Below are 54941 nucleotides of genomic sequence, written 5' to 3' on the forward strand. Positions count from 1 at the left end.
ATGGCCAGTGACAATAACGAGATCCGCGCCTATGCGCAGCCTGCCCAGCGCGGCACTTGGGTGCAGACTGAACGCGCTGGCCACGAAGCATGGGCCGCGTTGACAGCGCAGGCGCCCCGCGCCGCCCAGTTGATGCACATCCTGGTGCAGCACATGGACAAGCAAGGCGCGCTCATTATCAGCCAGGCCACGCTGGCCAAACTGATGGAAACATCGGTGGCCACCACAAAACGCGCTATCGCCATTCTGACCAAGCACAACTGGATCCAGACCATCAGCGTAGGTGGCCAACGGGGTGGCACGCTCGCTTATGTGGTGAACAGCCGCATCGCTTGGGCCGACAAGCGGGACAATCTGCAGTACGCCCTATTCAACGCACGGGTGCTGGTTTCGACAGAGGACCAGGCCGATTTGGGCGATGCCAAGCTCAAGCAGCTGCCAACGATGGAAGACGGCGACATTCAATTGCCTGCAGGCCCTGGCATGGACCCACCCGCCCAGGAATCGCTGGACGGCATGTTGCCTGATATGCCGTCGATTCCACACAGCAACAGCTAACCGCGATCATCATTCAGGGAGATTCACGATGCCACAGCCAAGCAACAGGACTTTCGAAGAACAGGAGCTGCACGCCAAGGCCCAATGCTTCGACTGGAACAGCGATTACCCACATGGCGCCTTGGTCAGCTACGAAGAACTGTATGGCCAGGGTGAAACGCACCGCGACGAAACGCGAGGCAAAGCGTGGGTGATGTGTGGCCAAGCCGTGATTTTTGTTGCCGGTTTGTCCGGTGCGGTATCGCTCGACCACTGCACCGTCGTTGCGGCCCTGGAGGCCAAGCAAGAACCGGCAGCTGGGGAAGTCGATCATGTCTGACGAGCGCTATGCACAGCTGCAGCGGACGCTGATCGAATCCGCCAAGCAGCACCTGGTCGAGCTGACCGGTGCCTTGGCGCTGCCCAACGGCGTGGACCGCAATGAGGGTGTTTCTTCGGCCTGGTGGCAACTGACCGCCCTCACCCAGCTGACCAACTTCGACAGCGGACTGGACGAGGCGACCAAGCATGAACTGCGTGCCATCGATCAGTTAGCCATCCAGGCGACAACTCAGCCGGTAGACAAGGCACTGGTGGCCAGCGAGGCAGACAGTGAAATTGCAGCTGCGTTGGCTGATCCCACCAGCTCGCACTGGTTTAGGCACAGCTTGCAGCAAGCGTTACCGCGTGATCCGGTGGATGCGGTCAATGATGCCGAGTGGCTTTTCGAGTTGTTGAACAAGCGCTGCGTGGCCCAGCTGCAGGACGATCCTGCACCGCCAATGAACATGGCGTTTCGTACGGCTGATGGTCGCACCACGCAGATCGACATTGCACAGGCTACGCCAGTCATCGAGCTTGGCGACTTCAAGGCCTGATTTAGCCAGGCCCCAAAAAGACGAAACCCGCAGCACGGCAATGCTTGCGGGTTTCTAGGTTTTTGCGAAGGAGCAAAAATCCACCTGCTCATTGTACATCGAGCACGGGAGATTTCACAGCGACACGGAGGAAGCAGCTATGGCAGATCAACGGTATGCGGTAAGCATCGGGCTTGGCGAAAAGGCCGAGCAGTATTCGGAGGCTTACCAGACCCAGCCAAGCTATGCGGTGCAGTGGAAAGGCGTGCTGCAGAAGGCACACGGCCATGCCCTGGTCCGCTGCCTGTGCCCAGGCAAAGGCACGCGGAGGTTGGCCGTACGGCACAGGTCAGATAAGGATTCTTTCCACCTATCCCGCTATCCCCACACCGGCGCCGAGCATGCGCTTGATTGCCTGTACTACTCGCCCGACCCCGACAAGTCGGGCTTAGGCGCCTACAGCAAAGGCGTGGTCGAGGAAACCAAGGACGGTGACCTCAAGGTCAAACTCACCCTATCGCTGCGCAAGAAGGATCCGGCAGAAGTTCAGCCGATGGAGGGCACCGCCCCTGCCCCATCAAGCGGAAAGCCCACGAAGCCGGCGATGACCTTGGGTGGCCTGCTGCATCTGCTATGGAGCGAAGCGGGCCTCAATCAGTGGGTGCCAGGCATGGCCGGCAAGCGCGGCCTCGGGCTGATTCACAGTCGGCTGCAGCAAGCTGCCGACCGCATGCTGGCTTCGCGCATGAGGATTGGCGATGCCCTGGTCATTGCGACGAACTCAGCTGGCCAGCAGGCCGACGCCAACAGCCTCAAGGTGGCCAGCGCAATGAGGAACAGCCGCCGCTTGGTCGTCATTGCCCCGCTGGCCGGCTACTCCGAGGAACGCGAGCAGACCATGGACCGGTACATCACCATCACCGGCTTCAACGGCATTCCGCGTCTGTTCACTGACGGCGATCTTTGGCAGAGAACCGCCCGGAGCTACGAGGCTGCGTTGCGCGGTTGGCGTGAAGGGCGGCGCGTCATCGCTATTGTTCAGACCGATCAGCCCACCTCAGCCAGCAAAGCCCAAGCGCTCAACGTCGCCCTGATGGTCGTCAGTGATGAATGGATCCCCATTGAATCTGGCTACGAGGGTGTGATCGAGGCGCTGTTGCGCGAGCAAGGGCGCCGGTTCATCAAGCCCATGCGTTTCGATGCTGGGCAGGAGCAGGTCTTTCCCGATTTCTGGCTGATGGACGTCGGCGCCGGCAGAGAGGTGCCGATGGAAGTGTATGGCCGTCAGGATCCGAAGTACCTGGCCCGCAAGCAGGTCAAGTGCGCCTACTACGCCCAGCACTACGGGCCGACCGGGTGGTGGTCTTGGGATGCCAGTTCAGACCCGCGTGGCCTGAACATTCCAGCCTTCCCACCAGCTCGGCATCCGTAGCATGGCGACCGTCGACTGGGAGCTTGTGGGGCAAGCCCGGTGGTACGACTGCAAACTGGGCAAGCTCAAGGATGTTGAGCTTGCCCGTTTGATCGGGTCCACCCCGCACAGGATCCGGCGCCGCCGTGAGCAACTTGGGATTGCGCCCTGGTCGGTCGGCCAGATGATAGAACCCTACAAGAATCTGCTGGGATTTGCCCCCGACAGTGCAATCGCTGCGCGTTGTGGCGTCACCAACAAAAGTGTCAAAGCCTACCGCGAGTCGCTGGGCATTCTGCCGGTGTTCCGGCCCGCACCCCGCAAACAGGTGTTGCCGCTCAGTCATGACCTGCGGCCCTACAAATCGCTCTTTGGCTATGTCAGTGACCAGGAGATTGCCCGGTTGGCCAGCGTCGATCTGGCCATGGTTCAGGAAGTCCGCGAAGGACTGGGCTTTGAACCTGTGCAACCAATACCTGGTGACAGCCCCCCTACTCCCATTCCCGACTACCACGGCCCCTGGTTGGGTTATGAGTCACTGTTGGCGACCATGACCCCGACTGAAATTTGCCGGCAGGTTGGCGTGCCGTACCCAGTGATTGTGCAGCGCTGCGCTTTCTTGGGTATTCAACCCTATAAGCGTGTGTCTGTAGCGTCCCGCTACGACCACCTGTTAGGGAAGGTGCCAGATGCGTTGGTGGCCAAGCTTGCCGGAGTATCCCGTGCGAGCATTGGCGTACGCCGCAAGCGGCTGGCCAGCCGCAAAAGCTGATTCTCGCACGCGAGAATTACCGGCATTGTACCTTCCACAGCTGGTCCCAGCTGGTCATGTAACTGGGGCTTAGCAATGCTCGCCGCATGCCCCAATCCGGCGTCAGCGGGACAGCGGCAGTCCGCAAACAGTCGTGGCCCCATCGGCGGTTGATCTTGTCCATGGTAGCCATCAGAGCGTCCGAGCGCTCGGGTTGGCTCGGGCTGAACAGGTCCTGCGTGTACTCCCCCCGCTTGCGCAGATCCATCAGCAGCACCTCGGCCTTGCTGTAAGCAAAGCCGGGCCGATAGATCTCCCCTACCGCCTGCAGCGCGTATTTGGTCAGCTGCCGAACGTCATCCGTTGGGTATGCGGGTATGCAGGAGGCCGCGTTGGCGTACTTCGGCCCGTCGCCATGGAATGAAGTCTGGATGCCGATGCGCAGGGCACCGCACAGCGAGCGCTGCCGGCGCAGCTTCTCCGCGGCGCGGTGAATGTAGGTCGCCAGCGCCTCCTGCAGGCCCTGGAGCGTATGCACACGCTGGCCAAACATCCTGCTTGAGCAGATCGATTGCTTGGCAGGCGTGGACTGTTCAAGGTCCATGCAGGATTCGCCCTGCAGCTCCCTGATGGTCCGTTCAAGCACAACGCTGTACTTGCGGCCCATCGCTCGCGCTTCGGCCTGCGACAGCTCCCAGGCCGTGCTTATTCCGTCGCGGGCCAGGTTGTCACGCATACGGCGACCGATCCCCCACACTTCATCAACCGGCATTCGCCGGAGCAGCCATTCGACCGCCTCGGGCTTGCGCAGGTCGACCACGCCGCCTGTTTTCTCTCGCCACACTTTCGAGGCGTGCTGCGCCGCCTTTGCCAGGGTCTTCGTGTGGCCGATGCCTACTCCTACCGGTAGGGCAGTCCACTGCAGCACTCGGGCTTGAATCGCCCGGCCTACATCAATGATCGGCTCAGGTAGCCCGTCGAGTCGCACGAACAGTTCGTCAATCGAATACCGTTCCCAGTCCGGTACCAGGGATTCGATGGCCACACCCACGCGATGACTCAGCTCGCCATACAAGGTGTAATTGCTGCTGAAAACGGCGACGCCGTTCTGCTCCAAGAAGCCGCGCACCTTGAAGTAGGGGTCCCCCATCTTCAACCCAAGGGCTTTCGCCTCGTTCGTACGAGCCACGATGCAACCGTCCGAGTTGCTCAAAACAACGACTGGGCGTTGCCGCAGCTCCGGTCTGAAAATGCGCTCACAGCTGCAGTAGAACGAGTTCACATCCACCAGGCCGAAGACGGGCCGAGGTTCACTGTGCATGCTGCGTGAGATCCCAAGTCACGACCCCGAACACCTCGATGGTGCCGTACTCGCTGGGCGCGATGCTCTTGTACGCGGGGTTAGCCGATTCAAGAATCCAGCCTGCCGGCGACCTGGCCAGCCGCTTCACCAGCGGCTGGTTGTCGACGTAGGCCAGCACGATATGCCCAGCGCTGGGCGTGATCGAGCGGTCGACCACCAGGCGGCTCCCGTCGAAGATGCCGGCATCGCGCATGCTGTCGCCTTCTACCTGGACGATCCAGACATGCGGGGCGCGGATGTTCATCAGTTCATCCAGGGAAAGTGGTGGCTCGTAATAGTCAGCTGCTGGACTCGGAAAGCCGCCTGCAGCACAGCCGGCAAGCACCTGCAGCAGCTGATCGGAAGCCGCGAGGGGGAGGGGAGTAAGCGCGTTCATAAGGCACCGTGAATTACTGTATCCATATACAGTAATTCAGGTCGAGCGATGCGGCTAGAGCCGCTGGTATAAAAGGCTCAGCCCGCACCAGCGAAGGTATAGTCGTTCTCGGTCATGGTGTTCGTGCAAACCTGGTAACGAACTGCCTATGATAGGCGCTGCTACGCACCGAACGCCGAATTCACCGGCGAAGTCGGCGGCGAATTTCGGGCACAAAAAAACCGCCTGGACGGGCGGTTCGTTTGTGCGAATCGAATGGACGTTCGTTTCGCGGTTCGCTGATAGCGTCAACAAGGCCGATAGTAAATACAGTGGTACTGGTTGCGCAATAGCCGAACAGCGACCGGCGCAATGATCAAAATTGATCATCGGAAGATTCACCGAAGCGCCGAGTAAAGCGATCATCATTTTGGCTAACGCAATTTTTTTGGGAGTTTGAGCGAATATGCCCAGTTTATCAGCCTGTTGCCGCCACCTAGCGGCATTGCTGGGCATCGTCAAGCCCCCGTCGTCATTCGGAAAAATAAACTTCACAAACGCGTAAAAAGGCTTTTTTCGGTCATGGTTTTTGCGGTATGAAGTAGAGCACCGGGCGGCTTGCTGCCTTGGGGGGCCTTTCCACCGCGTCTGGACAACGCGCCGGGAATGGAGAGGGCCGATGAACACTCTGGTTCGCTGATAGCGTCAACACCCTTACGGGGCTGATCAGTGAAACCGTTGCACTGTCCGGTAAGTGCGGCGGGCCAGGGACCTACCTTTTTGGGGGTTCTATGAAAACGCTAAAGCGTCTCATAGAGGTGGTCAACGTGGCTGATTTCCTGGCCAAGCTGACAAACGTGTACAGGGCCTGGCTCTGGATTCGTGACCACCTTGATTGATTAGTAACACAGCTGTAGGCCCCGCTACTCGATGGCGGGGCTTTTTTTTGCCCGCTGGGGGGCCGATGCCGGCGAGCGAGCCGGATCACAGGCAAAAGAAAACCCGCGTTGGCCAGGCCGCAGCGGGTTCCTCCGTCAGTCAGGTGTTAGCCGTTCCAACTATCGCGGATCCACTCAACCAGGAGCTTTGCAACAACCTGGATGGTGAGATCTTTAAGGAATTTATGCATTCCAAGGACCCTCACGGTGCGGGCCTCTGTCTCTATCGCAGCTTTTCCGGAACACAGGCCGACGACGAGATAGCAAGTCAGATGATCTCTGCGAGACGCGGGCGGGGCTGATGTTAACCAGGGATCAAATCCGCGCGGATTCCTAGGCCCGCGTCCCCAGCAGTGTTTTGAATCTTTAGAACGGGGGCACCCCACCCGGTACAAACATGCCACAAACGACTGCCCGCGATATTACCGGCTCCGCTGTCGCTGTGCCATCACAAAAGGGGGCTGACCAGGCTTTTTTTGGGCGAAAAAAAACCGCCGTAGGAGGGCGGTTTTCTTCGGCATCGCGGTTAGGAGCCGCTTTGCCAGGTCTCGCAAAGATCATCTGACTGGGTTAATAGTCGCAAGAGTTGACAGGTATGGCAACTATTTTTTGAGCAATCCACCAGTAAACGCTGGGGGAAACGAGCCAGCGCGCCACGGGCGTGCCCCCATCCGGGGGGCGGCTGTCGTGAACCAAGCCCCGGCCAGAAGCACGCCGGGTCTTGGCCCTTCGGGCTTCCATCCTCACGCCTCCGGCCTTCGGCCTGCGCGCTCCGCTTGCCGGTCGTTCCATGGCAACCACTGCGGCTAGCTCAGCAACCATCGGTAGGAAGCGGACGCCCCAATGGCCTATCCGCCACCAGGCCTTGCCTGCAAGGGGCTTTCGCGGCATATCCTCGCTCGCTGCGCTCCCTGCGGTATTCCACGGTCCCCTTGCACGCGGCCTGGCTCTGGATAGTCCGGGCTTACCGCGTCCTACCGAAGGCTGCCGAGCAGATCCACCCAGCGGTGGCGCGCTTCCATTCCCAAAGAGCAGGGCGGCATCCGCTTCGCGGCTGCTGCTTTGAAAAGCGTTTGTTTCCCGCGCCCAAACGCTCGGCATTAAAGCAGATCTGCAAGAGCGCCTGCGGTCAAGCGCTCTGGACAGTTGATTCAGCCGATGAATACACGCACCAGGGGGCTGTCGAGAATGGAGACGTGCCGTGACAGCAAGCAGGCAAAAAGCCCCAGCGTGATCAGCGTATAGACGTAGCGGCGTTTTCTCTCCGGCGTCAGATCATCAGGGCTATCCGTCAACGCGGGGAACTCGCCATTTATGCCCTTGGGCACCATGACCAGGAACGCGAATAACACATAGTCCCAGCCAGTGAATCCAGGGTAGGGGGAATGTAGCGATGCCCACGCGGCGACGCCCACCCATACCGCCCAAGCGAGGGCGTAACGCGGCCTTTTGGTCATGCAAGCGATGTTTTCCATGTGCGTATTACTCCTTGTGTGGATGGTGCCTATTTCACGTAATAGCAGGGGTCTTGGGCACGGGCAGCTTTGGTTTTACCAGGTAGCTTGGCCATTGCCTCAGCCAGATCTCGCCAAGGAAACTGATGGTTTGGGGTTTGAAGGCTGCACCCGTATCCATGCACAAATATTCTGTCCGGCTCACTGGCTCGGGTTGCCATTCCGCATTCCTGGCAGGAAATGTCATCGCCAGAAAGTACCCATAGACGCGACCAGTCACGCAGTCTGTTGCTAAGGCTAATTCTCGGCATGGGCCTAACCTTTCCGCGTGGCCGAGCGACCATCTTTCCAGGTCATCCAGTAAAAAATGGCGATGCCCACAATGGCGCCGATAGGCCCAGCGCGCTCTATCCATGGGACTGAAACGGTAGGTAAGGCCAGGTTAAGGCCGATCACAATCATGGTGGCAACGAGCCACCCAAAGCCAGCTGCCACGGGTGTGAGCAAAATCCTTTTGACGATCAGATCCGTGTTCATAGCGACTCCTTTTGGGTTGTTAGTGTGCCGGTTCAACGTGCTTGCGTGTTGTCAGGTCCAGGCCAACGGCACGCATCACGGCCAGCAGGGTTTTCAAGGTCGGATTGCCCTTGTCCGAGAACGACCGGTAAAGGTGTTCGCGGGAAAGGCCAGATTCATTGGCAAGGGCGGTCATCCCTTTGGCGCGGGCCACGACACCCAGGCATTTTGCGATATAGGCCGCATCGCCTGTTTCGAATGCGTCCTCCATGAATACTGCGATGGACTCAGCATCGGTCAGCGCATCAGCGGGATCGTAGTCGTAAAATTGTTCTTTCATTCATCGTCACTCCACTGGCTGGCCAAGGACTTGGCGGTTTCGATATCCCGCGCTTGGCTGCTCTTGTCCCCACCACACAGCAACAGGACCAGCTGGTTACCGCGCTGCTGGAAATACACGCGGTAGCCGGGGCCGTGGTGGATACGCAGTTCGCTGATCCCTTGGCCCACTGGTTGAACGTCTCCAAGCAGACCATGCGCAACGCGGAAGACTCGCGCAGCGATGATGGCTTTGGCCTGCTTGTCTCGCAGCTTGCGTTCCCAGTTCCTGTACGTGGCGGTTTGTTTAATTGTCTTCATGGGATTGATTGTAGCTTATAAATCACGATTGAACAAGGTTCTCGCATGCGAGAAAGTCAATTTATGGTAAATATAGATTTGACCTAGAGTTGACGCAAGCAGTTTCTTTTGGGATACTGAATCCGTCGAAGCAATCCCGCTTAGACAAGCCTGGAACCAGCGGCGGCAACCGCTCCGGGCACGTTGCGAAGGAGTCAGAACAATGTCTATTTTCAAAGAGTTGGCGCTACCTACTACGCTGGACGATCTGCTAACTGCCCGCGAGGAAGCGCTGCGCCTGATGGCAGATGCACGCCGCACACTTGAGATGGCCGAGGAAGTCCTAGCGCCTCATGGTCGCTATCTGATGCCTCACGCCGGGAAAATCAGGGAAGACCAGGACAGGGTGCGCCGCGAACTGGACACCTCCCTATGGCGCCGGGCGTTCGATATGACCGGCTTTAAACAGCTCATGGACGCGGAGGCCGTCGCGGAGTTTGAGAAAAGCCTTTGCCCATCCCCGCCTGAATTCACCGCATCGACAATTAGCGCGACGTTCATTGACCTGCGCATAAACGCCGAATCGATGTTCCAGCGTGGGGTTTTCAATGTGTTCCGGTATCTATCTGACGACTACCGCACAAACGCTAAAGAGCCGTTCCGCATCGGCCCGAAAGTCATCATGGAAGGCATGGTCGAATCTTCGTTCACAAGTGGTCTTTGCATCCGGTACGGTTCGTGGGCAAAAGACAAGCTGAATGACCTTGATAGGGTATTTCAAACGCTCGATGGCAAGCCCTTCCAGCCTCACGCATTGACCTCAGCTATGGATGCTGCCTTTCAGGCTGGGGAAGTGTTCGAGAACGAGATCTACCGGGCTAAAGCCTTCAAGAAAGGCACGCTCCATCTGGAGTTCCTGCGCCTGGATCTGCTGGATAAGGTGAACGAGCAGATAGCTGAATACTATGCCGGCAACGTCCTTCCAGACGCTCGGGCTGCGTAGCAAGTGGAATATACTATCAGTCAAATTAGATTTGACTGATAGTTGACTTATGCAAGCCCCTTTGCGATACTAACCAGGTCGAAGCAATACCGCTTCAACAGCCCGGAACCAGCGGCGGCAACCGCTCCGGGCACGTTGCGAAGGAGATTTCCATGAGCGCCTATATCGTCGACCGTTTCCATATTTCCGCCATCCTCATGTTCGGCTGCACCGGCAAGCCCGATGCGACGACCTACCAAATCCTGGCCGACCAGGGCCAGCAACTGCTGGACGAAAACCTGCGCTCGGTTCGTGCGCGCTATCCGGGCGAAACCTTCAGGGCCGAACTGTTCGGGCTGGATGAAACCGTGCGCAAACCCACCCCCCTTGAAGCCCTCAAGCTCATTCAATGCCTGGAGTACCAGTCGAACCAAAATCGCGACTACTACGCGACCGAGGCATTCCGCACCCTGCACAGCATCCGCCAAGCGGCCCAGCGCAAGCTGCCGGGTTGGGATCAGGCACAGTGGGACTTTGCGTGATGGCCACCCAGCAGGTAGCGCCGCCCATGTGGCGCTACTCCCTACGCTGGTGTATGCCTCACCTGCCTTGCCCTGGCGCCTTTGAGTTGCTGGTGATCGAGGCGCCGGCAGGGCAGAAGCTCCCCGAGGAAATGCGCAAGGCGTGGGAGGCCCGCCCAGCAGGCTATGGCGTCTGCCTGGACTTCCCAGCCTCGCAAGCGGTGAGGCGCTGGAGCGACGAGGCCAAGGGCAAGGTACGGCGCAAGAACCTTGAGCGGCGGATAGAGAAACAAGCGCCATTGTTCGCGGATGAATTGATTGCCCGCGAGCTGGCCCAGCGACCCACCTATTTCGAAGGCAAGTAACCCTAGCCGGTACACGCGGCGGCAACCGCTCCGGCACTGCGAAGGAGAAACCCCAATGCCTAGCTATCGAGTTGTATGGACTGTTGATGTTGACGTTGAAGGCGACCACCGGGCGGCAGCACAGGCGTGTGCCCGCCACTACTTCCAATCGCGTATTGCAGATGGTGATCCCGACAGCGCCTGCGTGTTTGAGGTGACAGGACCGAACAACAGGGCGGCCATAGTCGATCTGGCCCCCAGCTTGTGCGACCTGATAGGCGACGACACCGAGTAATCACCCCCACAGTGCCCGGATCCAGCGGCGGCAACCGCTCCGGGCACTTGCGAAGGAGCACGCATGAACGCGATCAGCCGCGGCTGTCCACTGGACAGCGCTCAGCCCATTTTATCCCTGGCCCAGGTCGAGGCCCTGCGCACTGCGTTGGCAGGGCGGCTGCTGGCCGTCTGTTTCGGATCTGGCGTGGACTCCACGGCCATGCTGGTAGCTCTGCACGCGGCAGGGTTGCGCCCGGATATCATCACCTTTGCCGACACTGGCGCAGAGAAGCCCGAGACGCTGGCCCACATCGAGGCGATGGATTCCGTACTGCGGGCGTGGGGCTGGCCGACTGTCAGCGTGTGCCGGAAAAAGCCCAAGCCGACCACTGAATACCAGGATCTGTACGGCAACTGCATGGCCAACGAAACGTTGCCTAGCCTGGCCTTTGGCATGAAGTCCTGTTCGGTGAAGTGGAAGCAGGTGCCCCAGGATCAGTTTCTCAAGGGCGCTCGCTCCGGCCCCAACGCCAGGTCCCCCCACCCACTTTGGAAGCATGCCCAGGCAACCGGGCAGCGCATCGTCAAGCTGATCGGGTATGACTGCGGCAAAGCCGACCTGCGCCGGTCTAAGGCGATCAAACCAGCCGACGCCGACTTCGATTATGTCTATCCCTTGCAACTGGTCCGCTGGACCCGGCGCGATTGCGTACGGTCGATCACCCAGGCCCTCGGTGCGGACCTGGTGCCGATCAAATCGGCCTGCTTTTTCTGCCCAGCTTCCAAGCACTGGGAGCTGTATTGGCTTGCCGCGAATCACCCGGATCTGCTGGAGCGTGCCCTGTTGCTGGAACGCAACGCGCTCACCGGCAAGCACAGTCGTTTCGACGCGGTGCAGTTCGGTGCCTCATGGGAAGACCTGGTGCGCAATGCCGATGGATTCCCCAGCACGACGACCACGGTAGGGCTGGGCCGTAGCTTCGCCTGGAATCAGTGGGCACGGGTCAACGACGTTGTGGACGAGGGTTTCAACGTCAAGCGCACCGCTACTGATCGAGCACGGTTCGCCAAGCTATCCGACACCCTGCGAGATCCTGACAACGCCTTGGACTCACGCACACCAGGAATACCCGTGGTCGACATCACCGCCGAGCAGATGGAGCTATGGCAGTAATCAACTTACGGTCACATTAGATTTGACCAATAGTTGACAGTAGGTTTTGCTTTTGCGATACTGGGTACGTCGAAGCAATCCTGCTTCGACAGCCTGGAACCAGCGGCGGCAACCGCTCCGGGCACACAGCGAAGGAGATTCACCAATGGCTATCGAAACCCACCTGTTCTATTTCAGCTCAGCCGCGCAGCTGCGCGAGTTCGCCGGCTTCACCGTCGAGCCATCCCACCAGGCCCGCCCAGGGCAAGACCCCGCCACCGTCACCATGTACACCGTCGTCGCTCAGCGTTCCGGCATCGGCCAGCGCGAAGTCATCGCGGAGTTCCCGCTGGAACTGCACGCCGAGATCTTCCGCGATATGGCCGAGGCAACTGCCCGCGCCCTCTGACCACAGCCCCGCCCGGACCTGGTGTCCGGGCATTCGTGACGGATGACGAACATGCTTACAAGGTATGTGCTCAAGCACTTTCATTTCTGCTGCGGGCTTGGCGGCGGCGCCAAGGGTTTCAACCAGAACAAAGAGGTAGTTGGCCACCTGCAGGCAGAATGGCGCTGCATTGGCGGCGTCGATGTGGACGCCGGCGCGCTGCGCGACTTCGACCGCTTGGCCGGCGTACCAGGTACACAAATGGACCTGTTCACCCGCGAGCAGTACACCGCCTTTCATGGCAAGGAGCCGCCCGCCGAATGGCGAGAGGCTACGCCGGCAGACATACGCCGCGCTGCGGGCTTCCAGGATCCCGATGTGGTGTTCATCAGCAGCCCCTGCAAGGGGGCTTCTGGCTTGTTGTCCGAGGCTTTGAGCCTCACCCCCAAATATCAGGCCCTCAATGAACTGACGTTGCGCTGCGTGTGGCTCATGTGCGAAGCCTGGCAGCACAACCCGGTGAGCCTGATCGTGTTCGAGAATGTGCCACGCCTGGCCACCCGTGGTCGCCACCTGCTCGATCAGATCGTCCAGGTGCTGAACTTCTTCGGCTATGCCGTGAATGAGACAACCCACGACTGCGGGGAGCTGGGCGGGTTGGCCCAAAGCCGCAAGCGCTTCCTGTTGGTGGCCCGGCACGTCGAGAAGGTGCCGCCGTTCCTCTATGAGCCGGAGAAAAAGTCCCTGCAATCGGTCGGTGCTGTTCTTGGCCGCATGCCGCTGCCGGGCGATATCGAGCGCGCCGGCCCGATGCACCGCGTTCCTGCACTGCAATGGAAAACGTGGGTACGCCTTGCCCTGGTCGAGGCCGGTAAGGACTGGCGCAGCCTCGATCAGTTGGCCATCGAAGATGGCTACCTGCGCGACTTTGTGATTGTGCCGGAAGCATTCTCCGGTTATCTCGGCGTGCGCGGCTGGGGTGATTCAGTGGGCACGGTCGCCGGTCAAACTGGCCCCACCAATGGCGCATTTTCCGTCGCAGATCCGCGCAGCCCAGCCAGTGCCGCGCAGTACCAACAATATGGCGTACGGCGCTGGGAGGACCCGAGCGGCGCAATCATCGGCATCAAGTCGCCAGGGCAGGGCACGTTTAGCGTGGCAGATCCGCGTGGTGCAGCTGGTGGCCATGGCAAATACAACGTGACCCGCTGGGATGGTGCCGCACGTACGGTCATTGCAGGCAGCACGACAGGGCAGGGCGCCTTTGCAGTACAAGACCCACGCCCAGGATTACGGCGAGTGAAAGGCGATGCCTACCTCACCGGGGGGCATTATGGCGTGGTGCCGTGGGAGGGCCTGGCCGGCGCTGTTTCCGCCAGTGCGCGCTTGGACAATGGCCGGTGGAGCGTGGCAGATCCGCGTATGCCAGCCGCGAATGATCGGTTGACCTGCGTGATTCAGAGCCTCGACGGAACCTGGCACCGGCCATTCACCACCCTGGAAATGGCCGCGCTGCAAAGCCTGGTCGACCCGGAGGAAATGCTTGAGCTGGACGGCTTGAGCGATCAGGCGTGGCGCGAGCGGATCGGTAATGCCGTGCCGCCAAAAGCCGCCGAGGCTATTGCAGGCGTCATGGCCCAAACCCTCCTGCTGGCAAAGCAGGGCGAAACCTTCTTGCTCAGCCACATGCCGGTGTGGGTACGACCTGTTGCGGTCGGCCTATCGCTGGCCAGCAACCTCGACAAGGCAGCATAACGACTGGCGCCCCGCCCGGGGCGCCTCACCTTCCCGGTCAAGACGGCGGCAACCGTCCCCGGGAAACCACGCGAAGGAGATACACCATGTTCCGCGATCTCACCATGAGCAAAGCCCAACGTTCCAGCCAGGCCCTGCATACCGCTGCGCGCTTGGCAGAGCATCGGAAGAAGTGGTATTCAGCCGCCGAGCTGTACGAAGCCGCCGCGTCACTCTGGCCAGGTAAGGGCATCAGTTTGATGCGTCGTGCCGAACAGTGCCGCTCCCTGGTTGTCGATGCCAGCGATGAAATGGATTTTGAGGATTGAGCCATGGACGAACGAACGGAACAGGAATTGACCGCGTACCTCGATGTGCTGCTGTGGCTGGAGACGGCTTCGGTTGCCGAGATCGAGGGGGCTTTGTCGGTGGCCACCGCTCCCGCCCGCGAGGATCTGGAGCTGGGTATTCAGTGCCTGATGGACTCGGATCGGCCCGGCCTGGCCAACTACTTCCCGAACCTGGTAAACCGGCCCACCTCCCTCAATGAGATCCGCCAAAAGTTCTCAGCGATGGCCCAGTCCATGGATCAGTTGGAGGATTCGTTGCGTCGGCGGCGAACCGATCCGACCTATCCCCTCATGGGTTACGGCGCTGTACTCGGTACATTGGCCAAGCTGCAGTACCTCAACAAAATCACACCGTCGCAGCGCGAGCTGCTGCTCAGCGAGCTGGCCAGCCTCAAAGGCGGCGGGCTGCGCCTGGACAACTGACGAGGCTCGCCATGAAACGCAAGACCAAACGGCGCAACTGGCTACCCGTGGTTCTCTGTGCGATTGCCGGTGTAGGTCTTTTGACGGTTGAAATGCTCGCTTCGCGGCATATGCTTCAACGCCGGCTTGATCAGAAGTACCAGGAAAAAGTGCGTTATCTGCAGGAGCATCCACCGACCACCACTCGCATCGAAATATTGGTGCCGGATGCTGCATCCTCCATGACGCCGAAACGCATTGATGAAGCGCTGCATCCGGCTGGACGGACCCAGTAAGGTGCAGTCCTGTGCGTGCCCCCTCCGGGGGGCGGCTGTCGTGAACCAAGCCCCGGCCAGAAGCACGCCGGGTCTTGGCCCTTCGGGCTTCCATCCTCACGCCTCCGGCCTTCGGCCTGCGCGCTCCGCTTGCCGGTCGTTCCATGGCAACCACTGCGGCTAGCTCAGCAACCATCGGTAGGAAGCGGACGCCCCAATGGCCTATCCGCCACCAGGCCTTGCCTGCAAGGGGCTTTCGCGGCATATCCTCACTCGCTGCGCTCCCTGCGGTATTCCACGGTCCCCTTGCACGCGGCCTGGCTCTGGATAGTCCTGGCTTACCGCGTCCTACCGAAGGCTGCCGAGCAGATCCACCCAGCGGTGGCGCGCTTCCATTCCCAAAGAGCAGGGCGGCATCCGCTTCGCGGCTGCTGCTTTGAAAAGCGTTTGTTTCCCGCGCCCAAACGCTCGGCATTAAAGCAGCTCGGTAGAGCCGTCAAGCGTACGGCGCAGAAAAAAGCATGATTTCTCGCACGCGAGAATGTGCGACAAGCGGTCAATTTAGATTTGACCAATAGTTGACTTTGGTTAGGCCCTTTGCGATACTAAACCTGTCGAAGCAATCCCGCTTCGATAGCCTGGAATCCAGCGGCGGCAACCGCTCCAGGGTAGTCGCGAAGGAGTTTCACACATGAATATCACCGCTCAGGCCCCCGCAGTCAGCGCCCACAATTGGCTCACTACCGGCGACTTTCTGAACTTCGCCAAAAAGATTTGGGCGCCGGTCGCGTCGAATAGCGAGGCGATGGAGCGCAAGGTTGATGACCTGTACGGCGCAGCATGCGAACGCTTCCCTACCTATGACACGATGGTGCATAACGCCTTCTGTGCGAGCATGGACGCAGAGTTCGGCGCCGATGACCAGGCCGAGGGAGTGGCAGAAATCTTTGCGTATGCCCGCGAGGCTTACGGCTATATGTCTGCCAGTGAAAACGAAGCACAACGCCAGGAAGACGCCGACAACGGCCTTTGCTGGCACGGCCTGGACAGCATGACCTGCCCTTGCGGTTGCTTCGAAAACGACTAATCCAGACGGAAAAGGAGATTCATCATGGCCCGTGGCGTAAATAAAGTGATCCTGGTTGGGACTTGCGGACAGGACCCCGAAGTCCGTTACCTGCCAAACGGCAACGCGGTAACTAACCTCAGCTTGGCCACCAGCGAGCAGTGGACCGACAAGCAAACCGGGCAGAAGGTCGAGCGTACCGAGTGGCACCGCGTCTCGCTGTTCGGCAAGGTGGCCGAGATCGCCGGCGAGTACCTGCGCAAAGGTTCCCAATGCTACATCGAAGGCAAGTTGCAAACCCGCGAGTGGGAGAAGGACGGCATCAAGCGTTACACCACCGAAATCATTGTCGACATTAACGGCACCATGCAGTTACTAGGCGGTCGCCCGCAGAACCAGCAGCAGGGCGGCGATCCGTACAACCAGGGCGGCGGCGACCAAGCACCCCGCCAGCAGGCGCCACGGCAGCAGCGCCCACAGCAGCGCCCGCCAGCTCAGCAGCAAGCGCCGCAACCTGCACCACAGCCAGCAGCCGACTTTGACAGCTTTGACGACGACATTCCGTTCATGGACCCGTACCGTTTCAGCTGGCAGCTTCAGTAAACACCCGCAAGACCAGGCCCGGCGCAATGTCGGGCTTTTTTCTGCGCGACAAACGGTCAAATTAGATTTGACCAATAGTTGACTTAGGTTCGAGCCTTTGCGATACTAACCCTGTCGAAGCAATTCCGCCTCGACAGCCTGGAACCAGCGGCGGCAACCGCTCCAGGCAAATCGCGAAGGAGATTCAAAAATGCGTCTATCCAGCAATTTCCGTAACCCTTGCATGGTCCGCAGCGACAGCCCACTGACCAATGACGATATCGCCCGCGTAGCGCCCTCGATCTTTGCCGAGGAAGCTCACGAAAGCCGCTCCGATCGTTACCGCTACATTCCCACCGTCGACGTACTGGAAGCACTGCGCAGCGAAGGGTTCATGCCGTTCATGGCCTGCCAAACCCGCGTGCGCAACACCGACAAACGCGACCACACCAAGCACATGATCCGCCTGCGCCACGCCGATACCATCGTGGCCAAGGAAGCCAACGAAATCATCCTGCTGAACAGCCACGACGGCACCAGCAGCTACCAGATGATGGGCGGTTGCTTCCGTTTCGTGTGCGCCAATGGCCTGGTGCTGGGCGATGCCGCGCTTGATCAAAAAGTGCGTCACAGTGGGCGTCAGGATGTCATCGGGGAGGTGATCGAGGGCGCCTATGAAGTCCTGAATCACTTCCAGCTGATCGAAGAACAGCGCGAAACCATGAAAAGCATCCAAGTGGGCGGCGACCTGCAGCACGCCTTTGCCGAGGCTGCACTTGCCTACCGTTACGACCCGGCAGACGGCCCGGCTCCGGTGACCGCTAGCCAGCTTCTGGCACCACGCCGCCGCGAAGACGCCACCAATGACCTCTGGTCGACCTTCAACCGCGTACAGGAAAACACCATCAAGGGAGGGCTGCGAGGCCGCAACAAACAAGGGCGCCGCACCAGCACCCGTGCCGTTTCCGGCATTGACCAGGACGTGAAATTGAATCGCGCCCTGTGGGTACTGGCCCAGCACCTGCGCCAAGCCGCCTAACAGCCCCAGGCCGGGCGCCCAGCGCGCCCGGTCTGCACCATGCAGGGAGATCGCAGCCATGCAAAAAGTTTTCTATGTACCCGGCCAAACCGCAATCATCGACTATGCCCGCCAGATCGGCCCCAATGCTTGGGCCGCTCGCGCAACCTGGCTGATGCTGCCAGAGATCCAGGTAAGGCACCCCGGCGCTGTGCTGGGCGATGAAGTAGGCTTTCTGCAAGCGCAGGAAGCCGCCCACGGCACCCAGCCGGCGCGCATCACCGAAACCCGGTATGACTTCGCGCTTAGCCGCGCTCAGGTGCTCGACTACAACGCCGGCGAGGCCGGCGATTCGTTCATACTGCAAGCCCCCGAGGTTGGCGACCTGGTGCGCGTGTACGCCCGTTCAAGCGGTCGTTACTGGACGTTCCTAGCGCTGCCGACCATCACGCATTGCGAGATCTGGCAGCGGATTCACCAGCAGGGGGCCGCGGCTGATTGACTACCGACACTAGGAGCTGATGAATGCAGCCGATGTACACCAAAGAAGAATGGAAGAAGGTTGCGCCCCTGTTTGCTTCCAAGCGCCTGGCCATCTCGACCGTCGAGGTGGCCAAGGCCGTTCTGGTCGATGGCCAGCGCATCACCGACGTAGCCGAGGCCAGGGGGATGACCAAGCAGACCGCGCACGCAGCGGTAAAGCGTGTGCGGAAAATCCTGGAAGAGCAGGGCGCCGGCGAGCTGGTCCCCGTCCTGGTGTGGCTGCCCCCCGAGTTGGCCGAACAGGTGCGGGAAATGGCCAAGCCATTCCCCCAGCCTGCCGCCCAAAAATCGAAGTGAAGAATCACAAGGAGAGACGAAATGTCGTCTGATGAACTCATTTTCCAGGCTGACCGGATTCACTCAGTTTCCATTCATAACGTCACCCTGGTTGCTAACCAGATCAATGAGGACGGGAAAACGGCTGACCTGGTTATCGAGTACCAGGGAAAGCAGCACACGTTGCGCGCCGCTCATTACGTGAATGAGAGTGACGTAGGCAAAGTGGGCTATGTACTGCCAGCGCATTTTGCGTCGTCGGCAGCAGGGAATGGCACCATGATTTTCCGGGCCTACCAGGATCAAAGCCTGCGCCGCGTGTACGAGCTGGACACCACGAACGATGAATTTCAGATGGTGCCGCTTAACCATGGGAAGTGGCCGCACCACCGCGCTCATTTGACATGCGGTTGGCGGTGCGACAGTCGACCTACCGGCTTTCTCGCACCGGCAGGGCTTGTGCCTGGTGCCAAAGGCGAGTTCGTGCCGGATGAAACAGAAGTTGTTTCCGTACGCATTCCGCCTGAATTCGAATGGGAAGCACGCCGGCATCAGATGAAACCTGCGGAACTGCTCGAAAGCTTTATTGGCGACCTGGCCGGCATCCAGAACTTTGGCAACAGGCCCCGGGCTGACCGCTTCGGCAGCAACGGCAGCGACGAACGCATGCTGGCTGATCACTGGCTGGAGCGGGCGCATGGTATGAAAGCTATAGACCCGGACCAGATGAATCAGCAGGCCGAGGAAGCAGAGGAATGGGATGCACAGCAGGACGAATGGTCGGAGCTGCTGGGCGAATACGCTGATCGAGGCGGTGATCCTCGCCAGTTGCTGGAAGCCGTTGACGGTGTGCTGACCAAGCTGGACGAGTTGGGGCCTGATTTTGTGCTGGATCTGCAGGCCGAGGTTGAAGCGACTCAAACCCTGCCCAAACTCACCGAGTTGAATCCCTCGCAGCTGGCGTACCTTGAGAAATGGCTGGCCAGCAACGGCCCGAACAACCTCCTAAAGTGGCCAGGTTGGCATGACGCCCGAGTTGGCCAGGCTCCGAAAGACGTTTGATTCTCCCTCTTGTGCGTGCCCCCTTCGGGGGGCGGCTGTCGTGAACCAAGCCCCGGCCAAAAGCACGCCGGGTCTTGGCCCTTCGGGCTTCCATCCTCACGCCTCCGGCCTTCGGCCTGCGCGCTCCGCTTGCCGTTTGTATCGTACGGCCGAGGGGGCAACTCCTTACCCGGCCTCACGGCCGGGATGGCCCATCCCACCTGGTAATCAAGATCGAGGGCGAGCCGGCCAGCAGGCCGGGCGCTGCAGCAGCTCGCGTGGGGAGCAAGTGCATGGCTCGGGAAATCGCCCTGCAGTTGCCCACCGCCCAGGCGATGATGCGCACCTGGTCCGTGGACAACTGCACCGTTCGCTCTGGCCCTTGTTGGGGCCCCGCTCACTGGACGATTTTTGTGTGTGGGCTGGGCGACTGCGCAAGAGCGGCCTTCGGCGACCAAGGGCTGCGCCCTTGGATCCGCAAGCCCAACGCGCCGGCCTCCGAATGGATGCCCTAACGCATATATGCGTTAGGGCTTGAACCGGCGATGTGCTACGCAGTCATCGAAGTCATCCCGGTAGCGGACCCGGATCTCTGTCATGGCCATGACCAGGGCTTGCACCATCGGCTCCAGAGTCGCCTCCAGCTGATCCAGGATCTCAGGACCGACCTTTGATTTGTTGGCGGCTGTGCGCCCTTCCGTTGCGAATTTCTCCAGCGCAATCCGTACGTCCACCCCTCTCCCGAGCAGCTTGGTGCAGAGGTTTTCTGCCAGGGTCGGAGTTATGTCCAGCCCGTTCAGCCGTTCCACCTGCAGGAATGAAAACACCAGGTCGCGCTTGCAGCGCTTGTGCGCTGCACCGAGTTCCGCGCCGCAGTGGCTGGCCATCTGGCGCAAGCTGCCTTCCCGATTTTCCAGGTATCGGCGGTAACCATCGAGCCGGTCGGCGTACGCCGATTTGGGGGGCATAGAGAAAACGGAAAAAATCGTACGATAAGCCCTGCTGACAGCCTGCAAGCCCTTAGGTTGTGTAGTCGGTGTCCGAATGGGGTATACCCTAACTTGATGTCAGGCAGGGTGTCATTTTCAGAAGACGACTGCACCAGTTGATTGGGCGTAATGGCTGTTGTGCAGCCAGCTCCTGACAGTTCAATATCAGAAGTGATCTGCACCAATCTCGACTATGCTCAATACTCGTGTGCACCAAAGCGAGGTGAGCGGGGTTCTAGGGATTTTCCGTCCAAATGCGACATTCAGACTGCTAAGTGATTGATTTATTGTGACTGGCTATGTGAAGCGCCAAAAAAGTAATACCCCTCTGGAGGCCGCGGACGGCGTGGCCTCCAGAGCACTTTGTCGTTTTTGGACGGAAAATCCCTAGAACCCCAATGTTCTCGGCCTGGCGTGGCTCGGCCTGATCGGAGCGGGTTTAACCTACTTCCTTTGGTTCCGGGGGATCTCGCGACTCGAACCTACAGTTGTTTCCTTACTGGGCTTTCTCAGCCCGGGGACCGCCGTGTTGCTAGGATGGTTGTTCTTGGATCAGACGCTGAGTGCGCTTCAAATCATCGGCGTCCTGCTCGTGATCGGGAGTATCTGGCTGGGCCAACGTTCCAACCGCACTCCTAGGGCGCGTATAGCTTGCCGGAAGTCGCCTTGACCCGCATGGCATAGGCCTATCGTTTCCACGATCAGCGATCGGCTCGTTGCCCTGCGCCGCTCCAAAGCCCGCGACGCAGCGCCGGCAGGCAGAGCAAGTAGAGGGCAGCGCCTGCAATCCATGCCCACCCGTTCCACGTTGTTATAGAAGCCGCATAGATCGCCGTGAAGAGGAGGGGTCCGACGATCGAGGTCAGGCTGGTGAGCGCCGCCAGTGAGCCTTGCAGCTGCCCCTGACGTTCCTCATCCACCTGCCTGGACAACATTGCTTGCAGCGCCGGCATTCCGATGCCACCCGAAGCAAGCAGGACCATGATCGGGAACGCCATCCATCCCCGTGTCGCGAAGGCAAGCAGGATGTAGCCTGTGCCGTCGGCAATCATTCCGAGCATGAGTGCCCGCCTTTCGCCGAGCCGGGCGGCTACAGGGCCGGTGATCATTGCCTGGGCGAGTGAATGCAGAATGCCAAATGCGGCAAGCGAAATGCCGATCGTGGTCGCGTCCCAGTGAAAGCGATCCTCGCCGAAAATGACCCAAAGCGCGGCCGGCACCTGTCCGACAAGTTGCATGATGAAGAAGACCGCCATCAGGGCGGCGACGACGGTCATGCCCCGGGCCCACCGGAACGAAGCGAGCGGGTTGAGAGCCTCCCGGCGTAACGGCCGGCGTTCGCCTTTGTGCGACTCCGGCAAAAGGAAACAGCCCGTCAGGAAATTGAGGCCGTTCAAGGCTGCCGCGGCGAAGAACGGAGCGTGGGGGGAGAAACCGCCCATCAGCCCACCGAGCACAGGTCCCGCGACCATCCCGAACCCGAAACAGGCGCTCATGAAGCCGAAGTGCCGCGCGCGCTCATCGCCATCAGTGATATCGGCAATATAAGCGCCGGCTACCGCCCCAGTCGCCCCGGTGATGCCGGCCACGATCCGCCCGATATAGAGAACCCAAAGGAAAGGCGCCGTCGCCATGATGGCGTAGTCGACAGCAGCGCCGGCCAGCGAGACGAGCAAGACCGGCCGCCGCCCGAAACGATCCGACAGCGCGCCCAGCACAGGTGCGCAGGCAAATTGCATCAACGCATACAGCGCCAGCAGAATGCCATAGTGGGCGGTGACGTCGTTCGAGTGAACCAGATCGCGCAGGAGGCCCGGCAGCACCGGCATAATCAGGCCGATGCCGACAGCGTCGAGCGCGACAGTGCTCAGAATTACGATCAGGGGTCTGTTGGGTTTCACGTCTGGCCTCCGGACCAGCCTCCGCTGGTCCGATTGAACGCGCGGATTCTTTATCACTGATAAGTTGGTGGACATATTATGTTTATCAGTGATAAAGTGTCAAGCATGACAAAGTTGCAGCCGAATACAGTGATCCGTGCCGCCCTGGACCTGTTGAACGAGGTCGGCGTAGACGGTCTGACGACACGCAAACTGGCGGAACGGTTGGGGGTTCAGCAGCCGGCGCTTTACTGGCACTTCAGGAACAAGCGGGCGCTGCTCGACGCACTGGCCGAAGCCATGCTGGCGGAGAATCATACGCATTCGGTGCCGAGAGCCGACGACGACTGGCGCTCATTTCTGATCGGGAATGCCCGCAGCTTCAGGCAGGCGCTGCTCGCCTACCGCGATGGCGCGCGCATCCATGCCGGCACGCGACCGGGCGCACCGCAGATGGAAACGGCCGACGCGCAGCTTCGCTTCCTCTGCGAGGCGGGTTTTTCGGCCGGGGACGCCGTCAATGCGCTGATGACAATCAGCTACTTCACTGTTGGGGCCGTGCTTGAGGAGCAGGCCGGCGACAGCGATGCCGGCGAGCGCGGCGGCACCGTTGAACAGGCTCCGCTCTCGCCGCTGTTGCGGGCCGCGATAGACGCCTTCGACGAAGCCGGTCCGGACGCAGCGTTCGAGCAGGGACTCGCGGTGATTGTCGATGGATTGGCGAAAAGGAGGCTCGTTGTCAGGAACGTTGAAGGACCGAGAAAGGGTGACGATTGATCAGGACCGCTGCCGGAGCGCAACCCACTCACTACAGCAGAGCCATGTAGACAACATCCCCTCCCCCTTTCCACCGCGTCAGACGCCCGTAGCAGCCCGCTACGGGCTTTTTCATGCCCTGCCCTAGCGTCCAAGCCTCACGGCCGCGCTCGGCCTCTCTGGCGGCCTTCTGGCGCTCCTGCTGCGGCGTCCGCTCGTGGGCCGTGGCGCGGGTCCGCGCGCCGGCCTCGTGCGCCTGGCGCTCGCGGGCGAGGTCCAGGGCGGCCGTCTTCACGTTCTGCCTTGCGCAGATGAGATAGATCTAGCGTGGACTCAAGGCTCTCGCGAATGGCTCGCGTTGGAAACTTTCATTGACACTTGAGGGGCACCGCAGGGAAATTCTCGTCCTTGCGAGAACCGGCTATGTCGTGCTGCGCATCGAGCCTGCGCCCTTGGCTTGTCTCGCCCCTCTCCGCGTCGCTACGGGGCTTCCAGCGTGTCATTTTCAGAAGACGACTGCACGGAATATCAGGAGTCGGCTGCACTGGTGGATTGCAGCGCGGTGTACAGGGCCGTCTTGCTCACCTTGAGCCGTGTAGCGGCCTCTCGGACATTAAGCCCGTTGGCGATGTGCTCCCGCGCTCGCTGCAACTTGTCGGCGGTGACAACCGGCTTTCGCCCGCCCTTCCTCCCACGAGCGGCGGCGGCAGTCAACCCGGCCTTGGTGCGCTCGCGGATCAAGTCGCGCTCGAACTGGCCCAGCGCGCCGAACACGTGGAAGATGAGCCGCCCGCCTGGCGTGGTGGTGTCGATGGCTTCCGTCAGAGAACGGAAGCCGACGCCTCGCGCTTCCAGCGCGCCTATCGTTTCGATTAGGTGCGGCATAGAGCGCCCGAGCCGATCCAGCCGCCAGACGGCCAGCACGTCGCCGTCGCGCAGGTAGGCCAGCGCATCAGCCAAGCCGGGGCGGTCGGCCTTGGCCCCGGAAGCCGTGTCCTCGAAAACGCGCTCGCAGCCTGCCTTGCGTAGCGCATCCGTCTGCAAGGCGGTGTCCTGTTCCGCCGTCGATACCCGCGCATAGCCGATCAGTGCCATTTGCCGCCTCTCTTGTCCGTCATTCCGTCCGCCTATCTTAATGTCCGACAACCCGTTGTGCAATAACTTTGCTGGACAGTGTCCGGCATGGCCGACTAATGATCGTTTGGCGGACAAGGCGACTGGCATCAGCCGAACAGCTCGCTATGGGAGCCAAGCCGCGCCAGTCGCAGGGTGTCGGCGTCGGACTTGCGGTAGATCAGCAGCAGGTCGGGCTTGATGTGGCATTCGCGGTAGCCCGCCCAATCGCCGGAAAGATCGTGGTCGCGGTATCGCACATCCAGGGGCTGATCGGTCGCCAGCGCGACCAGAACCGGCTTGAGGTCATCATTCGTGCAGCGGACTCCTGATACTGTTCGTTCAATAGACGACTGCACAACAGCCTTCAAACCGCGTTGTCTGGTGCAGTCGTCTTCTGAAAATGACACAAAAACTGTCGTTTTCAGAAGACGGCTGCACTGAACGTCAGAAGCCGACTGCACTATAGCAGCGGAGGGGTTGGATCCATCAGGCAACGACGGGCTGCTGCCGGCCATCAGCGGACGCAGGGAGGACTTTCCGCAACCGGCCGTTCGATGCGGCACCGATGGCCTTCGCGCAGGGGTAGTGAATCCGCCAGGATTGACTTGCGCTGCCCTACCTCTCACTAGTGAGGGGCGGCAGCGCATCAAGCGGTGAGCGCACTCCGGCACCGCCAACTTTCAGCACATGCGTGTAAATCATCGTCGTAGAGACGTCGGAATGGCCGAGCAGATCCTGCACGGTTCGAATGTCGTAACCGCTGCGGAGCAAGGCCGTCGCGAACGAGTGGCGGAGGGTGTGCGGTGTGGCGGGCTTCGTGATGCCTGCTTGTTCTACGGCACGTTTGAAGGCGCGCTGAAAGGTCTGGTCATACATGTGATGGCGACGCACGACACCGCTCCGTGGATCGGTCGAATGCGTGTGCTGCGCAAAAACCCAGAACCACGGCCAGGAATGCCCGGCGCGCGGATACTTCCGCTCAAGGGCGTCGGGAAGCGCAACGCCGCTGCGGCCCTCGGCCTGGTCCTTCAGCCACCATGCCCGTGCACGCGACAGCTGCTCGCGCAGGCTGGGTGCCAAGCTCTCGGGTAACATCAAGGCCCGATCCTTGGAGCCCTTGCCCTCCCGCACGATGATCGTGCCGTGATCGAAATCCAGATCCTTGACCCGCAGTTGCAAACCCTCACTGATCCGCATGCCCGTTCCATACAGAAGCTGGGCGAACAAACGATGCTCGCCTTCCAGAAAACCGAGGATGCGAACCACTTCATCCGGGGTCAGCACCACCGGCAAGCGCCGCGACGGCCGAGGTCTTCCGATCTCCTGAAGCCAGGGCAGATCCGTGCACAGCACCTTGCCGTAGAAGAACAGCAAGGCCGCCAATGCCTGACGATGCGTGGAGACCGAAACCTTGCGCTCGTTCGCCAGCCAGGACAGAAATGCCTCGACTTCGCTGCTGCCCAAGGTTGCCGGGTGACGCACACCGTGGAAACGGATGAAGGCACGAACCCAGTGGACATAAGCCTGTTCGGTTCGTAAGCTGTAATGCAAGTAGCGTATGCGCTCACGCAACTGGTCCAGAACCTTGACCGAACGCAGCGGTGGTAACGGCGCAGTGGCGGTTTTCATGGCTTGTTATGACTGTTTTTTTGTACAGTCTATGCCTCGGGCATCCAAGCAGCAAGCGCGTTACGCCGTGGGTCGATGTTTGATGTTATGGAGCAGCAACGATGTTACGCAGCAGGGCAGTCGCCCTAAAACAAAGTTAGATGCACTAAGCACATAATTGCTCACAGCCAAACTATCAGGTCAAGTCTGCTTTTATTATTTTTAAGCGTGCATAATAAGCCCTACACAAATTGGGAGTTAGACATCATGAGCAACGCAAAAACAAAGTTAGGCATCACAAAGTACAGCATCGTGACCAACAGCAACGATTCCGTCACACTGCGCCTCATGACTGAGCATGACCTTGCGATGCTCTATGAGTGGCTAAATCGATCTCATATCGTCGAGTGGTGGGGCGGAGAAGAAGCACGCCCGACACTTGCTGACGTACAGGAACAGTACTTGCCAAGCGTTTTAGCGCAAGAGTCCGTCACTCCATACATTGCAATGCTGAATGGAGAGCCGATTGGGTATGCCCAGTCGTACGTTGCTCTTGGAAGCGGGGACGGAAGGTGGGAAGAAGAAACCGATCCAGGAGTACGCGGAATAGACCAGTTACTGGCGAATGCATCACAACTGGGCAAAGGCTTGGGAACCAAGCTGGTTCGAGCTCTGGTTGAGTTGCTGTTCAATGATCCCGAGGTCACCAAGATCCAAACGGACCCGTCGCCGAGCAACTTGCGAGCGATCCGATGCTACGAGAAAGCGGGGTTTGAGAGGCAAGGTACCGTAACCACCCCATATGGTCCAGCCGTGTACATGGTTCAAACACGCCAGGCATTCGAGCGAACACGCAGTGATGCCTAACCCTTCCATCGAGGGGGACGTCCAAGGGCTGGCGCCCTTGGCCGCCCCTCATGTCAAACGTTATGTGCTTTCTCTAAAACAAGCCAGATTCACTGAAACTTTCTTCTGGCTGGCCGCATCGGTCGTTTCGAATTAGCCACCTTTAAAATGCCGTTTTGATGCCTTATTTTGGCTAAAACGGGGTGTTTTAAGTTTCTGTTTTTATTGGTTTTGTTTTTGTTGAGAACTTTCAGGTAAATGATAGTCTTCAAATCAAATGTTTTTTGGAGCCACAGCATGGAAAAATCAAAGCAATTATATAATCAAGTGAACTTCTCACATCAGGACTTGCAAGAACATATCTTTAGCAATTGTACTTTTATACATTGTAATTTTAAGCGCTCAAACCTCCGAGATACACAGTTCATTAACTGTACTTTCATAGAGCAGGGGGCATTGGAAGGGTGCGATTTTTCTTATGCTGATCTTCGAGATGCTTCATTTAAAAACTGTCAGCTTTCAATGTCCCATTTTAAGGGGGCAAATTGCTTTGGTATTGAACTGAGAGATTGTGATCTTAAAGGAGCGAATTTTAGTCAAGTTAGTTTTGTAAATCAGGTTTCGAATAAAATGTACTTTTGTTCTGCATACATAACAGGTTGTAACTTATCCTATGCCAATTTTGAGCAGCAGCTTATTGAAAAATGTGACCTGTTCGAAAATAGATGGATTGGTGCAAATCTTCGAGGCGCTTCATTTAAAGAATCAGATTTAAGCCGTGGTGTTTTTTCGGAAGACTGCTGGGAACAGTTTAGAGTACAAGGCTGTGATTTAAGCCATTCAGAGCTTTATGGTTTAGATCCTCGAAAGATTGATCTTACGGGTGTAAAAATATGCTCGTGGCAACAGGAACAGTTACTGGAGCAATTAGGGGTAATCATTGTTCCTGACTAAGCGCAAGATTCGGCTACGCACATAACAAACGCTTTAAGACGGATTCGCAACGTTTGGCGGTTTTAGTTTGAATTGGCTTTTGTATTTACGGTGTAATAATTGAGTGTTGTGGTAGCGTTGCTCACCACTTAAGCGGGCGTTAGGCATCACAAAGTACAGCATCGTGACCAACAGCAACGATTCCGTCACACTGCGCCTCATGACTGAGCATGACCTTGCGATGCTCTATGAGTGGCTAAATCGATCTCATATCGTCGAGTGGTGGGGCGGAGAAGAAGCACGCCCGACACTTGCTGACGTACAGGAACAGTACTTGCCAAGCGTTTTAGCGCAAGAGTCCGTCACTCCATACATTGCAATGCTGAATGGAGAGCCGATTGGGTATGCCCAGTCGTACGTTGCTCTTGGAAGCGGGGACGGATGGTGGGAAGAAGAAACCGATCCAGGAGTACGCGGAATAGACCAGTCACTGGCGAATGCATCACAACTGGGCAAAGGCTTGGGAACCAAGCTGGTTCGAGCTCTGGTTGAGTTGCTGTTCAATGATCCCGAGGTCACCAAGATCCAAACGGACCCGTCGCCGAGCAACTTGCGAGCGATCCGATGCTACGAGAAAGCGGGGTTTGAGAGGCAAGGTACCGTAACCACCCCAGATGGTCCAGCCGTGTACATGGTTCAAACACGCCAGGCATTCGAGCGAACACGCAGTGATGCCTAACCCTTCCATCGAGGGGGACGTCCAAGGGCTGGCGCCCTTGGCCGCCCCTCATGTCAAACGTTAGGCCTCGCCGAAGCGAAAGATCGCTACTTGAAGTGTTGACGCCTTTGTTTTAAAGTTTCGCGTCTATCTTTCTGATTTTGTTAAAAAATCAGACTTTGATTAATCATGTTAGACGTCAGAGGTATTTTGACTTAAACGCCTCTGAGGTCGAATTAACGTTAGCCACCAAGAAGGTGCCATGAAAACATTTGCCGCATATGTAATTATCGCGTGTCTTTCGAGTACGGCATTAGCTGGTTCAATTACAGAAAATACGTCTTGGAACAAAGAGTTCTCTGCCGAAGCCGTCAATGGTGTCTTCGTGCTTTGTAAAAGTAGCAGTAAATCCTGCGCTACCAATGACTTAGCTCGTGCATCAAAGGAATATCTTCCAGCATCAACATTTAAGATCCCCAACGCAATTATCGGCCTAGAAACTGGTGTCATAAAGAATGAGCATCAGGTTTTCAAATGGGACGGAAAGCCAAGAGCCATGAAGCAATGGGAAAGAGACTTGACCTTAAGAGGGGCAATACAAGTTTCAGCTGTTCCCGTATTTCAACAAATCGCCAGAGAAGTTGGCGAAGTAAGAATGCAGAAATACCTTAAAAAATTTTCCTATGGCAACCAGAATATCAGTGGTGGCATTGACAAATTCTGGTTGGAAGGCCAGCTTAGAATTTCCGCAGTTAATCAAGTGGAGTTTCTAGAGTCTCTATATTTAAATAAATTGTCAGCATCTAAAGAAAACCAGCTAATAGTAAAAGAGGCTTTGGTAACGGAGGCGGCACCTGAATATCTAGTGCATTCAAAAACTGGTTTTTCTGGTGTGGGAACTGAGTCAAATCCTGGTGTCGCATGGTGGGTTGGGTGGGTTGAGAAGGAGACAGAGGTTTACTTTTTCGCCTTTAACATGGATATAGACAACGAAAGTAAGTTGCCGCTAAGAAAATCCATTCCCACCAAAATCATGGAAAGTGAGGGCATCATTGGTGGCTAAAACAAAGTTAAACATCATGAGGGAAGTGGTGATCGCCGAAGTATCGACTCAACTATCAGAGGTAGTTGGCGTCATCGAGCGCCATCTCGAACCGACGTTGCTGGCCGTACATTTGTACGGCTCCGCAGTGGATGGCGGCCTGAAGCCACACAGTGATATTGATTTGCTGGTTACGGTGACCGTAAGGCTTGATGAAACAACGCGGCGAGCTTTGATCAACGACCTTTTGGAAACTTCGGCTTCCCCTGGAGAGAGCGAGATTCTCCGCGCTGTAGAAGTCACCATTGTTGTGCACGACGACATCATTCCGTGGCGTTATCCAGCTAAGCGCGAACTGCAATTTGGAGAATGGCAGCGCAATGACATTCTTGCAGGTATCTTCGAGCCAGCCACGATCGACATTGATCTGGCTATCTTGCTGACAAAAGCAAGAGAACATAGCGTTGCCTTGGTAGGTCCAGCGGCGGAGGAACTCTTTGATCCGGTTCCTGAACAGGATCTATTTGAGGCGCTAAATGAAACCTTAACGCTATGGAACTCGCCGCCCGACTGGGCTGGCGATGAGCGAAATGTAGTGCTTACGTTGTCCCGCATTTGGTACAGCGCAGTAACCGGCAAAATCGCGCCGAAGGATGTCGCTGCCGACTGGGCAATGGAGCGCCTGCCGGCCCAGTATCAGCCCGTCATACTTGAAGCTAGACAGGCTTATCTTGGACAAGAAGAAGATCGCTTGGCCTCGCGCGCAGATCAGTTGGAAGAATTTGTTCACTACGTGAAAGGCGAGATCACCAAGGTAGTCGGCAAATAATGTCTAACAATTCGTTCAAGCCGACGCCGCTTCGCGGCGCGGCTTAACTCAAGCGTTAACCCAGGATGAGAACCTTGAAAGTATCATTGATGGCTGCGAAAGCGAAAAACGGCGTGATTGGTTGCGGTCCAGACATACCCTGGTCCGCGAAAGGGGAGCAGCTACTTTTTAAAGCATTGACCTACAATCAGTGGCTTCTGGTGGGTCGCAAGACGTTTGAATCTATGGGCGCACTCCCCAATAGGAAATACGCGGTCGTTACCCGCTCAGGTTGGACATCAAATGATGACAATGTAGTTGTATTTCAGTCAATCGAAGAGGCCATGGACAGGCTAGCTGAATTCACCGGTCACGTTATAGTGTCTGGTGGCGGAGAAATTTACCGAGAAACATTACCCATGGCCTCTACGCTCCACTTATCGACGATCGACATCGAGCCAGAGGGGGATGTTTTCTTCCCGAGTATTCCAAATACCTTCGAAGTTGTTTTTGAGCAACACTTTACTTCAAACATTAACTATTGCTATCAAATTTGGAAAAAGGGTTAACAAAGCTATGCAATCGACGGCAAAAAGCTTCGTTCGCTTCGCGCACTACGCCTTTTCCGCGATTGATAGCGACGTTATGTGAATATTGAAATGAGCATTCCAAAGAAAGGAAGTAGAAAAATTATCGTGGGCGAAAATGAGTTTTTGTGGCTCATTAGGTCAAAACTCACATATTCGCAGGACTGTTTAGGTACAGAAATGACTGCGGTCGTTGAACCGGATGCCGGTCCTCACTGATGAAGAAGTGAACACCGTACGGGAATCGTGCCGGCAGCTTGGAGCTATCGGCCGGAACCTCAACCAGGTGGCCAGGGCCTTGAACATCGAGTTCAGGGAAAGTGACAAGCTCAAGCAAGAGGCCATCGAAAAACTGGCCGAACGGATCGACCAGCATTTGGACCATGTGTCTGAGCTGTTCGATAAGACCTGGAGCCGGTGGCACGATTGTCATTTTCAGAAGACGACTGCACCAGTTGATTGGGCGTAATGGCTGTTGTGCAGCCAGCTCCTGACAGTTCAATATCAGAAGTGATCTGCACCAATCTCGACTATGCTCAATACTCGTGTGGGCTCTGTTGCAAAAATCGTGAAGCTTGAGCATGCTTGGCGGAGATTGGACGGACGGAACGATGACGGATTTCAAGTGGCGCCATTTCCAGGGTGATGTGATCCTGTGGGCGGTGCGCTGGTATTGTCGCTATCCGATCAGCTATCGCGACCTTGAGGAAATGCTGGCGGAACGCGGCATTTCGGTCGACCATACGACGATCTATCGCTGGGTCCAGTGCTACGCCCCGGAGATGGAGAAGCGGCTGCGCTGGTTCTGGCGGCGTGGCTTTGATCCGAGCTGGCGCCTGGATGAAACCTACGTCAAGGTGCGGGGCAAGTGGACCTACCTGTACCGGGCAGTCGACAAGCGGGGCGACACGATCGATTTCTACCTGTCGCCGACCCGCAGCGCCAAGGCAGCGAAGCGGTTCCTGGGCAAGGCCCTGCGAGGCCTGAAGCACTGGGAAAAGCCTGCCACGCTCAATACCGACAAAGCGCCGAGCTATGGTGCAGCGATCACCGAATTGAAGCGCGAAGGAAAGCTGGACCGGGAGACGGCCCACCGGCAGGTGAAGTATCTCAATAACGTGATCGAGGCCGATCACGGAAAGCTCAAGATACTGATCAAGCCGGTGCGCGGTTTCAAATCGATCCCCACGGCCTATGCCACGATCAAGGGATTCGAAGTCATGCGAGCCCTGCGCAAAGGACAGGCTCGCCCCTGGTGCCTGCAGCCCGGCATCAGGGGCGAGGTGCGCCTTGTGGAGAGAGCTTTTGGCATTGGGCCCTCGGCGCTGACGGAGGCCATGGGCATGCTCAACCACCATTTCGCAGCAGCCGCCTGATCGGCGCAGAGCGACAGCCTACCTCTGACTGCCGCCAATCTTTGCAACAGAGCCCTACGAACAGCAACGCCTGACCGAGCTCGGCCACCCAGAGCTTTTTCAGCGGCTGGATTGGGTGTCCGACACCCAGGGAGACGGTGCGGGGTTCGACATCCTGTCGTTCGAAGAGGACGCCCATGAGCGCTTCATCGAGGTGAAAACCACCAATGGCGGGGTAGGCTCGTCTTTCTTGGTCAGCCACAACGAACTCGAATTCTCCAAGGAGGCGGGCGATCAATTCCATCTGTATCGCGTGTTCCAGTTTCGGGACGGTCCGCGCCTGTTCACGCTACCCGGCGACCTCAGCCAACATGTGCATCTCAAGCCGACGGACTACCGGGCGAGTTTCCGGAGTTTGGTGGGGTAAAGGCAGGGTTCTGTTGAGCCGAATGGCTGTGTGCGGCCGATTCTGTTGAAAAAGTAGCGGCCTCCCCATGCCGTTGGCAAAATTGCTTTGTCAGCGAGCGTGGGGGCGAACAGCATGATGGGACAGTTACCGGGAGGACAGCAGCGCCTGTTCTACTCGTTCAATCTGGAAGATCACGTCCCGGCCCAACATCTCCTGCGCAGCATCGACCAGTGCTTGGATCTCAGTGATCTACGTGCCTACCTGGCAGATTTCTATAGCCCCATCGGGCGTCCCTCGATTGACCCGGAGTTGATGGTGCGCATGCTGGTCGTCGGCTACTTGCTATGGCATTCGTTCCGAGCGGCGATTGTGCGAAGCAGGGCAAGGCGATCAACGACAAGGTGCGCCTGTACTCCAGGATCGGCCAGGCGCTGCTGGAAGCGAAGGAAAGCGGCAGCGACCCCTATGCCGCCATCGAGGCGGTGATTCCCTGGGACGAGTTCACCGAGAGCGTCAGCGAGGCCGAGCTGCTGGCCCGGCCGGAAGGCTTCGACCACCTGCACCTGGTCGGCGAGAACTTCGCCACCCTGCGCCGTTACACGCCGGCCTTGCTGGAGGTGCTGGAACTGCGCGCCGCGCCGGCCGCGCAAGGCGTGCTGGCAGCCGTGCAGACCCTGCGTGAGATGAACGCCGACAACCTGCGCAAGGTGCCGGCCGATGCACCCACGGCCTTCATCAAGCCGCGCTGGAAGCCGCTGGTGATCACCCCGGAAGGCCTCGACCGGAAATTCTACGAAATCTGCGCCCTGTCCGAGCTGAAGAACGCCCTGCGCTCCGGCGACATCTGGGTCAAGGGCTCGCGGCAGTTCCGCGACTTCGACGACTACCTGCTGCCGGCCGAGAAGTTCGCCGCACTCAAGCGCGAGCAGGCCCTGCCCCTGGCGATCAACCCGAACAGCGACCAGTACCTGGAAGAGCGTTTGCAGCTGCTGGACGAGCAGTTGGCCACCGTCACCCGCCTGGCCAAGGACAACGAGCTGCCCGATGCCATCCTCACCGAGTCAGGGCTGAAAATCACCCCGCTGGATGCGGCGGTGCCGGATCGGGCGCAGGCGCTGATCGACCAAACCAGCCAGTTACTGCCGCGCATCAAGATCACCGAACTGCTGATGGACGTGGACGACTGGACGGGCTTCAGCCGCCACTTCACCCACTTGAAGGACGGGGCCGAGGCCAAAGACAGGACGTTGCTGCTGTCCGCAATCCTCGGTGATGCGATCAACCTCGGGCTGACCAAGATGGCCGAGTCGAGCCCCGGCCTGACCTACGCCAAGCTGTCCTGGCTGCAAGCCTGGCACATCCGCGACGAAACCTATTCGGCGGCCTTGGCCGAGCTGGTCAACCACCAGTATCGCCACGCCTTTGCCGCCCACTGGGGCGACGGCACGACCTCATCCTCCGATGGCCAGCGCTTCCGCGCGGGTGGCCGGGGCGAGAGCACCGGGCACGTCAACCCGAAGTACGGTAGCGAGCCGGGACGGCTGTTCTATACCCCATTCGGACACCGACTACACAACCTAAGGGCTTGCAGGCTGTCAGCAGGGCTTATCGTACGATTTTTTCCGTTTTCTCTATGCCCCCCGATTTAATGTCGTTCTCGTACAGCTGCAGCAAGTCGTCGCGTGACGGTATGTACATGGGAGGTGATCTCCAGCTGGTTCTTAGCCCTAACGCATATATACGTTAGGGCCTCACCGGCAGCAAGTCGCCTCGCCGGCAGCGGCCAGGCGGGGGCAACTGACGCCCTCCGGTTATCAGTCGTCCCCGCCCGGCTGGGCATCAGCGTCGGGCGGCACTTCCACCAGCTCGCCGGCCTCAAGGAAACGTACGTCGCAGTCCACACAGAGCAGCCGCCCGCTAAGGCCTGGCTTGCCCCACACGTTCAACTTGCAGCTGGGACAGGTGTACTTGCGCTTGTTCTTCGGATCCTCAGCCGGCGTTGCCGGCTGGATCAGACCCGCAACAGTCAGTGCCGGTATGTCGATGGTCGGATCCTCGGGCTGGGGTAAAGGCTCCCCACCTGGCCCGTACAGCTGCGTTGCGGACATTGGCACCCGCTGGGTGACGATATCGATCCAGGAAATCATGGCGCCGGTTGCGAGTAATTCGTCGCATGCCACATCGAAGGGACCGCCCTCGATGATGTAGTGCGTCATCTGCTGCCCGCACCGGCGCCCGCCAGGCTCACCCGTGTGCGAAGGCATCAGCCCGATGGCCTCCATTTTGTCGGCCCACTCGCGGTTGTGGTACCCGCCGCGAGACTTCTTCCCGAAGCAGTCCTGCCACTGGTGCGCCTGTTCATGCACCAGCGTGGACAGCGTTTGCTTGATGCTGCGATGCGCGAAGTAGGCGCAGTTCAGCGCGATTTCATCGCTCTTACCCGAGCCATTCCGGCGCAGGAAGCGCGATGGCGAGTAATAGCCGAAAGTGTTGGCCTTGCGCTGCAGGGTGAAGATGCAGCCGGGCAGCTGGCCACCGTATAACCGATCATTGAACCAGTCGTACGCCCCCTCGATTTCGTCATAGAGCAACTGGCTTGGGGTTGCGGACATGCGGCCTCCATTTCTCGCACGCGAGAATCCCCCCTGCTGATCACTCGGCGTCAGGGGGGTGAACGTTACAGACATTGTAACCTGTATCGTACGATACAGGTTACACATCAAAAAAAGGGGGCAAGCCCCCTCACCGTCCTACTAAGTAGGCGACATACACGATGGCGGCGCCAAGCGCCGCACCAATCGATAGCAGAGCTACCGAGTACCCAACCGCCCGGCGCTCAGCCTGTGCTGTCACCAGGCTGGCCGCACTGCGGTTGATCTCATTCCCAATCCGCGCTGCCGCTTCGCGTCCTGCCTGCACCAGTGCGTTGCGCTGTTCTTCCATCATCGACTCGAAGTTCAGCTGCGTCTGCAGCAGGACTTTGCCTGCTGCATCGCGTACGGCTTCGGAAGTCTTCGCCGCCAGGTCGGCGTCGACCTGTTCCAGGCGCCGCACGATGGCATCAAAGTCCTCCATCATTTGCGCGACCATCGCTTCGCGGGCCGTGGTTGGGTCCTTGGCCATCGATCACTTCCCCTTGCCGAACAGCGAGGCATATACCTGGTCAAGGTTGCGCGATGCCGACTTGGCCAGGCGCTGCGCGGAGATCATGCGCAGGGCGTGATCCTTTTCGGTTTCGTCCTTGGCATCGCGCAACTGGGCGCGATAGTCCGTGGAGTCCTCCAGTACCTGCGTGACGTTCATTTTCAGCGGGCGCAGGCGCTCGAAAATTTCGTTCGCGTACACCACAGCATCGCGCTTGAGGGTGAATTTCTTCTCGACTTCGTGGAAGCCGAACAGCGCCGCGAACGTCTGCGGGATATCGTCGGCATCATCGATCTGGACTTTGTTGAAGACGACCAAGATCTTTTTCGCCGGCACGCCGAGCGCGGCCAGGGTCTTGATGGTGTTGATGGTATCGACCTGCTGCTTTTTCTCCGGCACTGCCGGCACCAGGAAGTAATCGATATCTTCGTGGGAGCCGTCGTACTGGCCCATGAACTTGAAGAAGTCTTCAACGTTGGATGCGCCAACGTCGACCACAACCTTGTCCTCGGTCAGCAGTACCTCGGACAGTTCGCCAAACTGTTTGCCCTTGAGGCGTTCAATTTCGGCTGCGGTGTCCGACGCACCGGCGTTGATGGTTTCAATTGCAAACCGCAGACCGCCGATACGGGGCCAAAGCAGGTTATCGGAGAGTGTGGTTTTTCCGGAGTTGCCGGTGAAATTCACGGTGACGGTTCTCATGTGCGTTTCCTTCTGCTGCGCGCTGCGCTTTCATATCGATCCAAGTCCGAGGCGTTTTGATCGTCCCCGGGATTCATGAGCCTGCTCAACTCAGCCGGCCCCAAATGGGGCCGTTCGTCCGCGTCATGGCTCGGTTCTGTATCGTACGATACACCTCCTTCCTGTTCCGGCTCGACCTGCCGCGCTGGTTCCTCAAAATGTTGCGGCACTGGTGCTGGGCTTGCAGTCTTTGCCTGGTTTCCACGTTGGGCCTTGCGGTATCGGTACAGGTAGCTCTTGAGCGTATCCATACTGACCTCGATACCTTGCTCCTTGAGCACATCCAGAATCGCCTGGCGTCGTACACCTGCCCTCAGCTGCTTCTCGATCACTGGCATGACCTTGCGTATTTTCGCTGCCTTTGTCACTGGCTCAACCGCCATCAGTGCCTTCTCGATATCCTTGCCTGCCATTTTGCACCCTACCTGCACCCATATTGCATTTACCCTGTATCCTACTCACCCCCTACCTGTAGTCAAGCTATACCCCTTCTGCACTCAATCTACAGCCATACAGCACCCTTTCTGCCTACCCTTGTCCTCCGCTCGCTACGGCCTTCGGCCTAGGCACTAAAAACGCCCTTAACAAGAGCATCAATTTCGACCCTTAACAGGGTCAAAATCTCAATACACAACACGCACCTCCCTGGCGGGAGGTGGAAGCCGCGTCAGCCTTGAGCCTGAGCCGCTTTTCCAGAATTTACTACGTGATACGTTTGTATTACAAAGTATGCTTGCAGTGCAGATAAATCAAGGTTTTTGTGTGATACATTTGCATTACAGCGAATGTGCGTTACCTTTGGGCATGTCAAACCCCAATTTTCAAGGTGCATTTGAGGGAGCAACGTGGGCAAAACAGTACCCATTCGATTCAACGACGAGCAGCTGTCCAGGGTTGAAGAAGCGGCGGCACTCGCTGGCTATAAGCACCTATCGAGCTACATCCGCGACCGGGTGCTGGCCACAGACAAAGGTGGCCGGCAGGTGGATATGGACAGCTGGGCCGAGCAGCAACAGATCCTTGGCTTGCTCGAAACCATCACCCAGGAACAGGCACGGAGCAGAACCATTCAGGCCATCGTGGTCTATCTGCTGCGTCAAGGAACGGCACAGGGCAAGGTCAATGAGCTGCGCGCTCATCTCAAGCACCTGGTCAGCAGCGAGGATGCACTCGCAGCACTTTTGCCCGACCTGGCCGAGGACATTGAACGTCTATCAGGAGAGGACTGATGCACAAACAAGAGGTTGATTCCGCCGCTATGACAGCGGGCTTTGGTTTGCCGATCGCTGGCTGGTTGGCCGGCACCCAGCTGGCTCAGCTGCCACTGGCGCCGTTCCCTGCAGCGTTCAAAGAAACACTGCACAACGGCTGGCACGAACCTCTAGTGCTGGGTGCCACCATTGCCACCTCGGTTGTTGCTGCAGGCTTGTGTTACTACCTGTACGAATACTGCGACGACGGGTTCAGAGGCGAACGGTTCCAGCAATGGCTGCGTGGTTCTCGGATTCGTAACTGGCATTTCGTGGAGCGCAAGGTCAACGCTCGCAATGCCAAGACCAACCGTGAGCGCCGCAAAAAGGGGTTGGAGAATGCCAAGCCAATCATGGTCGGCAAGCTGCCGATGCCGCTGCACCTAGAAGACCGCAACACCATGATCTGCGCGTCCATCGGTGCCGGTAAGTCCGTGACCATGGAAGGCATGATCGCATCGGCATTACGGCGCAACGACCGCATGGCCGTGGTCGATCCCAACGGGACCTTTTACTCCAAGTTCAGTTTCAAGGGCGACTACATTCTCAATCCCTTTGATGCGCGCTCTGCAGGCTGGACCATCTTCAACGAGATCCGTGGCGTTCACGATTTCAACCGCATGGCTAAATCGATCATTCCGCCGCAGGTAGACCCCAGCGACGAGCAGTGGTGTGCCTACGCTCGGGACGTACTGTCCGACACCATGCGCAAGCTGATGGAAACGAACAACGCCAACCAAGATACGCTGGTCAACCTTCTGGTTCGCGAAGATGGCGACACCATCCGGGCGTTCTTGGCGAACACCGACTCCGAAGGCTATTTCCGTGACAACGCGGAGAAAGCCATCGCAAGCATCCAGTTCATGATGAACAAGTACATCCGCCCTCTTCGCTACATGGGTAAAGGTGACTTTTCGATTTATCGCTGGGTGAATGATCCCGACGCCGGCAACCTGTTCATTACCTGGCGGGAGGATATGCGCGACACCATGCGCCCGCTGGTGGCCACCTGGATCGATACCATCTGCGCAACCATCCTCAGCTCCGAGCCAATGACCGGTAAACGTCTGTGGCTGTTTCTCGATGAGCTGCAATCGCTCGGTAAATTGGAGAGTTTCGTTCCCGCTGCGACCAAGGGCCGGAAACATGGCCTGCGCATGGTCGGCAGTCTGCAAGACTGGTCCCAGCTCAACGCAAGTTATGGCCGGGACGACGCGGACACGCTGCTGTCGTGCTTTCGTAACTACGTCATTCTGGCGGCGGCAAACGCCAAGAACGCCGAAATGGCCAAGGAAATCTTGGGCAATCAGGAGGTCAAGCGCTTCCGCAAGTCTTGGACTGCAGGGCGCATGACGAGGGCCGAGGAAATCAAGCTGGAACCGGTCGTGATGGATTCGGAGATCTCGAACCTCAATGACTTGGAAGCCTACGTCAAGTTTGCCGAGGACTTCCCCATTACCAAGATCAAGACGCCTTACGTCGATTACAAAGAGCGGGCGCCGGCAATCGTCATTGGCCAAGCAGCTTGACGAGGTAAGCGATGTTCAACGTGACGCTGATCAAGGGTGACAACCAGTACGCGGCGGCAGGCTACTTTTCCAACGCCGATGACTACTACGCCAAGGAAGCCCCCGGCGAGTGGCAAGGTATCGGTGCCGAGTTGCTGGGTTTGGAGGGGCCTATCGACCAGAAGGAGCTGGCCCGTCTGTTCGATGGAAAGCTCCCGAATGGCGAACGAATGGCTAAGACCTTCGACAAGGAAACAGGCTCCCGTCGCATGGGCTTAGACCTAACGTTCTCGGCTCCTAAGTCCGTCTCAATGCAGGCGCTGATCGCCGGCGACAAGGATGTGATGGCAGCACACGACCGCGCAGTGACCAAGAGCATGGAGGAAGTCGAGCGCCTGGCCCAAACACGATTGAAGGTGAACGGCAAAACCATGCTCGAGCGCTCGGGCAACTTGGTGATAGGCAAGTTTCGTCATGAAATGAGCCGGGCCAAGGATCCGCAGATGCACACGCATGCCGTGGTCATGAACATGACCAGGCGGTCGGATGGCAAATGGCGCGCTTTGCGCAACGACGATATCTACAAGATCCAGCCGCAAGTCGATGCCATGTACAAGGGCATCCTTGCCCAGGAACTGCGTGCGCTGGGATATGAGATCCGGGTTCTGGATAACCAGGGCAACTTCGAGCTGGCCCACATATCGCGTGACCAGATCGAGGCGTTTTCCAGTCGTTCCAAAGTGATCGAGGACGCGCTGGCCAAGGACGGAAAAACCCGCGCCGATGCCACCCCGCTCGAAAAGCAGATCATTGCGATGGCCACACGGCCACGCAAGGACGAGCGCGACCGCCACCTGGTCAAAGAATATTGGGTAACCAAAGCTCGCGAGCTGGGCATTGATTTTGGCGCTCGCAGCCACCTGGACAATCGCGAATACGCGCCTCGCAAGGGCAGCCCTGCAGAATACAGCCTGCCCGAGGGCATCACGCCAGGGCAGGCCGTTGTCCAGTACGCCATCAATCACCTGACCGAACGTGAGCAAGTGGTAGGGGAAAATGACCTGCGCACCGTCGCCTTGCGACGTGCGGTCGGCCTTGCTACCCCTGATCAGGTAAACGAGGAAATCAAGCGCCTGGTCAAGCAAGGGACGCTTATCGAATCTCCGCCGACCTACCGCATGCCCAACGGCGACTTAGATTCGCCGGTACTGTCGCCTGCTGGCTGGCGGGCACACCTGCAGGAGCTGAAAGGCTGGAGTGAGAAACAGGCCCGTCAGTATGTAGACAAGGCTATCAAGCGCGGTTCGCTAGAGCCTGCAGAAAAGCGCTATACGACGCAGAAGGCCTTGAAGCGCGAGAAAGCCATTCTGGCTATCGAGCGGACAGGCCGTGGCCAGGTCACCCCGTTGATGACCAAGGAACAGGTGGCCAAGGCGCTGGAAGGGTCCACCTTGTCGGCTGGCCAATACCAAGCCGTTGAGGTGATCGTCAGCACCAACAATCGATTTGTAGGCATCCAGGGTGATGCCGGTACCGGCAAAACCTACTCGGTAGACCGTGCCGTCAAACTGATCGATTCCGTGAACGCCGCGATGGCCAGCCGGGATTCCCAACCGGGATCAGGGTACAGAGTTGTTGCCCTGGCACCGTACGGCAACCAGGTCACCGCCTTGAAGAACGAAGGGTTGGATGCGCACACGCTGGCCAGCTTCTTCCACACCAAGAACAAGGGATTGGATGCCAAGACCATCGTTATTCTCGATGAGGCCGGCGTGGTGGGCGCCCGCCAGATGGAACGGCTGATGCGGGAGATCGAGCAATCCGGCGCCCGCTTGATCCAGCTGGGTGACACCAAGCAAACCGAGGCCATCGAGGCAGGCAAGCCATTTGCTCAGCTGCAGCAAAACGGCATGCAGACCGCACGTATCAAGGAGATCCAGCGGCAGAAGGATCCCGAGTTGAAACTGGCAGTGCAGCATGCGGCCGAGGGGAAGCCCACCAAGTCCCTGGATCACCTGAAACACGTTGAAGAATTGCGAACGGCCACTGAGCGGCACCAGGCCATTGTCCGCGACTACATGGCACTGACGCCCGACCAACGCAAAGAGGTATTGATCGTTGCCGGCACCAACAAGGACCGGAAGGAAATCAACCAGATGGCCCGCCAGGCACTCGGGCTGCTGGGGAAGGGTAAACAGTTCGAAACGTTGAACCGTGTCGATTCCACCGACGCAGAACGTCGGTACGCCCCCAGCTACAAGCAGGGCATGATCATTCAGCCGGAAAAGGACTATAAACGGGCTGGCCTGGTACGAGGTGAGCTGTATGTGGTCGACCAGGCGCTGCCGGGTAATGTGCTTGTGGTCAAGGACCGTAGCGGCAACCGATACGAGTTCAACCCGAGACAGGCCACCAAGCTCAGTGTCTACAAGCTGGAGAAACCCGAGCTGTCTGTGGGTGACCTCATTCGCATCAACCGCCAGGATCCCAAGCTGGACCTCACCAACGGCGACCGCATGCGCGTAGTCAGCATCGAGGGCGGCGTGGTGCAGCTGGCTTCGCTCAAGGAGATCAACGGCCAGCCCGAACGCACCGTGAGCTTGCCGACCAACAAGCCGTTGCACCTGGAACATGCCTATTCCGCGACCGTCCACAGCGCTCAGGGTCTGACCAATGATCGCGTCATGATCTCGCTCAACACCAAGAGCCGCACCACCTCGCAGAACCTTTGGTATGTGGCCATCAGCCGGGCACGGCATGAAGCCCGCGTCTATGCAGACTCAATCAAAGGTCTGCCGGCAGCAATCGCCAAGCGCTACGACAAAACCACGGCGTTGTCGCTGCAGCAGGAACGCGAGCGGCAGCGTAGGGAGTCGATTCAACCGCGGAATGTTGCGGACGGCCAGGCGCTGGAGCGCAAGCAACGTACTCGCTTGGAAGGCCCGAGCAGCGGGCATCCCAGGATGTGAGTCAAACGCTTTTGGTGGTGCTGGCCAGCTTCCCACTATGCCCCGCCTTGTGCGGGGTTTTCAGTGGCGGGGTATCGGAACGTGGACGGTACGTGGTGATTCCAAGTTTACGCCGGCGCTTGAGGACTGCACTTGGACTTCTGCCGGCGAGTTGAGCAATCGCTGCATCGCTCAACACCCCTAGCAGGGGATCGAACACTTCGAGCGGATTGGTCTGCTGGTCACGGTGCGACGGAATGCCCAGGGATGACCGCCTGACCGTTATCGTTTGCTTGGCCACCCCTGCCAGCTGGGCCACATGCTCATCCGTGAACAGACCCAAGATGGAGTCATAGGCCTGCAGATGGCTCCCAATGCCAAGGCGTCGGCGCCGTCCTGCCACCGCGTGGATGCTAACACCCGCTGCAGTGGCGATCTGTGCGTCCGACCAGCGACCGAATAGCGGCTCGAATGGCCACAGCAGCTGATCGATTTCGTCATGAGTCATATCGAATATCGGGCAAAAAGAAAGGAGCCTACCCAGATTGTGTGAAAACACACTGATAGGTCCTAGACCAAACGCCCCGACTTGTTCGGGGCGTTTGTTTTTGTGCTGAAAAAAGGCTCCTCAGCCCATCAACTGCATCATTTTCTTGGTACCCAGTACGCTGATCGCCCGCTTGAGGTTGTATGCGGTCACGGCCAAGGCCATTTCGGCTCTCGTCCCTTCGAGTTGCCGTAGCAAGAACCGTCCGTTCCCAAATAGCCATTGTTTGAGATTACCAAACGGGTGCTCCACGATGGATCTGCGTCGTTCCATCATCTCTGGATGCAGTTGCATCCGCTTCGTCATTCGTTCAAAGGCTTCTTCTTGTGCGTGACGCGAGACGTAGCGGCGCTTGGCCGTCGTACATTGGGCTTTCAGCGCACATCCAGCGCAGTCGCTGATTGCTGCCTGGTAGATCCGGTCGCCTTTGTAACGCTGCTTCAGGGTTAGCCACTGGCCTGCTGGACATTGGTACCGATCGTGGTCAGAGTCGTAGGTAAAGTCTTGGCGTTCGAACAATGCCTCTCCGCCTGGGTTCGAGGTTCGGTTTGGCGGCACGTAAGCGGTAATGGAGGCTTCCTCACACGCCTGGAACTGTTGGCCGTTTGAGTAGCCCATGTCCGCAGTCACGGTCAGAGCGTCTTGCCCAAGTTCGGCTTTGGCTGCTTTAGCCATGGGTTCGAGCTGCTTACGGTCATCACCCTCTTGCGTCACCTCGTGATGCAAAATCAGGCAGTGTTCTGCGTCGACGGCAGTCTGCACGTTATAGGCAACACGCGCCCCCTTGGGCGTGCGCATCATCCGGGCATCGTTTTCGTGCGTGTTGAACTGCTCCAGCCCCATCGATTTCATCAAGGCTTGGCAACTGCGATTGTCTTGCTGCTTGGCCTCAAGTTTCGCCAGGGCCGCCTTGATCGCAGTGCGATCTATCACTTGCTCGCCCTCAGACTTGTCTGCGGCATCCAGGTCCGCCAGGTATTGGGCAATCCGCTTCTCCAGCTTCTCGTCCTGACGCTTGAGCTGGTTCAAGTTCAGGTGGCGTCGCGCGGAAGCGACTGCCTGAAACTTGCTCCCGTCGATGGCAACCAAGTCACCGGCAATCAAACCGGCAGCTCGGCAGAACTGTACAAAGGCTCGGCATGTCGCGACGAACGCAGCTTTGTTGTTCTTGCGGAAGTCGGCGATGGTTTTGAAGTCGGGTTTGAGCCGATTGATCAGCCACATCACTTCGATGTTGCGCTGGCATTCGGCTTCCAGGCGCCGGGACGAGCGAATGCGCTGGAAGTAACCATAAAGGTAGAGCTTTAGGTGATCGGCGGGGTCGTACGCGGGGCGCCCGGTGGCCTTGGGCTGAGTTTTCTCAAAGCCGAGTTGACCCAGATCCAGCTTGGCGACATACAGATCAATGACCCGTACGAGGTGATCTTCAGGGATCAATTCCTCCAACGAGACCGGGAACAGGCTGGTCTGGCTGCGGGACTCTCCTTGTATGTAGGCCATAACGAAAAATGCTCCATATCTTTCGATACGGAGCATTCTCTTAAAGGGCCGGGCAGATTGCTAGGTTTTCACACAATCTGTACCGGCTCCTTTCTCCTTTTTCAGCTACTACTCAAAAACCTTTGCCGCCGTAGCCTTTCGGTTGGTGTGAGGGGGTTTTTAGTTCGTGCTGCAGCTGGCGTTCTTGCACGATGCCAACGCCCGAGAACGGGTAACGGATCGACAGATCCTTGCCCTGGTGCAACAACCCAGCCTTGGCACTGCTCAAGGCCGCTCGCTCATGGGCAATATGGATAGTCTTCTGTCCGTCACTGACGGCCTGAATCACCTGGTTATTGTGGAAGGCGACTATCTTGCCGTCGTAGGTCTTGCCCTGCTCAGCTGCCTTGATGGCCGGCATATCCATTGGCTTGGCCATTGCCATCGCTTCACCGGGTTTACCAGAGGCCGCGCCGGATTGCTCAGCCTTGCGCAGCTCCAGCGCATCCTTGAACGAGGCTTTGAAGTCTGCAGCGCCTGGCATATTGTCGAACGGCAGATCCTTGTAATACTGCGTGCCCTCCTTGCCAACCTGCGCAAAGACACGAGCGGCTTGCCCGCCCTGTTGAACAGTCATCACGGATTTGTCGGAAAGCTCGGCCTTGAACCAGGCTGCGCCCGCCAGCTTTGCGTCGGTGAACGTTTCCGGTTCCCTGCCCTTTTGGAACAGCTGGTAAGTGGTGGTCTGATCAGTTTGCTTGTCCATGTGCGTGCCCTCTCAGTAGCTTGGTTTGAATGCTTGGCCCTTCTCCCACCGGCTCTGCCAGTGGTTCAGGTACTGCTCAGCGAGATCGGCGTCGTTCCAGACGACCAGTGCGTTCTCACTATTGTTTCTGGCAGCTGCAGCGGTGTAGTTGTAGCTGCCGGTTTCAACTGCCTTGCCGTCAATCACCATGAACTTGTCATGGTGGATCGCGTAGGCCTTCACCGTACGGGTTGGGATGCCGGCACGGGCCAGCAATGTCAGCGCATGTTGGCCAGCGCGGGCAGCGCCACCTTGCAGATTGCCTTGATGGTCAGCCACCACCGCCACATCGACACCGCGCTGTTTGGCCGAGATCAAGGCCTTGGTCACATCGGGGCTGGTCAGCATGTACGCCGAAAGGCGAATCGAGCTTTTGGCCGCGCCAATGGTGCGCAGTACTAGATCCTGTGCCGAGCCTTCTGGCGAGAAGCCGACTTCAATGCGGCGCGCGCCATCGACCAATAGCGGTGCGGCTGCAGGCTCCGACGAAGCAGGCGCCTGGTCAGCCCAAACCAGGGAGCTGGCCACCATCGCTACGGCCAAGGAAAGGGACCTTACTGCAGTGAACTTAGAAGCCACGTTGTACGGTCCCCCATTTGTCATTGGCCGCTTTAGCACGGTCCTGGTCCTCAGCGCACTGGGCAACAAAGTCACCCCGAGCTTCGGCAGTTCTGGACGGGCTGAATTTTCCTTTTTTCGTTCGAATGATGCTGAAGTACTTGGTGACGTACTTGTCACAATCACCGTCGCGGATCATGCCCAGCAGACACAGGGTGGCCCCACAAGCTTCTGAATCGCTTTTAGAGCCGTAGTCGTAATTAGTTGGTGGCTGCGGCAATTCATTCGCCTGCACGGTACCGGCAAATGCCAGCGCAGCGAGGAAAGTCATGATTGGGGTGCGCATACGAACTCCTTTTCTCGCGTGCGAGAAATCAATTGATGATCTGGACAAATGACGGGGTGGCTTGCTGCTGTTCGGCAACAGGCTGCGCCTCGGCTTGTTCAAAGTGTTGTGGCGCAGGCTGATCGAAGCGCTTGAATTCCCGCTTCGGAATATCAGCCTCGGCATCGGTGTTGAGGTGGACTTGGATCTGCGGCTTGCTGGCAGTCTCAGTCTTCGCGGCAGCAACGGCTTGGCCATTGTCGTCAGTGAAGGTCAGCCATGGACCTTCCTGCTGTTCAGAGGCCCTACGAGCGCGCTGCGGCGCTTTTCGGGCAGGGGAGCTAGCTGCAACCACGGAAATCGGCTCAGCGCCTTCTGCACCCTCTACAGCCGGCACAATCGGATCCTCAGCAGTGGGGTTCAGGGCGCGGTGAACCACTTTCTCGACGTAAGACATTTCGCCAGGTCGATCCGGGCGGAAGCCACGCAGCTCGTTGCCGCTGTAGTACATCGAAAAGGCCTTCAACAGCGCCTCTTGCTTGTCACTACTGGTCGTAAGCGCCTGCTTGTAATACTCCACCAGCAAGTTGCTGATGGCCTGCAGGTTGCGGCATGGCTCGAACACATCCTGATAGCTCAGCCCGCGTGCACGCATGTTGGTGACTAGCAACTGGCCAAGGCCCATGGCATAACGCTTGCCGTCCCGTTCCAACTGCTCGGCAGTGGCGATGGCTTCGCTCAAGGACTGAGGTTGCCGCTGCAGGTGAGTGCCAACCACGCCGATTGCGTAAGGGTTGAAGGTAGACTCGTTGCCGATCAACGCCTTGAGCGTGGACGGGTGAACGGTCGGCGCGCACTTGGCGGCAAGTTCGGAAAACCGGGTCGGCTGTGCATCTTCGGCATGAACCATGGCAGACGCGCAGACACTGGCCAGCAGCGCCAGGGTGAACTTAGGCAGCTTTCGCATAGTGAACCTCCGTGATGATGCGTCGGCCATCGAAGCCGTATTCCCACTGGATAACGACATCGATCAGATGCCGGGAGAACTCGATCAGCTGGTTTTTGCTCATGTCAGCACCGCCACGCGATGCCATTGATGCCAGGCGGTCGAACATGAGATCCGGCGAGTCGGCGTGGATAGAACTCATCGTGCCGCTGTGACCGGTGTTCATCAGTTCAAGGAAGGGGAACGCCTCGCCGCCACGCAGCTCGCCCATAATTGCCCGGTCAGGGGTCAGACGAAGAATCGATTCCAGGTGATCGAATGGCGTGACACGGGCCTTGCCCTGGCCACCTCGCGAATAGATCAGGTTCACCACGTTCCCGCCCGCTGGGCGCAGTTCGCGGGTGTCCTCAATGGTGATTACTCGCTCGCCATTGTTGCCGTCCACATGCTGCAGCAACTCGTTGAGGAAAGTGGTTTTGCCGGCATTGGTACCGGCAGAAACCATGATGTTCTTGCGCGCCTTGACGATGCCCTTGAAGAACTCTTTCCAGCGCTTGGCCCGATACAGTTCAACCAGGTGATCATCGCTGTACTGGCCATGATCACGTGGCTGGTTGATGAAGTCGAAAGCACCGGAAGCCTCGTATTGATCGAGGGTAATTTGCTTCCGCCCTGGTTTACGGATACAGACGATACCGCCGATGTGCTGCTCAACAGCCGGGGCCAGGACGATCTGGACGCGGTAGTCGCCCCGCTCGTTGTCCGGGACGTTGTCGTCCAGATTGATTGGGATACGCCCCGACAGGATTGGCGTGTAGGCGCTCACTTCCTGGTCAGTGTGGGCGGCAATCAGGCTGGCCAGCGATTTGATCAGGGGGAGCGTTACACCTTGAACCGGAACCGGACGCATGAACCGGCTACTGCGGTAGCCGGCCCATACGTTGTCTGGACCGTTGATAGCGATCTCTGTCACTTCCGGGTCATCCAACATGCCAGCAAGCGGACCCAGTTTTGTGCGAAAGGATGCAATCTCAGACATATCCGGTCCTCAGTTGATGAAGGTAACGCCGCCGCTTTCGGCGCGTTCGGCCTGCTTGGCGAATGCCTTGGTAAAGTCCAGGTCGCGCTGCAGATAAATCACGACACGCGAGCCATGCGGGACAGTCACGGTCGGCTGAATGTTGGCGTAGCGGCCCAAAATGGTCTGTGCCGAATCGGCGGCGGCTTCCTGTACTTCGCTGCGGTAGCGGGACGAGGAATTCTCCTGATCGCTCGACGAAACACCGCTGTTCGAGGCCCCGGCGCCGATGATCGATACCGCAGCCGCGACACCGAAAATCTGCGCCCAGTGGTTGTCGACCACGCCACCCTGGCCAGCGGTACCCAACTGGTCGGTACCGGCACTGTTGAGCGGGATTTCCATCGGAGGGCGCCCGTCCAGGCGCGGGATTCGCACAAAGTTCCAGATGGTAAACAAGCGCTCTTGGCCCGGCTTCAAGCTGGCGTTGTAGCTCCCACACACCAAGGAACCCCACGGGAGCATTACCCGGCGCCCTTCGGCGGCGTATACATCCTGTGCAATCGACGCGCAGATTTGACCAGGCAGTTGGCTTTGAGCGCGGGGCTGCAGGGTTGCCTCGATGACAGCCCCCTGCAGCACTTTGTATCCCAGGTTCTCCATCACACGGGCTTCGGTGAACGGCACGCTATCGCTGTAGGTAGACGCGGCGAAAGCATCGTTTGCATTCATCGGGCCTTGTGAAGAACGACCACCGCCACCCAGTAGAGAGCCACCGTTGGCCTGCTGGCCATCGGCGCCCTGCCCTGCCCCTTGGTCAAAACCTTCGTCTTTGGCCGTCGCGAAAATGGCCGAGCGCTGCCGTGCCGCGAGCATTTTCTCCCGCTCCAGTTGGGCCTGCATTTCCAGCTGCTGCCGGCGTCGTTCTTCATCGCTCACGGCGCCTTGCTGCTGCCGGTCAACGACCGAACGTGGCGTATCTGCCGGCGCGCCCGGCTCATTGCTCACCGGCGCGACCTTCGCAGCCTCCCGACGAGGTGGCGGATCCATCACTTTGCGCGGGCTGGCCGCGACCAGTTCTTCTTTTTTCAGCGTGTCTTTATTTTCGGTTTCGTCATCGCCATGGGTAACCATGTACGCGAAGCCACAGGCGACCACTGCGGCTACCGCAATGGCAATACCACTGCGCTTGCTGTTGCCTGCCTTGCCCTTGAGCATCGAGTTGGACTCGTTCCACTCGCGGATCTCTTCGTCACGGGTCTTTTCTTGAGGTTGAGTAGGTTCGGTGGCCATCTTTATGCCCCCCCGCCGTCACGGGCACCACGGGTTACGGTGCGCTTGTAGGGATTGGCCAGGTTTTCAACGCAGACGTAGGCATTACCACTGCGCAAGACGAACATGCTGGCCAGGCGCTTGACGACCATGTACTCACCTTCACGGCGAGCATCGACCATCGCCTCGGTACCATCCGGCAGTACGCGGTAGAACTGCGGCAGATCGGCGCCTTTCTTGATCAGGAACTTGGTGAACTGACCGTCGTCCATCACGCCCTGCACGCCGATGGCTTCCTTGTCCCCCGAGTAGCCGTAATTGATGTTCGGCGATGCCGGAGTGCCCGAGCTGGTGACCGGGGTACTGCCAGCAGGGGTTTCCCCCTCGGGGTTGTACGAGGTGATGCGAGCGTTCGGGTAAACGAATCGCACCAGGTACGACTGGCCCGACTTGACCTTGGTGCTGTTCAGCTGGAAGTAGTAGGTACGCTTGGAGGTGATCACCGTCATGTTGGTGTCGGCGTTGTCTTCTACCGGCTTGAGAAACACACGGTTGCGAAATGGCATGCTCTGCCAGGCGATGGTGTCGCCCAGGGCCACGACCTTCACCATTTCATCAGCTTCAAACTCGATGGAAGTCTGGTAGCCATAAGTGCCCACCAACTCATAAACCTGGTTGGGATCGTACGGCACTTGTTTTACGCGATTATCACTGGAAAGCGGCTTCGGCAACTTTGCGGCATGGGTGCTAAATGCGCAAAGAGACAAACTCAAAGCAATAGCAGTCGGCAAAACAAACTGTTTTTTCATGATTAGTTTCCTTGTCAGTTCAGCGAATTACCGGCGGCTCAGTTCTTCGCTCTTGCGATACACAGTGGCCAGCGTGCCAAAAGGGTTTTCCCAGCGATCCCCAAGGGCACGGGGTACCAAAGTATGCGCAATCTTGATGGTTGCAAGGTAACGACGTTCAACCGGTTCCTTGTCACCCCATTTATGGGTAATTGACTTGAAGGAAACTTGGTATTCATCGCCAACTTTATTCATCAAGTACGGCTGCCCTTCGATCCAATCGTTTTCACCCAGCAGAACATAGGGGTTCTGCGGGTTTTCCGGGTTGGTGACTTCCTCATACTCCCGGGCAACTTGCTGCGTCTGGTAGGTATGGCAGGTATCGGACAACTGCTGCTTACGTTTGGGGTCAAAGGTTTCACATGCGCGGATCATGTCGAATAGGGTTTTCTCGATGATCGCTTGTTCCTGATCAACGTTGTCCTGGTCGATGACGCGCTGTTTCAGGACCTCGCCGTCAGCTCCTAGTACCGTGACGACCGGAATGTAGGTCTTGGAATTCGCCAAGCTTGCCACGGCGAATCCAAGGCCCAAGATCACAGCTGCCTGCACCCCCTGGAAAAACAGCGAACGGTTACGCTCTTGGCGAGTCTTGTTGCCCTCGACTTCACGCTTACGACGGGCTTTTTCAGCCTTATCAAATTGCTTGTCTTGTTTGTCCATTATTTACGAACCCCTAAAGTACGCAGTGCCATCAGCACCAGCGATGAACCACCAACAGCCGCGCCCGATGACAATGCTGCTGCCCAACCGCGCACCTGCAGCATGCAAATGATCATGACACCCTCAACAATCACCAACTGGCCCCATTGCTGCGCAGTGATCAGGGCGGCATCTGTAACAGTTGCCGTTGCGGCCACTTCTTTGATTGCATCCCCGAACACGGAATAACCAAAACGGACAACAGCAATCGACAGGATGTAGATCAATGAGAAGTTCAGCATCTTGCTAAACCAGTTCATTGCCCACTGGCGCACCGCATCAAAGAAGATAAAGCCAATCATGATCGGTAGTATCGCCATGACGATTGCTGCACCAAACTTGGCAATCAGCATGTTCAGCACAGCCGCGATAAACAGGATGCAGTTCAGCACAAACAGGCCGGTCCCCATCAAGATCATCGCTGCCTGCCGCCAGCTGACATTCATCAGCGTACTGGCGACCTTGCCAATATCGACGTAAAGCGCATCGAGCATGGAGTTCGTGCTTACGCCGCCGCTCATGATCTTTGACGCGATACTTTCGGTCCAAGCGCCCCAGGCCTGATAAAGAACCGTCCCGCCTGCGGACCAGTTCAGGCAGGTAAACACCAGGGCGGTCAACATGGCCCGCTTGACGATATCCCAGCCTTTGACTGAAACATGGCCGTTGTACATCTGCAGACCCAAAGCGACCCAGTAGCCCACCGCCAGAGTCCATACCAGCGGCTCTACCATGCTGGCCAGGTTGGGGAAGACCTCACTGACAAAGGAAGTGGTTACTTCATCAGTGGCCCCAACCAGGCCTTGTAACGTCAGCTGCGCCATGGATTCCCGGCCCCGTATACGGTCTTGAAGTGGGAGATCACTTCGGGCGACCGGAAGTCCTCAGCACTCAAGGCAGCTCCGGTTTGGGCCTTGATCTCCTGCGCGGTTTTGTCGATGCAGCCTTTCACCAGACCGCCGTTGTACGACGGGTTTTGCATGTAGATCTCGGCAAAGCAGGTGCCAGGGAACCAGCCTGCTACATCGTCTTTGGTTGCTTTCAGCAAAGGATTGCCGGTTTGCACCTCGACTACCGGCGCCGCTTCGTCCTCCGGCGTAGAGCTGAAATTGATGTTGGTGACATTGACGTAGATGATCGACGCCGCCGCAAAGCCGACCACGCCCACGCAGATGATGTTGGTCAGGGTGAAGAACTTACGCATTGCGGGACTCCTTGTGCTGGATGACAAATGGGGTGAATTCACAGGCGCATGGCGACTTGTCGATGGTGCCGCTGTTGGTAACGCAACCCGAGGCGGCAGACACCAGCACCAGGACCAGCAGGAACTTGCCAAGCTTCCAGGTCAGCCAGAGCGGCCCCCAAGCCGGGAAGGTGATTACCTTGAGGATCAGCCAGAGCGCATTCATAGGGTTCTCCTTTCTCGCATGCGAGAATCAGTTTTCGTCTTTCCAGCGGAAGAACTGTTCGTTCTGTGCCGTAGCCTGGTTTTCCTGGTTGGCCAGGTTCGCTTGCAGGTTCATGTTCAGGGCCTGCAGCTTCGATTGGGCCGAGGTCAACATGCCGTTTTCAGTGGCGATGCGGTTCTGCAGGTCGGCAGCATCCTTGGCGTTGGTCGTCAGGTCCACTTGCTGGGACAGGGTGGCCAAGTTGTTCAGATGGACCTGCACTTCGCTGTAAAGCGCATCACCTGCGGACAGCGCAGCCACAACCGAGTTAGAACTGAGCTGGTAGTCCTTGGCACGATTGCTTTCCGGTGCGGTGAACAGCTCCTGCGGCAACGTGTTGATCAACTGCTCGTAGTAGCTCTGCTTGCTTCCGTAAGCGCCGCTGTTCTGCCGAGACACCACCTCTTGCCAAGAGCCAGGTACGACCGAGGCCGAGTTAATCGACTCGTTCAGGCCAATCGCGCCACGACCGTAAGCACCCTGCAGGTTGTTCAGGATGTTGCCCTGCGTCTCGTACTGGTCTTTCAGCGTCTGGTACTGCTGCTGCAGCACAGCCAGGTTCTGCGCCAGAGCCGCCCAGGTGCCGGCGTCACCAGTCGGCACACCGACTGCGTGCGCTTGGCCACTAATGGCCATGGATACGGCGACTGCCAAGCCGAGTTTCTTGATAGTTGTCATCATCGAACCGCCTTCAAGTTGTGGGTGTTTTTGGCCTTGGCTTCCTGCATGAACACAGGTACCCAGACCGCTGGATCGTCGGTGCCAAGGCGCTCGATGATCTGATCCATCAGGGCGACACCAACGTCATTCGAGGACAGGACCGGGATAAAGTCGGACAGGTCCTCATCAGGGTTATCCGACGAGAGATCGAAACAAGCCCGCACCGATTCCCGACCACGACGGATCAAGAATTTGTGTTCCTTCGGGTTGAGCTTGCGTAGCCATTCCCGCTCGGCCACCGTCAGGTTTTCATGGTCTTCATCTTTCACCTGGTCGCTGGCCAGGTAGATCTTGGTGACGGTCTGCTTATCGATGGAGTCCGTTTCGCTGCGGAAATACTTGGCATCCGGCGTCACGAAGATAATCAGCCCGTTCTTACGGCGGATCTGCATGATGAAGTTGTCGATTTTCTTGCGCCAAAACTCGTTCTTGACCAGGTTCTGGCCTTCTTCCAGCACCAGGATGAACGGGCGGCCATTCATGGCCTGCTCGATCCGATGCAGCGGGTAGCTCATCACGACAGGCAGCTCGGGACGGGCTTCCCCCCCCTTGAGCAGCTCCATCATTTCAAAGCAGTAGTGCCGCGCTTGCGAGAAGTCGATGGAGTCCTCGGCATTGTCGAACACACCCGCATTAGCGCCGGTAACACCTTTGGCGCCATGCCAGATGGCCATAATGTCGGCCAGCTCGCCCTGGCCGTAGGTCCAGACCACATTACGCAGGCGGCGATCAGCAAGCGGCAGACCGTAGTTCTCCTCCACTGCTGCCTTGAACCGGGTAATGTCTTCGGCACTGGTCGGCGTCGAGGCGTAGCACTCGCGCATCTGTACTTGCCAATCAACCAGGTACGCACGGTTCTCCGGCGTATCGGGCAGCTTGAGCGGGTTCCAGCGCATGTTGCTGTGCGGGGAAAGTGTGGTGTGAACGCCGCCCATAGCCTTCATGAACACCTTTGCCCCAAAGCGGTTGTCGAACCAGAACACCAGCGGCTCAGCCTTGTCTGCCTCGGAAACCAGCAGGGTCAGCAGCGTGGTTTTACCCATGCCGGTATCAGCCGCCATGCCTAAGTGGCCCGCTACCATGCCTTCCATTTCACGGTGGAAATTGAAGTTGTATTGCGTGTAGCTCTCCGTCTCAAAGGCGGTGATCGCAGGCCCCCACAGGTTGCCATCGCGACGGCCCCGGGCGTAGTTGTGCAAGGATGCAAACCCGGCGAAGTTGCTGGACTTGATCTTGCCGCGTCGACCGATCAGCGCTTCTTTCTGGCCCGGTAGTTGCGACCAGAAGAAGGTTTCCAGAGCGAACCATTCACGCACTGGCTTGACCAGCATTTCAACGAAGCAACCTTCCACCAGGCCAACCGCATGATCCAGGCGCTTGCGGTTGATCTCCCGGTTTGCCTCGGTAGTCATCGGCAGCGATGGCACATGCACGAAAATGGTCAGGTGATGCGCACCATTGACCGCATTGCCACGGCGGAGGTCGCTGATACCTTGTTTCAGTTCCTTCTGGTCGTCCTCAGAAATGTTGTGCTTGTCGTCCACGGTCATGCGACGGGTTTCATCCAGCATCCCCTGCTCAGCCTCAATCCGGTTCTGGAAGGTGAACGACTGGGTGATGATGAACTCCACCGGCTGCTGCAGGAACTTGTCGAGCATGCGCGACGGTGTACGGCGCGGCCATTCGCCCATGCTTAGCATCGCGCCGATTTTCGACTCGGTGCTGCCACGGATCTCGCACATGTTGGCCAGGACCCGGAAATTCAGCCGGGCGTATGGCAGCGACTCTCTGATCAGCAGGTCCGATACGGGCACCTTGCGGTTGTCGAGGTTGATCAGGTAGTTGAAGAAACTGCTCAGCTCGCAGAATTCCTCACCCAGGAAG

General features: G+C 58.2%; 62 protein-coding genes and 7 pseudogenes (1 of these 69 running past the window's edge). 38 read left to right on the forward strand and 31 right to left on the reverse strand.

Going from position 1 to position 54941, the window contains the following annotated elements:
* The 5 genes from LMH93_RS29210 (at position 1) to LMH93_RS29230 (ending at position 3577) form a co-directional block, all read left to right on the forward strand.
* Positions 1-558, forward strand: a complete 558-nt coding sequence (locus LMH93_RS29210) for a helix-turn-helix domain-containing protein (RefSeq protein ID WP_051555726.1) — start codon at positions 1-3, stop codon at positions 556-558.
* Positions 559-586: 28 nt separating this feature from the next.
* Positions 587-877, forward strand: a complete 291-nt coding sequence (locus tag LMH93_RS29215) for a hypothetical protein (protein WP_051555725.1) — start codon at positions 587-589, stop codon at positions 875-877.
* Positions 870-1415 (forward strand): hypothetical protein, encoded by a 546-nt coding sequence (locus LMH93_RS29220; protein ID WP_036986388.1) that lies wholly within the window; start codon positions 870-872, stop codon positions 1413-1415. Before LMH93_RS29215 ends, LMH93_RS29220 begins: the two co-directional genes overlap by 8 nt.
* 139 nt (positions 1416-1554) lie before the next feature.
* Positions 1555-2826: a DUF1173 family protein gene (locus LMH93_RS29225; protein WP_028691925.1), complete on the forward strand. Its 1272-nt coding sequence runs from the start codon at positions 1555-1557 to the stop codon at positions 2824-2826.
* A gap of 1 nt (position 2827) precedes the next feature.
* The gene (locus tag LMH93_RS29230) at positions 2828-3577 is read left to right on the forward strand and encodes a hypothetical protein (RefSeq protein ID WP_226342966.1); all 750 of its coding nucleotides are present in this window, start codon (positions 2828-2830) and stop codon (positions 3575-3577) included.
* 16 nt (positions 3578-3593) lie between these two features.
* On the opposite strand, the gene LMH93_RS29235 is transcribed toward LMH93_RS29230, so the two are convergent.
* The 6 genes from LMH93_RS29235 to LMH93_RS29260 all read right to left on the reverse strand — a co-directional run bounded on the left by LMH93_RS29235 (position 3594) and on the right by LMH93_RS29260 (position 8821).
* Positions 3594-4877, reverse strand: coding sequence for a Y-family DNA polymerase (locus tag LMH93_RS29235; RefSeq protein WP_028691924.1), 1284 nt, complete (start codon positions 4875-4877; stop codon positions 3594-3596).
* Positions 4867-5295 (reverse strand): LexA family protein, encoded by a 429-nt coding sequence (locus LMH93_RS29240; RefSeq protein WP_028691923.1) that lies wholly within the window; start codon positions 5293-5295, stop codon positions 4867-4869. Before LMH93_RS29240 ends, LMH93_RS29235 begins: the two co-directional genes overlap by 11 nt.
* A 2068-nt stretch (positions 5296-7363) precedes the next feature.
* A complete protein-coding gene (locus LMH93_RS29245) occupies positions 7364-7687 on the reverse strand; it encodes a hypothetical protein (protein WP_028692297.1) in 324 nt (107 codons plus the stop codon).
* Between the two features lie 294 nt (positions 7688-7981).
* Entirely contained in the window at positions 7982-8203 is a 222-nt protein-coding gene (locus LMH93_RS29250) for a hypothetical protein (protein WP_028692296.1), read from the reverse strand.
* 19 nt (positions 8204-8222) lie between these two features.
* Positions 8223-8522, reverse strand: coding sequence for an addiction module antidote protein (locus LMH93_RS29255; RefSeq protein WP_028692295.1), 300 nt, complete (start codon positions 8520-8522; stop codon positions 8223-8225).
* Positions 8519-8821: a type II toxin-antitoxin system RelE/ParE family toxin gene (locus tag LMH93_RS29260; protein ID WP_028692294.1), complete on the reverse strand. Its 303-nt coding sequence runs from the start codon at positions 8819-8821 to the stop codon at positions 8519-8521. Before LMH93_RS29260 ends, LMH93_RS29255 begins: the two co-directional genes overlap by 4 nt.
* A 202-nt stretch (positions 8822-9023) precedes the next feature.
* Here LMH93_RS29260 and LMH93_RS29265 point away from each other — a divergent pair, with 202 nt between their 5' ends.
* The 15 genes from LMH93_RS29265 to LMH93_RS29335 all read left to right on the forward strand — a co-directional run bounded on the left by LMH93_RS29265 (position 9024) and on the right by LMH93_RS29335 (position 19772).
* Positions 9024-9803, forward strand: a complete 780-nt coding sequence (locus LMH93_RS29265) for a DUF4942 domain-containing protein (protein WP_028692293.1) — start codon at positions 9024-9026, stop codon at positions 9801-9803.
* A 152-nt stretch (positions 9804-9955) separates the two neighbouring features.
* On the forward strand, positions 9956-10324 hold the full coding sequence (locus LMH93_RS29270) for a hypothetical protein (RefSeq protein WP_028692292.1): 369 nt from the start codon (positions 9956-9958) through the stop codon (positions 10322-10324).
* Entirely contained in the window at positions 10324-10668 is a 345-nt protein-coding gene (locus LMH93_RS29275) for a theronine dehydrogenase (RefSeq protein ID WP_226342977.1), read from the forward strand. The genes LMH93_RS29270 and LMH93_RS29275 overlap by 1 nt, the downstream gene beginning before the upstream one ends.
* A gap of 337 nt (positions 10669-11005) precedes the next feature.
* Positions 11006-12097 (forward strand): hypothetical protein, encoded by a 1092-nt coding sequence (locus tag LMH93_RS29280; protein WP_051555741.1) that lies wholly within the window; start codon positions 11006-11008, stop codon positions 12095-12097.
* 145 nt (positions 12098-12242) lie between these two features.
* The gene (locus LMH93_RS29285) at positions 12243-12485 is read left to right on the forward strand and encodes a hypothetical protein (protein ID WP_028692289.1); all 243 of its coding nucleotides are present in this window, start codon (positions 12243-12245) and stop codon (positions 12483-12485) included.
* A gap of 51 nt (positions 12486-12536) precedes the next feature.
* Positions 12537-14219, forward strand: coding sequence for a DNA cytosine methyltransferase (locus LMH93_RS29290; protein WP_028692288.1), 1683 nt, complete (start codon positions 12537-12539; stop codon positions 14217-14219).
* An 86-nt stretch (positions 14220-14305) separates the two neighbouring features.
* Positions 14306-14527, forward strand: coding sequence for a hypothetical protein (locus tag LMH93_RS29295; RefSeq protein WP_028692287.1), 222 nt, complete (start codon positions 14306-14308; stop codon positions 14525-14527).
* Positions 14528-14530: 3 nt separating this feature from the next.
* Positions 14531-14971: a hypothetical protein gene (locus LMH93_RS29300; RefSeq protein WP_028692286.1), complete on the forward strand. Its 441-nt coding sequence runs from the start codon at positions 14531-14533 to the stop codon at positions 14969-14971.
* A gap of 11 nt (positions 14972-14982) precedes the next feature.
* The gene (locus tag LMH93_RS29305; RefSeq protein ID WP_134998160.1) at positions 14983-15246 is read left to right on the forward strand and encodes a hypothetical protein; all 264 of its coding nucleotides are present in this window, start codon (positions 14983-14985) and stop codon (positions 15244-15246) included.
* 670 nt (positions 15247-15916) lie between these two features.
* On the forward strand, positions 15917-16312 hold the full coding sequence (locus tag LMH93_RS29310; protein WP_051555729.1) for a hypothetical protein: 396 nt from the start codon (positions 15917-15919) through the stop codon (positions 16310-16312).
* Positions 16313-16336: 24 nt separating this feature from the next.
* The gene (locus LMH93_RS29315) at positions 16337-16894 is read left to right on the forward strand and encodes a single-stranded DNA-binding protein (protein WP_028691958.1); all 558 of its coding nucleotides are present in this window, start codon (positions 16337-16339) and stop codon (positions 16892-16894) included.
* A gap of 190 nt (positions 16895-17084) precedes the next feature.
* The gene (locus LMH93_RS29320; protein WP_028691957.1) at positions 17085-17912 is read left to right on the forward strand and encodes a DUF932 domain-containing protein; all 828 of its coding nucleotides are present in this window, start codon (positions 17085-17087) and stop codon (positions 17910-17912) included.
* A gap of 58 nt (positions 17913-17970) precedes the next feature.
* The gene (locus LMH93_RS29325) at positions 17971-18393 is read left to right on the forward strand and encodes a hypothetical protein (RefSeq protein ID WP_028691956.1); all 423 of its coding nucleotides are present in this window, start codon (positions 17971-17973) and stop codon (positions 18391-18393) included.
* Positions 18394-18416: 23 nt separating this feature from the next.
* Positions 18417-18731 carry a TrfB-related DNA-binding protein gene (locus tag LMH93_RS29330; RefSeq protein ID WP_028691955.1) on the forward strand — a complete coding sequence of 105 codons (315 nt, stop codon included), beginning with the start codon at positions 18417-18419 and terminating at the stop codon, positions 18729-18731.
* 21 nt (positions 18732-18752) lie between these two features.
* Positions 18753-19772: a hypothetical protein gene (locus LMH93_RS29335; RefSeq protein ID WP_051555728.1), complete on the forward strand. Its 1020-nt coding sequence runs from the start codon at positions 18753-18755 to the stop codon at positions 19770-19772.
* Between the two features lie 506 nt (positions 19773-20278).
* Here the strand turns inward: LMH93_RS29335 and LMH93_RS29340 are convergent.
* The gene (locus tag LMH93_RS29340; RefSeq protein WP_137188492.1) at positions 20279-20647 is read right to left on the reverse strand and encodes a hypothetical protein; all 369 of its coding nucleotides are present in this window, start codon (positions 20645-20647) and stop codon (positions 20279-20281) included.
* A gap of 182 nt (positions 20648-20829) precedes the next feature.
* On the opposite strand from LMH93_RS29340, the pseudogene LMH93_RS29345 reads away from it, so the two are divergent.
* Positions 20830-20895, forward strand: a pseudogene (locus tag LMH93_RS29345) (hypothetical protein); the annotation flags it as partial.
* 242 nt (positions 20896-21137) lie between these two features.
* Positions 21138-21410 (forward strand): annotated as a pseudogene (locus tag LMH93_RS29350) (EamA family transporter); the annotation flags it as partial.
* Positions 21411-21441: 31 nt separating this feature from the next.
* Here the strand turns inward: LMH93_RS29350 and tet(A) are convergent.
* Positions 21442-22641 (reverse strand): tetracycline efflux MFS transporter Tet(A), encoded by a 1200-nt coding sequence (gene tet(A) / locus LMH93_RS29355; protein WP_000804064.1) that lies wholly within the window; start codon positions 22639-22641, stop codon positions 21442-21444.
* Positions 22642-22746: 105 nt separating this feature from the next.
* Here tet(A) and tetR(A) point away from each other — a divergent pair, with 105 nt between their 5' ends.
* Positions 22747-23397, forward strand: coding sequence for a tetracycline resistance transcriptional repressor TetR(A) (gene tetR(A) / locus LMH93_RS29360; RefSeq protein WP_000164043.1), 651 nt, complete (start codon positions 22747-22749; stop codon positions 23395-23397).
* A 31-nt stretch (positions 23398-23428) separates the two neighbouring features.
* Here the strand turns inward: tetR(A) and LMH93_RS29365 are convergent, their stop codons facing one another.
* The 4 genes from LMH93_RS29365 to intI1 form a co-directional block, all read right to left on the reverse strand.
* Entirely contained in the window at positions 23429-23671 is a 243-nt protein-coding gene (locus LMH93_RS29365) for a transposase (protein ID WP_000844627.1), read from the reverse strand.
* Between the two features lie 233 nt (positions 23672-23904).
* Positions 23905-24471: a recombinase family protein gene (locus tag LMH93_RS29370; protein ID WP_003159185.1), complete on the reverse strand. Its 567-nt coding sequence runs from the start codon at positions 24469-24471 to the stop codon at positions 23905-23907.
* A 128-nt stretch (positions 24472-24599) separates the two neighbouring features.
* On the reverse strand, positions 24600-24848 hold the full coding sequence (locus LMH93_RS29375) for a type II toxin-antitoxin system YafQ family toxin (RefSeq protein ID WP_012585400.1): 249 nt from the start codon (positions 24846-24848) through the stop codon (positions 24600-24602).
* A gap of 259 nt (positions 24849-25107) precedes the next feature.
* Complete coding sequence (intI1, locus tag LMH93_RS29380; RefSeq protein ID WP_000845048.1) at positions 25108-26121, reverse strand: class 1 integron integrase IntI1; 1014 nt, start codon at positions 26119-26121, stop codon at positions 25108-25110.
* Between the two features lie 291 nt (positions 26122-26412).
* Between intI1 and LMH93_RS29385 the strand changes: the two genes are divergently transcribed.
* From LMH93_RS29385 to LMH93_RS29440, 12 genes and pseudogenes are all read left to right on the forward strand, one after another.
* On the forward strand, positions 26413-26967 hold the full coding sequence (locus LMH93_RS29385; RefSeq protein WP_063840321.1) for a fluoroquinolone-acetylating aminoglycoside 6'-N-acetyltransferase AAC(6')-Ib-cr5: 555 nt from the start codon (positions 26413-26415) through the stop codon (positions 26965-26967).
* A gap of 276 nt (positions 26968-27243) precedes the next feature.
* The gene (locus LMH93_RS29390) at positions 27244-27900 is read left to right on the forward strand and encodes a quinolone resistance pentapeptide repeat protein QnrVC1 (RefSeq protein WP_000415714.1); all 657 of its coding nucleotides are present in this window, start codon (positions 27244-27246) and stop codon (positions 27898-27900) included.
* Between the two features lie 163 nt (positions 27901-28063).
* Positions 28064-28618: an aminoglycoside N-acetyltransferase AAC(6')-Ib4 gene (locus tag LMH93_RS29395; RefSeq protein ID WP_003159191.1), complete on the forward strand. Its 555-nt coding sequence runs from the start codon at positions 28064-28066 to the stop codon at positions 28616-28618.
* Positions 28619-28859: 241 nt separating this feature from the next.
* Positions 28860-29660 carry an oxacillin-hydrolyzing class D beta-lactamase OXA-10 gene (locus LMH93_RS29400; protein ID WP_000846390.1) on the forward strand — a complete coding sequence of 267 codons (801 nt, stop codon included), beginning with the start codon at positions 28860-28862 and terminating at the stop codon, positions 29658-29660.
* 16 nt (positions 29661-29676) lie between these two features.
* Positions 29677-30468, forward strand: a complete 792-nt coding sequence (gene aadA1, locus LMH93_RS29405) for an ANT(3'')-Ia family aminoglycoside nucleotidyltransferase AadA1 (RefSeq protein ID WP_001209508.1) — start codon at positions 29677-29679, stop codon at positions 30466-30468.
* Between the two features lie 74 nt (positions 30469-30542).
* Positions 30543-31016 (forward strand): trimethoprim-resistant dihydrofolate reductase DfrA14, encoded by a 474-nt coding sequence (gene dfrA14, locus LMH93_RS29410; RefSeq protein WP_004201280.1) that lies wholly within the window; start codon positions 30543-30545, stop codon positions 31014-31016.
* A 220-nt stretch (positions 31017-31236) separates the two neighbouring features.
* A pseudogene (gene mobC / locus LMH93_RS29415) lies at positions 31237-31395 on the forward strand (plasmid mobilization relaxosome protein MobC); the annotation flags it as partial.
* A gap of 58 nt (positions 31396-31453) precedes the next feature.
* A pseudogene (locus tag LMH93_RS29420) lies at positions 31454-31528 on the forward strand (hypothetical protein); the annotation flags it as partial.
* Between the two features lie 117 nt (positions 31529-31645).
* A complete protein-coding gene (locus LMH93_RS29425) occupies positions 31646-32410 on the forward strand; it encodes an IS6-like element IS6100 family transposase (RefSeq protein ID WP_001389365.1) in 765 nt (254 codons plus the stop codon).
* Positions 32411-32465: 55 nt separating this feature from the next.
* Positions 32466-32816, forward strand: a pseudogene (locus tag LMH93_RS29430) (DUF3883 domain-containing protein); the annotation flags it as partial.
* A gap of 114 nt (positions 32817-32930) precedes the next feature.
* Positions 32931-33174, forward strand: a pseudogene (locus tag LMH93_RS29435) (transposase); the annotation flags it as partial.
* Positions 33173-34378: pseudogene (locus LMH93_RS29440) on the forward strand (Tn3 family transposase); the annotation flags it as partial. The pseudogenes LMH93_RS29435 and LMH93_RS29440, both read left to right, overlap by 2 nt.
* A gap of 234 nt (positions 34379-34612) precedes the next feature.
* On the opposite strand, the gene LMH93_RS29445 reads toward LMH93_RS29440, so the two are convergent.
* The 4 genes from LMH93_RS29445 to LMH93_RS29460 all read right to left on the reverse strand — a co-directional run bounded on the left by LMH93_RS29445 (position 34613) and on the right by LMH93_RS29460 (position 37096).
* Positions 34613-35410, reverse strand: coding sequence for a SprT-like domain-containing protein (locus LMH93_RS29445; RefSeq protein ID WP_028691952.1), 798 nt, complete (start codon positions 35408-35410; stop codon positions 34613-34615).
* 130 nt (positions 35411-35540) lie between these two features.
* Entirely contained in the window at positions 35541-35921 is a 381-nt protein-coding gene (locus LMH93_RS29450; protein WP_028691951.1) for a hypothetical protein, read from the reverse strand.
* 3 nt (positions 35922-35924) lie between these two features.
* A complete protein-coding gene (stbB, locus tag LMH93_RS29455) occupies positions 35925-36644 on the reverse strand; it encodes a StbB family protein (RefSeq protein WP_028691950.1) in 720 nt (239 codons plus the stop codon).
* Entirely contained in the window at positions 36641-37096 is a 456-nt protein-coding gene (locus LMH93_RS29460; protein ID WP_028691949.1) for a hypothetical protein, read from the reverse strand. Before LMH93_RS29460 ends, stbB begins: the two co-directional genes overlap by 4 nt.
* Before the next feature lie 432 nt (positions 37097-37528).
* Here LMH93_RS29460 and LMH93_RS29465 point away from each other — a divergent pair, with 432 nt between their 5' ends.
* From LMH93_RS29465 to mobF, 3 genes are read left to right on the forward strand one after another with little or no spacing between them, the layout of a single operon-like run.
* On the forward strand, positions 37529-37912 hold the full coding sequence (locus tag LMH93_RS29465; RefSeq protein ID WP_028691948.1) for a hypothetical protein: 384 nt from the start codon (positions 37529-37531) through the stop codon (positions 37910-37912).
* The gene (locus tag LMH93_RS29470; RefSeq protein ID WP_028691947.1) at positions 37912-39462 is read left to right on the forward strand and encodes a type IV secretion system DNA-binding domain-containing protein; all 1551 of its coding nucleotides are present in this window, start codon (positions 37912-37914) and stop codon (positions 39460-39462) included. The genes LMH93_RS29465 and LMH93_RS29470 overlap by 1 nt, the downstream gene beginning before the upstream one ends.
* An 11-nt stretch (positions 39463-39473) precedes the next feature.
* Positions 39474-42410, forward strand: coding sequence for a MobF family relaxase (mobF, locus tag LMH93_RS29475; protein WP_028691946.1), 2937 nt, complete (start codon positions 39474-39476; stop codon positions 42408-42410).
* A gap of 1 nt (position 42411) precedes the next feature.
* Here the strand turns inward: mobF and LMH93_RS29480 are convergent, their stop codons facing one another.
* The 15 genes from LMH93_RS29480 to LMH93_RS29550 all read right to left on the reverse strand — a co-directional run.
* The gene (locus tag LMH93_RS29480) at positions 42412-42897 is read right to left on the reverse strand and encodes a hypothetical protein (RefSeq protein WP_028691945.1); all 486 of its coding nucleotides are present in this window, start codon (positions 42895-42897) and stop codon (positions 42412-42414) included.
* A 120-nt stretch (positions 42898-43017) separates the two neighbouring features.
* Positions 43018-44436: an IS1182 family transposase gene (locus LMH93_RS29485; RefSeq protein ID WP_181726247.1), complete on the reverse strand. Its 1419-nt coding sequence runs from the start codon at positions 44434-44436 to the stop codon at positions 43018-43020.
* 112 nt (positions 44437-44548) lie between these two features.
* On the reverse strand, positions 44549-45181 hold the full coding sequence (locus LMH93_RS29490; protein ID WP_028691944.1) for a KfrB domain-containing protein: 633 nt from the start codon (positions 45179-45181) through the stop codon (positions 44549-44551).
* A 12-nt stretch (positions 45182-45193) separates the two neighbouring features.
* Positions 45194-45751, reverse strand: a complete 558-nt coding sequence (locus LMH93_RS29495; RefSeq protein ID WP_051555727.1) for a phospholipase D family nuclease — start codon at positions 45749-45751, stop codon at positions 45194-45196.
* A gap of 37 nt (positions 45752-45788) precedes the next feature.
* The gene (locus tag LMH93_RS29500) at positions 45789-46124 is read right to left on the reverse strand and encodes a TrbM/KikA/MpfK family conjugal transfer protein (RefSeq protein WP_028691942.1); all 336 of its coding nucleotides are present in this window, start codon (positions 46122-46124) and stop codon (positions 45789-45791) included.
* A 28-nt stretch (positions 46125-46152) separates the two neighbouring features.
* A complete protein-coding gene (locus LMH93_RS29505; protein ID WP_028691941.1) occupies positions 46153-47070 on the reverse strand; it encodes a lytic transglycosylase domain-containing protein in 918 nt (305 codons plus the stop codon).
* Positions 47054-48022: a P-type DNA transfer ATPase VirB11 gene (virB11, locus tag LMH93_RS29510; RefSeq protein WP_230065444.1), complete on the reverse strand. Its 969-nt coding sequence runs from the start codon at positions 48020-48022 to the stop codon at positions 47054-47056. The genes LMH93_RS29505 and virB11 overlap by 17 nt, the downstream gene beginning before the upstream one ends.
* Positions 48023-48097: 75 nt before the next feature.
* Complete coding sequence (locus tag LMH93_RS29515) at positions 48098-49360, reverse strand: TrbI/VirB10 family protein (RefSeq protein WP_028691939.1); 1263 nt, start codon at positions 49358-49360, stop codon at positions 48098-48100.
* Positions 49361-49362: 2 nt separating this feature from the next.
* Positions 49363-50148 (reverse strand): TrbG/VirB9 family P-type conjugative transfer protein, encoded by a 786-nt coding sequence (locus LMH93_RS29520; protein ID WP_028691938.1) that lies wholly within the window; start codon positions 50146-50148, stop codon positions 49363-49365.
* 27 nt (positions 50149-50175) lie between these two features.
* Complete coding sequence (locus LMH93_RS29525; RefSeq protein WP_028691937.1) at positions 50176-50850, reverse strand: type IV secretion system protein; 675 nt, start codon at positions 50848-50850, stop codon at positions 50176-50178.
* Positions 50850-51713, reverse strand: a complete 864-nt coding sequence (locus LMH93_RS29530; RefSeq protein ID WP_028691936.1) for a type IV secretion system protein — start codon at positions 51711-51713, stop codon at positions 50850-50852. Before LMH93_RS29530 ends, LMH93_RS29525 begins: the two co-directional genes overlap by 1 nt.
* Positions 51701-52093, reverse strand: a complete 393-nt coding sequence (locus LMH93_RS29535; RefSeq protein WP_028691935.1) for a hypothetical protein — start codon at positions 52091-52093, stop codon at positions 51701-51703. The genes LMH93_RS29530 and LMH93_RS29535 overlap by 13 nt, the downstream gene beginning before the upstream one ends.
* A complete protein-coding gene (locus LMH93_RS29540; RefSeq protein ID WP_028691934.1) occupies positions 52086-52298 on the reverse strand; it encodes a hypothetical protein in 213 nt (70 codons plus the stop codon). Before LMH93_RS29540 ends, LMH93_RS29535 begins: the two co-directional genes overlap by 8 nt.
* Before the next feature lie 27 nt (positions 52299-52325).
* Positions 52326-53015 (reverse strand): type IV secretion system protein, encoded by a 690-nt coding sequence (locus LMH93_RS29545; protein ID WP_077563720.1) that lies wholly within the window; start codon positions 53013-53015, stop codon positions 52326-52328.
* Positions 53015-54941, reverse strand: partial view of a type VI secretion protein gene (locus tag LMH93_RS29550; RefSeq protein ID WP_054890149.1) — the 3' portion only. The gene runs 758 nt beyond the window's last position; the window shows 1927 of its 2685 coding nt (coding positions 759-2685); the start codon falls outside the window, past its right edge — the gene reads right to left on this strand; it ends in the stop codon at positions 53015-53017. Before LMH93_RS29550 ends, LMH93_RS29545 begins: the two co-directional genes overlap by 1 nt.

The organism is Pseudomonas sp. CIP-10, from assembly GCF_020911845.1.
Taxonomy (GTDB): domain Bacteria; phylum Pseudomonadota; class Gammaproteobacteria; order Pseudomonadales; family Pseudomonadaceae; genus Aquipseudomonas; species Aquipseudomonas alloputida.

Coding starts and splice junctions, on each gene's coding strand:
- LMH93_RS29210 (WP_051555726.1), top strand. CDS start 1: ATGGCCAGTGACAATAACGAGATCCGCGCCTATGCGCAGCCTGCCCAG.
- LMH93_RS29215 (WP_051555725.1), top strand. CDS start 587: ATGCCACAGCCAAGCAACAGGACTTTCGAAGAACAGGAGCTGCACGCC.
- LMH93_RS29220 (WP_036986388.1), top strand. CDS start 870: ATGTCTGACGAGCGCTATGCACAGCTGCAGCGGACGCTGATCGAATCC.
- LMH93_RS29225 (WP_028691925.1), top strand. CDS start 1,555: ATGGCAGATCAACGGTATGCGGTAAGCATCGGGCTTGGCGAAAAGGCC.
- LMH93_RS29230 (WP_226342966.1), top strand. CDS start 2,828: ATGGCGACCGTCGACTGGGAGCTTGTGGGGCAAGCCCGGTGGTACGAC.
- LMH93_RS29235 (WP_028691924.1), bottom strand. CDS start 4,877: ATGCACAGTGAACCTCGGCCCGTCTTCGGCCTGGTGGATGTGAACTCG.
- LMH93_RS29240 (WP_028691923.1), bottom strand. CDS start 5,295: ATGAACGCGCTTACTCCCCTCCCCCTCGCGGCTTCCGATCAGCTGCTG.
- LMH93_RS29245 (WP_028692297.1), bottom strand. CDS start 7,687: ATGGAAAACATCGCTTGCATGACCAAAAGGCCGCGTTACGCCCTCGCT.
- LMH93_RS29250 (WP_028692296.1), bottom strand. CDS start 8,203: ATGAACACGGATCTGATCGTCAAAAGGATTTTGCTCACACCCGTGGCA.
- LMH93_RS29255 (WP_028692295.1), bottom strand. CDS start 8,522: ATGAAAGAACAATTTTACGACTACGATCCCGCTGATGCGCTGACCGAT.
- LMH93_RS29260 (WP_028692294.1), bottom strand. CDS start 8,821: ATGAAGACAATTAAACAAACCGCCACGTACAGGAACTGGGAACGCAAG.
- LMH93_RS29265 (WP_028692293.1), top strand. CDS start 9,024: ATGTCTATTTTCAAAGAGTTGGCGCTACCTACTACGCTGGACGATCTG.
- LMH93_RS29270 (WP_028692292.1), top strand. CDS start 9,956: ATGAGCGCCTATATCGTCGACCGTTTCCATATTTCCGCCATCCTCATG.
- LMH93_RS29275 (WP_226342977.1), top strand. CDS start 10,324: ATGGCCACCCAGCAGGTAGCGCCGCCCATGTGGCGCTACTCCCTACGC.
- LMH93_RS29280 (WP_051555741.1), top strand. CDS start 11,006: ATGAACGCGATCAGCCGCGGCTGTCCACTGGACAGCGCTCAGCCCATT.
- LMH93_RS29285 (WP_028692289.1), top strand. CDS start 12,243: ATGGCTATCGAAACCCACCTGTTCTATTTCAGCTCAGCCGCGCAGCTG.
- LMH93_RS29290 (WP_028692288.1), top strand. CDS start 12,537: ATGCTTACAAGGTATGTGCTCAAGCACTTTCATTTCTGCTGCGGGCTT.
- LMH93_RS29295 (WP_028692287.1), top strand. CDS start 14,306: ATGTTCCGCGATCTCACCATGAGCAAAGCCCAACGTTCCAGCCAGGCC.
- LMH93_RS29300 (WP_028692286.1), top strand. CDS start 14,531: ATGGACGAACGAACGGAACAGGAATTGACCGCGTACCTCGATGTGCTG.
- LMH93_RS29305 (WP_134998160.1), top strand. CDS start 14,983: ATGAAACGCAAGACCAAACGGCGCAACTGGCTACCCGTGGTTCTCTGT.
- LMH93_RS29310 (WP_051555729.1), top strand. CDS start 15,917: ATGAATATCACCGCTCAGGCCCCCGCAGTCAGCGCCCACAATTGGCTC.
- LMH93_RS29315 (WP_028691958.1), top strand. CDS start 16,337: ATGGCCCGTGGCGTAAATAAAGTGATCCTGGTTGGGACTTGCGGACAG.
- LMH93_RS29320 (WP_028691957.1), top strand. CDS start 17,085: ATGCGTCTATCCAGCAATTTCCGTAACCCTTGCATGGTCCGCAGCGAC.
- LMH93_RS29325 (WP_028691956.1), top strand. CDS start 17,971: ATGCAAAAAGTTTTCTATGTACCCGGCCAAACCGCAATCATCGACTAT.
- LMH93_RS29330 (WP_028691955.1), top strand. CDS start 18,417: ATGCAGCCGATGTACACCAAAGAAGAATGGAAGAAGGTTGCGCCCCTG.
- LMH93_RS29335 (WP_051555728.1), top strand. CDS start 18,753: ATGTCGTCTGATGAACTCATTTTCCAGGCTGACCGGATTCACTCAGTT.
- LMH93_RS29370 (WP_003159185.1), bottom strand. CDS start 24,471: ATGGCACTGATCGGCTATGCGCGGGTATCGACGGCGGAACAGGACACC.
- intI1 (WP_000845048.1), bottom strand. CDS start 26,121: ATGAAAACCGCCACTGCGCCGTTACCACCGCTGCGTTCGGTCAAGGTT.
- LMH93_RS29390 (WP_000415714.1), top strand. CDS start 27,244: ATGGAAAAATCAAAGCAATTATATAATCAAGTGAACTTCTCACATCAG.
- LMH93_RS29400 (WP_000846390.1), top strand. CDS start 28,860: ATGAAAACATTTGCCGCATATGTAATTATCGCGTGTCTTTCGAGTACG.
- aadA1 (WP_001209508.1), top strand. CDS start 29,677: ATGAGGGAAGTGGTGATCGCCGAAGTATCGACTCAACTATCAGAGGTA.
- LMH93_RS29425 (WP_001389365.1), top strand. CDS start 31,646: ATGACGGATTTCAAGTGGCGCCATTTCCAGGGTGATGTGATCCTGTGG.
- LMH93_RS29445 (WP_028691952.1), bottom strand. CDS start 35,410: ATGTCCGCAACCCCAAGCCAGTTGCTCTATGACGAAATCGAGGGGGCG.
- LMH93_RS29450 (WP_028691951.1), bottom strand. CDS start 35,921: ATGGCCAAGGACCCAACCACGGCCCGCGAAGCGATGGTCGCGCAAATG.
- stbB (WP_028691950.1), bottom strand. CDS start 36,644: ATGAGAACCGTCACCGTGAATTTCACCGGCAACTCCGGAAAAACCACA.
- LMH93_RS29460 (WP_028691949.1), bottom strand. CDS start 37,096: ATGGCAGGCAAGGATATCGAGAAGGCACTGATGGCGGTTGAGCCAGTG.
- LMH93_RS29470 (WP_028691947.1), top strand. CDS start 37,912: ATGCACAAACAAGAGGTTGATTCCGCCGCTATGACAGCGGGCTTTGGT.
- mobF (WP_028691946.1), top strand. CDS start 39,474: ATGTTCAACGTGACGCTGATCAAGGGTGACAACCAGTACGCGGCGGCA.
- LMH93_RS29480 (WP_028691945.1), bottom strand. CDS start 42,897: ATGACTCATGACGAAATCGATCAGCTGCTGTGGCCATTCGAGCCGCTA.
- LMH93_RS29485 (WP_181726247.1), bottom strand. CDS start 44,436: ATGGCCTACATACAAGGAGAGTCCCGCAGCCAGACCAGCCTGTTCCCG.
- LMH93_RS29490 (WP_028691944.1), bottom strand. CDS start 45,181: ATGGACAAGCAAACTGATCAGACCACCACTTACCAGCTGTTCCAAAAG.
- LMH93_RS29495 (WP_051555727.1), bottom strand. CDS start 45,751: ATGGTGGCCAGCTCCCTGGTTTGGGCTGACCAGGCGCCTGCTTCGTCG.
- LMH93_RS29500 (WP_028691942.1), bottom strand. CDS start 46,124: ATGCGCACCCCAATCATGACTTTCCTCGCTGCGCTGGCATTTGCCGGT.
- LMH93_RS29505 (WP_028691941.1), bottom strand. CDS start 47,070: ATGCGAAAGCTGCCTAAGTTCACCCTGGCGCTGCTGGCCAGTGTCTGC.
- LMH93_RS29515 (WP_028691939.1), bottom strand. CDS start 49,360: ATGGCCACCGAACCTACTCAACCTCAAGAAAAGACCCGTGACGAAGAG.
- LMH93_RS29520 (WP_028691938.1), bottom strand. CDS start 50,148: ATGAAAAAACAGTTTGTTTTGCCGACTGCTATTGCTTTGAGTTTGTCT.
- LMH93_RS29525 (WP_028691937.1), bottom strand. CDS start 50,850: ATGGACAAACAAGACAAGCAATTTGATAAGGCTGAAAAAGCCCGTCGT.
- LMH93_RS29530 (WP_028691936.1), bottom strand. CDS start 51,713: ATGGCGCAGCTGACGTTACAAGGCCTGGTTGGGGCCACTGATGAAGTA.
- LMH93_RS29535 (WP_028691935.1), bottom strand. CDS start 52,093: ATGCGTAAGTTCTTCACCCTGACCAACATCATCTGCGTGGGCGTGGTC.
- LMH93_RS29540 (WP_028691934.1), bottom strand. CDS start 52,298: ATGAATGCGCTCTGGCTGATCCTCAAGGTAATCACCTTCCCGGCTTGG.
- LMH93_RS29545 (WP_077563720.1), bottom strand. CDS start 53,015: ATGACAACTATCAAGAAACTCGGCTTGGCAGTCGCCGTATCCATGGCC.